Source organism: Bacillus cereus group sp. BfR-BA-01331, from assembly GCF_022663915.1.
Lineage (GTDB): Bacteria > Bacillota > Bacilli > Bacillales > Bacillaceae_G > Bacillus_A > Bacillus_A mycoides.
In genome coordinates this window covers 288,358-341,447 of the sequence record NZ_JAKUGJ010000001.1, presented here as the reverse complement: position 1 = coordinate 341,447, position 53,090 = coordinate 288,358, and the positions used below count along the sequence as shown (strand labels likewise).

Genomic DNA, 53,090 nt, shown 5'->3' with positions numbered 1-53,090 from the left:
ACACTTGCCTTGGATAACGGAACGCATAAGATTTTTGTAACACTTGCAGCTTTTCTTCTTTTTTATGTACTCTTTCTCTCATTGCTCTTTGCAATCTCAGAGTTCTTTGTAATACCTTTTCTTGTAACTCTATAGTATTAGGTACCGCCAGCTCAGCTGCTGCAGTCGGTGTTGGTGCACGTAAATCCGCGACAAAATCTGCGATTGTAAAATCTGTTTCATGGCCTACAGCCGAAATAATCGGAATCTCACTTGTGAAAATTTCTCTTGCAACTATTTCCTCATTAAAGGCCCATAATTCTTCAATAGAGCCTCCACCACGTCCAACAATTAAAACATCAATATCTCCCATTTCATTCGCTGTACGAATTGCTTGTACAATCGAGGGAGCTGCTGACTCCCCTTGTACAAGTACAGGAAACACAATAACATTTCCAATCGGATAACGACGTTTAATTGTTGTTATAATATCGCGAATTGCTGCTCCTGTTGGCGACGTGATTACACCTATTGTTTTAGCATACGGAGGAATTATTTTTTTATAAACTTGAGAAAACAAGCCCTCTTCCTCTAAACGAACTTTTAATTGCTCATAAGCTAAATGCAAGTTTCCAATTCCGTCAGGCTGCATGTCTTGAATATAAATTTGATAAGAACCACTCGCCTCATAAACAGAAATCTTTCCTTTTACAAGTACTTTCATTCCATTTTCCGGTCTGAATTTAATGTTACGATTATGACCCGCAAACATAACCGCTGCAATTCTTGCATTTTCATCTTTCAATGTAAAATACATATGACCACGACTATGATATTTAAAGTTGGAAATTTCTCCTTTTAACCAAACAGACTGTAAATGCGGATCATACTCTATTTTTGTTTTAATATAGCGTGTTAACGCTGTAACGGTTAAATATTGTTTCTCCATTTCTCTCTCCTCATAGCCGATTCAAATTATTGACAAACAACACCTGCACGCTTTGCAGACTCCACAGTGTTGTGAAGAAGCATTGTAATAGTCATTGGGCCGACTCCTTTTGGCACAGGCGTAATGTAACCTGCAACGTCTAATACATTGTCAAAATCAACATCACCACAAAGTTTGCCTGTTTCTAAACGGTTAACACCAACATCAATTACAACCGCACCCTCTTTAATATAGTCAGCTGTTACCATTTTCGGTCGTCCAACGGCTACGATTAAAATATCAGCTAACTTCGATAATTCTTTTATATTTTGCGTCTTAGAATGACAATATGTGACAGTTGCATTTTCATTTAAAAACAGTTGCCCCACTGGTTTACCAACAATATTACTTCTTCCAATTACAACAACATGCTTTCCAGAAATATCAAGATTCGTTTCTTTTACTAATTCTAAAATGCCATGCGGTGTACATGGAAGGAATGTGTCTTGTCCCGTCATCATACGTCCTACGCTGATTGGGTGAAATCCATCTACATCCTTTTCCGGTGAAATTCTTTCAATGATAGCTTTTTCTTCAATGTGTTTTGGTAAAGGTAATTGTACCAATATGCCATTAATGCGGTCGTCTCCATTTAAGCGATCGATTTCAGCAAGCAAACGCTCCTCAGTAATCGTTTCAGGAAGTTCAATTAGCTCTGAATAGATTCCTACGTGCTCACAACCTTTTTCTTTTCCTTTTACATAAGAACGCGATGCTGGATCTTCTCCAACTAAAATAACTGCTAATCCTGGTACAATCCCTTGCTCTTTTAACTTCACAACTTTTTCTTTTAATTGTGCTCGTTTTTTCTCCGCAACTTCATTTCCTTTGATGATTACTGCTACCATTTTAAGTTTCCCCCTTAAAGAAATTACAGTGTATCTTTTATATTAGATAAAACGCCGTTAATAAAACGACGAGATTCCTCATCCCCAAATGTTTTTGCGATTTCAATTGCTTCGTTAATTGTTACATTGTGCGGAATTTCTTCCATGTATCTCATCTCACACACAGCTACACGTAAAATACTGCGATCAACAATACTAATACGCTCAAGCTTCCACTTTTTTAAATTTTGACGAATTGCTGCGTCAATCTCTTCTTTGTTGTCTACAAATCCTACAACAAGTGATTCTAGAAACTCATTTGTTTCTTCGCCTTCATCTAGCGTATTTTCCACCGCTACTTTCGGTTCTAATTCACCTGTAATATCCATTTGGTATAATGCTTGCATTGCTCTTTCTCTAGCCGTCCTACGTTTCATTGTAACTCTCCTTTATACTTCAAGTCTTTCCTTATGTTTTGTTATATTATTATAATTTATAAGCCGTCAATTCACTTACTCTTGCAGTTTTCATTGATTTTCCAACCTTATAATACAATGATAATAACACAATTTATCGTTTCACACACGGGGTACAAGGCTGAAAAATAATAAAAAGATTAACTTCAAGTTCCATATCTTATCACAATGTACGTTTTTTGGAAAAATGAAACATACCGTTTTATTTTTCTTTTTTTTTGAAATAGTATAATAATTAGAGGATTTTAATTTGTGAAGAAATGAAACGATAAAAAAGATGCCTATTTTACTAGGCACCTTTTTCCACTCTTACACTGGTTCGATTTCTGTTTTTTGTGTTTCGAATGTTACGCCAACGATGTGAACGTTCACTTCTTTTGGCTCAAGTCCTGTCATTGTAAAGAGTGCTTGGCGAATATTGTCTTGAATTTTTTGTGCAACAACCGGAATTGCTACACCAAAATACATCACAACATAAAGGTCAACAATAATATCTTCGTTTGCTAATTCAACCTTTACACCTTTACCATGATTTTTCTTACCTAACTTCTCAACAACATCTGTAGCAAAATTACCACGCATTGCCGCTACACCTTCTACTTCAGCAGCTGCAATACCCGCAATTACTTCGATTACTTCTGGTGCAATTTCTACTTTTCCAAGAGTTGTATCTTGACCCATATCTAACATATGTTCAGCCATGAAAAAAACCTCCTTTAATGTATCACTGCGTCACAAGTTCATGCTCTTCCAAAAATTTCGTGTTAAACTCACCTTTTACAAAATCAGGATGCTCTAGCAATTGCAAATGGAACGGGATTGTTGTATGTACGCCTTCAATGACAAACTCACTGAGCGCTCGCTTCATTTTTGCAATTGCCTCTTCACGTGTTTTTCCGTGAACAATTAATTTAGCAACCATCGAATCATAGAAAGGTGGTATTGAATATCCCGGATATACAGCTGAATCGACGCGAATACCAAATCCGCCCGGTGGTAAGTACATTTCTACTTTACCTGGAGATGGCATAAATTTTTTGGCAGGGTTTTCCGCATTAATTCGACATTCCATTGCCCAACCATTAAATTGTACTTCTTCTTGCTGTAACGATAACTTTTCTCCAGAAGCAACAAGAATTTGTTCTTTAATTAGATCCATCCCTGTTACCATTTCAGTAACTGGATGTTCAACTTGGATTCTCGTATTCATCTCCATGAAATAAAAGCTTTTCGTTTTATATTCATAAATAAACTCAACCGTACCAGCACCTGTATAATCAACCGCTACCGCCGCTTTAACTGCTGCTTCACCCATTTGCTTGCGAATATTCTCATCAAGTGCAGGTGATGGACTTTCTTCTAATAGTTTTTGCAGACGGCGCTGAATTGTACAATCACGCTCTCCTAAATGAATGGCATTTCCATGTGTATCTGCCATTATTTGAATCTCAACATGGCGGAAATCTTCAACGTACTTCTCCAAGTATACACCAGGGTTCCCAAAAGCGGTACTGGCTTCTTGCTGTGTAATTTGAATTCCTTTTACAAGCTCTTCTTCATGGCGCGCAACACGAATACCTTTTCCGCCGCCACCTGCAGTCGCTTTAATGATAACTGGATATCCAAGTTGATTAGCAAGCTCGATCGCTTCTTCGGTATTTTTAATAATCCCTTGTGAACCTGGTACAATCGGAACCCCTGCTTCTTTCATTGTATCACGTGCAACGTCTTTTGTGCCCATCTTTGAAATGGCTTCTGGGCTTGGACCGATAAAAATCAAGTTACACTCACGGCATAATTCTGCAAAATCTGCATTCTCTGCTAAAAATCCATATCCCGGATGAATTGCATCACAACCTGTTAATTTCGCAACACTAATAATGTTCGTCAAATTTAAATAGCTTTCTTTTGAAATCGTTGGTCCAACACAATACGCTTCATCTGCAATTTGCACATGAAGTGACTCTTTGTCTGCTTCTGAATAAATTGCAACTGTTTCAATATCCATTTCTTTACAAGCACGAATAATTCGTACAGCAATTTCCCCACGATTGGCTATTAATACTTTTTTTATCATCACAAAGACTCCCTTATTACGCTTTTACAAGAAATAGCGGTTGTCCATACTCAACAAGCTGTCCGTTATTAACAAGAATTTCAACAATTTCGCCCTCTACATCTGCGTCAATTTCGTTAAATAATTTCATAGCTTCAACAATACATACGATAGAATCTTTCGATACTCTGTCCCCAACACTTACATATTGAGGTGTATCAGGCGAAGAAGAGGAATAAAATGTCCCTACCATCGGTGATGTGATTTTATGTAGGTTTTCATCTTGAACAACTTTCTTCTCTTCTTGTTTTTGCACTTCTACTTGCGCTGCCGCTACTGTTGTTTCTACTTCAACAGATGCTGCTGGTTGTACTACCTGTTTCGTTACCGGTGCTTGCACAGCAACAACTTCATTACCACGTTTTTTCATTTTGATTGCTGTACCGTCTTTTTTGTATTCAAATTCATCAATATTAGAGCTATCAATTAATTTAATTAATTCACGAACTTCTTGAATTTTAAACATGTAAAATCCACTCCCATACTCTTGTTTGTCCCGTTTTTACAGATTGGCATCAAACTGATTTACTGTAAAAATACGATGTATTCTATTAGAAAATTTATTCCTATGACATTTACTAATAGAAATATTTACTATTCCCATCTTACGCTAAATTTTTTAAACATTCCAATTTATATTTCTTTATTATAAATCGAAACTCCTGTAAAAATATTATTCCACCAAAAAAATTATTACCTAGTAATAATACCAAGTTTCACACAAAATTGGCAAGACCACTTCCTAAAAAACATTCTTTACTTTTTCAAAACTGCAAAGTGTAAAAACGTAATTCCCTCAGAATTCTTCATTTTATCTACGGTAAAAAAACATATTTTTACCAAATATTATTTTTTTGTTTACGCGCCGTTCATTCTTCCTTCATAAAAGAATAGTATGTTCAAAGTGTAGCAAATTTATTGTAGTGAGGTGCGGACATATGATATGGCTCATCCTGTTCTTGCCTGCCGTAGTGATTTGGACATTGGTCCTCTTCATTCACGTCAAATCTGGAAAAACTAATCACCATCATCACGAACCATTAATCTTTTACTCACAGCGTATTTCCCCGTTTCCAATTGAAAATACTAAATACAACTGCAAAGATGAAATAGAAAAAAGCTATCGAAAACGATAGCTTTTTTCTATTATTCTTTTATCTAATTTGAAGCAGCAACACCTATTATAATTTATTTTACTGATGGATCAAATTTCACACCTACATCTTTTGGACCACCTTCACTTCTTACAAGCTGAATAATTTTATTCGCTTCTTTTTGTGAATGCTTTGCCGATTTAACTGTTACTTTAATGTCCGTTCCATCAGCTCTTACAAGAGCATCTTTATATCCACCTTGAGATTTAATCACTGTCTCAAGTAATTGTTGCTTCGTTTCCATCGTAGTGATGGCATCAAGATTATCTTTCGCTTTACTCTTTTCTTCTGCTGAAGATTTTGATGACTTCATTACATTTTGTAACTTTTCTTTCTCTACACTACGCTGATCTTCCATTTGCATACGTAGCGCTGTAAAATTCTCATCGCTTGATTGAACTGTTACACTAGCCTCTTTTTTACTTGTTTCTTTTTTGTCATTCTCTTTTTTGTCTGTTTCTTTATTTGTAGTTTCCTTGCTTGTATTTTCTTTTGTTGTCTCTTTATTTGTAGTTTCTTTCGTTGTTTCTTTTGTAACTGCTTTATCAACACCTTGCTTTTCTTGTCCCATCTTTTCACCCGTTGCCGGTGCTGCTGTATTCATTTTATCAGGAGTTGTTACGTAATAAACAGATAGTACAACCACTAAACTTAACATCGTTAATAGCCAAACCGTTTGTTTTTTTAACACTTTATTTCCTCCCTATCAATTTTTCGGTGATACTGAAACGCGATGAGCTGGTACATCTAATAATCGCGTCACAGCTTCTTTTACCATTGCTTTTATTTGTATATTATCCACTCCCTTTGCTACGACCAGAACACCTCGTACTTTCGGTTTCTCTGTTCGCAAAACAATTGGAGTTTCTTTATCACCTTCACGTATAATGACTGTCTTTTCATCAAGAGACTCGTCTTCTACTTCCCTTTTCCCGCCTGCTTTATCAGTTTCACCTGTCGTTTGTGAACGTTTTACTGTATTTTTCTCAAGTATTTTTTCTTCAGATGAATCTAAGTTCACTTTAATAGTTACATCTTTTACTCCGGCTATCTCTTCTAAAGAAGCTTTCAATTCTTGTTCATACGCTTTTTCGTATTTTTCTACATTTGACATATTATCATTGTTTTTTTGACCGAAAGTTGGTACATCTTTATCTTGGCTTTGACTTGTCTTTTCTTTAAACACAGGCACTTCTTCTTTTTTAGGTGCTAAGAAATTACTAGAAAACATAAGCGCAATCCCAAGTATGAGTAGGACAAGCAAAAACTTAGGTGTTACCTTTTTCCCCTTCTCATTACTTTCTTTTCCATCCCCATTTAATAAGTTTCGAAAAAATGAGAACCTCGAATTTTTATCTTTATTGTCCATTTACGCTACCTGTCCTCCCTTCCATCTGAACTTGGATTTGTTTATCCTCTAGTTGCCACCTGCTTGAAAAGAAATCTTTCATTTCTACATTCGTTTCTTCTATTTTTTTTGGAGGTTCTTTCATATTAATTTCAATGGGCTTTACTGTTTCGATTGCATCATTATTACTACGTTCTTTTTCTTTCAACGTCACAACAACAGATTGAATATCTTTCGCTGACTTTACTTCTCCTGCATGCTCCACTGCGACTATTTGTATTCCAGAGACTGTCATACCATACTTTTTCTCAAACTCTTTTCCTACGTCTTTTTTCATTTTGGTAGCCATCTCTTCTAAACTATATGCACGTGTTAGAGCTTGTATTTCTTTTTTCTTCGAATCTATCGAATTTTTTACAGATCCATCTGCTACGTACTTTTCTTCATTGAAATTTGCGATAACTTCATTTACATCTGTTTGTAACAACTTAAATAGAGGCGTTAAAATTAATACGACTAACAATAGACTTACAACGAATTTAACGTACTTTTGCAAATTTGAATTTGGAAGAATAAGATGAAGCATTGTCGCTAAGAGTAAAAAAACGATAATATTTCTAATCCACTCTGTAACAAATTGCATACTCTTCACCTCCTACCGCATCATGAGAGTAATGTTCCCGGCAGCAATAATAATTGTGATACTTAAAAAGAACATAAATGATACGATAGCTAAGCAAGCAAATACGTAAATGATACTTCGTCCAATGATATCTAAACATTGAATAATTGCTCCTCCGCCTACTGGTTGCAATACTGCTGCTGCGAATTTATAAATAAACGCGATACAAAAAATTTGAATCGCTGGGAAAGCGACAATTAAGCATAAAATAACGAGCCCGATAATTCCTACTGTGTTTTTTAATAATCCAGATGCACTAATAACAGTATCCGCCGCCTCAGTAAACATCCTTCCTACTACAGGAATGAAGTTTCCTGTTACAAATTTAGCCGTTTTCACAGCTATACCATCAGCAACGGCTGACGCTGTTCCCTGAACAGATAATACGCCTAAAAAAACCGTCAAAAAGATACCAATAATCCCAACACTAACGTTTTGCAAAAGCTTGGACAATTTCGTAACTTTATATTGATCACTCATCGTACTTACAATACTTAATATAGTTGCAAGTAATAAAAGTGGTAGAACGATATAGTTCATAAGAAGCCCACTCGTATTCATTAAGAAAATGATGATTGGATGAAAAAACGATACAGAAACAACACCGCCGCCTGTTGCTATGAGTGCAAGTAAAATTGGTAATAACGCTAGTATGAAATCTACCATTGTTTGTATCGTCTCTCTTGCATATGTCATGACGACATAAAAACTATTTAAAGCGAAAATAATAAGTACCATGTATACGACTGCATCAGCGATTTTACTCACGCTACTCTTTGAAAAAGCAGATTGTAACGATTGCAACAATGCACTGAAAATCGTGAGCATAATGAGCGTTCCAAGTAACTTTCCATTTGCAACAAGCTCATGAAATAAATATTTTAGTAGACCTATCATCCACTCTTTTATGGAGAACTCTTTTTCTCCCTTTACAAACTCCATAAAGCTTCCTTTTTGACTCTCTGGTAAATAGCCTCCATACTTTGTAACAAGCCCGTCCCAAAATTGCTTCACATCTTCAATTCCGAGCTTATCCAATTGTTGATCAACGACGTTTGTTTCTATAGGAGAAGCTTGTACAACAATCGGTAAAGAAAAGAAAAGGAAGCAAGCAAATAATAGCTTAGCTCCAAACTTCCTCAACATTCACTCCCCCTTATCCCGTAGGTAAAAAACCGAGAATTGTTTCAATTACAACCGTCAAAATAGGAATTGCCATGACGAGAATTAAGATTTTCCCAGCTAATTCAATTTTCGAAGCGATTGCACCTTGACCAGCATCCTTTGTAATTTGCGCACCAAACTCAGCGATATAAGCAATCCCTATAATTTTCAATAGCGTTTCTACATATACGTTGCTAACCTTCGCTTCACTCGCCACTCTCTCAATCATTTGTAAAATAGAATGAATTTGATCGATTAAGAGAAGAAACATCATGCTACCAATGAACACAATAAATAACGATGTAATACTAGACTTATGCTGATTTAAAACAGCAGCTAAAAATGTAGCAACGAGGCCTAATCCGACAATTTGTATAATTTCGATTCGAACCGCCTCCTTTACTGGAAGAGAAAGACACTTTTAATCTTGTCGAATAGAGTATTAATTAAAAATGCAACATGAAACAAAATAACGACAAAACCGACAAGGATAACCCAATTTGCAATATCCTCTCGCTTTAATTCTTTTAGTACAGTATGAATGAAAGCTAAAACAATGCCGATTCCGGCGATTTGAAATATTAATCCAACATCAATGGACATCGCCTTTCTCCCCCCTATAGCAGTAAAATTACGATAAGTAGCCCTGCTAGTACCCCTAAACTCTTTATCATTTTTTCATATTGTAGTTGTAATGCTTTCGCTTCTCCTTCTTCTCTCTCCAAATGTGTAATACATAAGCGAATATGTTTTTGCTGTGATTCACGATCATGTTGTCCAAGTGTTTCACCAAATTGTTGTAAGATTTCATACTCGGTTTGTTTAAACGCCGTTAACGTCCAGTTCTCCTTCAAACTATCAATCCAAGCTTCTCTAACTGTTTGCTCCCCGTCCTCTAGCCGTTTCGAAAAGCTTTGAAATATCCAATTTAACGGCTTCGGCATTTGTTTGACTAAACGCTCTGCAGCCTCAGATAACGGCGTGTGTCCATACATAATTTCAGCTTCTAATGATTGCAATGCTGCCTTCAATAACCTAAGTTGCCGCGGTCTCTCACTGTACCTTTTAGCGTATGAAAATCCGAAAAAAGTGCTAACAGCAACTATTAATACCGCACCAAATATTTTCACCATACGCCTTGAGCCTTTCTATGAGGTAATACTGGTTTTCCATCTCTATCTTTCACTTGCATAACCGTTCCTGGCCCTCTCGCTTTTGATAATTCCACAAACCTATCAAATACACCAAGTTCCAGCACCGCCTGTAACGATGGACGTTTCACAACATCATCATAAGAAAATCCATGTGCACTTATAAAAAGCTGAACACCTGCATGTACCGCCTCCATAATCGCTTCACTATCTTCTTTACGTCCAATTTCATCTACGATTAGTATGTCTGGGCTCATAGAACGAATCATCATCATCATTCCTTCAGCTTTTGGACAAGCGTCTAATACATCTACTCGCACGCCAAAGTCATATTGCGGGATTCCTTTCACACAGCCCGCAATTTCTGATCGTTCATCAACAATTCCCACTTTACATGAAGGAATTTTCGAAGCACTTACACCCTGACTCATACAGCGTGCTACATCTCTTAAAAGTGTTGTTTTCCCCGTTTGCGGTGGGCCTATTACCATCGTGTTTAACCATCGTGATTCATAAAGATATGGCAGAAGCGGCTCAGCAATCCCTATTTTTTGACGGGCAATACGAATATTAAAAGAAGAGACATCCCGAATCATTTTCACTGCACTTTTTTCTGTAATGACTTTTCCAGCTAGGCCAATTCTATGTCCTCCTCGTAGTGTCACATATCCACGTTTCAATTCCTCTTCCATCGTATAAATTGAGAATTGACTTAATTTATTCAATAAATGGATTGCATCTTCCGCTGTAGCGATATAGTCATAGAAAAACACTTCTCCATGTGCGATACACTCTAGTGGCCTTCCAATTCGAACACGAATTTCCTCTAGAGTATCGTATTGTTTACAGCCTTCAACTAACTGTCTCATCGTTTTCGGTAAAACTTCTAATACTTCTTTCATAAGCTTCTCCCCACTATACTCGACTTACTATTTCAACAACGCGATAAAAATGCAGCCAATTCCAAGTGCTAGAAAAAAGAATTTCAAGAAAGAAATCTCACTTGCTACACTCGCTATGCCAATTGTCATTGTTAAAATTAATACGGTCGGTCCAACAAACGCCAACATACCATTTATAAACAATGCTTTCTTCGCATCATTCACGTAAAGCATAAGCAAAGCGGCGAATATTTCCGCGCTTCCTGAAAACAACCGAAGTAACCCCATAACAAGCACGGATGTTTCCATTGCCGCTAGCCACTGTTTCATTCTCCCACCTTCTCCCATAACAGTTACTACTTCCTTATTCTGAAAAAGAATATATTTGTACAACCATATGCAGAGGTTGTCTATTTCAGAAGTAAAAACATAATTTTTCTCTATCGACTTTATTAAAATCTGAATATTCTCATCAATTTATGATATATTTAATAGAAAAGGAGCATAGATGATGAAGCAAGTTACTTTATTACCACTCGATTTACGATATGCAAATGTGCTTTTTGAGCTATCAAGCAATCCACATGTAAAAAATGCATTAGGGCTAAAAGTAGAATCAGTAGAAGATACAAAAACATTCATTCTTTTTGCAATTGAAGAGGAACGAAAAAAGCACTCCTTATCAAGAGTGATTGTAAGTGAGGAAAATGAAATAATTGGCCTCACGACACTTAAACATATTAATTACGAACAAAAGCACTCACATATTGGAAGTTGGCTCGGCTATCAATATTGGGGAAGAGGATATAACGAATCTGCTAAAAAAGAGATCTTTAAAATCGCTTTTTTAGACTTGCAACTTACATACGTATTTGCCGGTGCTAAAACGAATAACATTCGCTCTTTAAAAGCACAAGAGAAACTACCTTACATTTCATTACATGTGGAAAAACAATTTCCAGACATACACGCTGCTTTGGAGAAAGAAGTAAAATCACCTTGCGTACTGCATGTTGTATCATGCGAAAAATTTTCAAATTGGTTGGAAGTACGAAATGAGGGGGGAAAATATGAAGGGATTGAAAATTAGTTTAACAATTGTAGTAGAATTAGCTATTATTTATCTTTTTTCAAAAATGGTCGGCTGGTCATTTTTGGAGAGCTTTTTCCTTGGCAGTCTAGCAATATTTGCAATTACTTGGTTAATTATTATGAGTACCTTTAGAAATAACAATATGGATCATGCAACGAATAAAACTTTTACCGGTATTGAAACTGGTGAAATACGCCCGTTTCAAATTGTTTTGACTCCATATATTATGGGTACCCTTTCACTCGTCACAGTTAGTTTTGTTATAACCGCAATTTACTATCTTCCCTACTTCCTATAAAAAAAGCACTCGTGATAATCACGAGTGCTTTTCTACTATGCACGAGAAACGTATTTACCTTCACCAGTGTTGATGATAAGCATTTCGCCTTCGTTAATGAAGATTGGTACTTGTACAACAAGACCAGTTTCTAATTTAGCTGGTTTTGTTACGTTAGAAGCTGTGTCACCTTTAATACCAGGCTCTGTTTCTGACACTGTTAATTCAACTGTGTTCGGAAGTTCAACACCAAGTACTTCATCTTGGTATGTCATAATAGATACTCCCATGTTTTCTTTTAAGAATTTCAATTCGCGCTCGATTTGGTTTTCACCAAGTTCGATTTGCTCATAAGTTTCGTTATCCATAAATACGTGAGACTCACCGCTCGCGTATAAGTATTGCATACGACGGTTTTCGATGTGTGCTTTTTCTACTTTTTCACCTGCACGGAATGTTTTCTCTTGAACAGATCCTGTGCGAAGGTTACGTAGTTTAGAGCGAACGAATGCAGCACCTTTACCTGGCTTTACGTGTTGGAAATCCATTACTTGCCAAAGGGCATTGTCCACTGAAATTGTTAAACCTGTACGAAAATCGTTTACTGAAATCATGTAAAAAAATCCTCCTGTGTATTACAAAATAATAAGTTCTTTTGGTGATTTCGTTATTACTTCATTACCTTCACTTGTTACAATGATATCATCTTCAATACGTACCCCGCCAACACCTGGAATATAAATACCTGGTTCTACTGTTACAGCCATACCTGGCTCAAGTACTGTATCAGAACGGAACGCTAAACCTGGTGCTTCATGGATTTCAAGACCGATTCCATGACCAGTAGAGTGTCCGAAGTATTCACCATATCCTTTTTCCGTTATGTAATCACGCGTTAATGCATCAGCCTCACGACCCGTTAAACCAGCTTTAATACCGTTCACACCACGTAGTTGAGCTTCTAAAACGATATTATAAATTTCTTTTAATTTATCAGATGGTTCACCGACTGCAATCGTACGAGTAATATCAGAGCAATATCCTTTGTAATAAGCGCCGAAGTCTAATGTAACGAAATCTCCTTTTTCTATCACTTTTTCAGATGCCACGCCGTGCGGTAATGCCGAACGAAGACCTGAAGCAACGATAATATCAAACGAAGAAGATGTTGCTCCTTGTTTTCTCATGAAAAATTCAAGTTCATTTGACACTTCAATTTCAGATACTCCCGGGCGAATGAATGATAGAATATGCTCAAAGGCAGCATCTGCAATCTGTGCAGCTTCCTTTAATATCTTAATCTCTGAATCAGTCTTTATCAAGCGTAACTTTTCTACAAGCCCAGAAGTTGGGATGAATTCAGCTTCGATCGCTTCATTATGCGTTACGTAAGAGCTATATGTAAGAGTATCTTGCTCAAAGCCTAGCTTTTGAATTCCAAGTTCTTTAACTTGTTTCGCAACTTCATCAAGAATTAATCCTGGATGCTGCACTATTTCGTATCCAACCGCTTGCTTACTAGCTTGCTCTACATAACGGAAATCTGTAATAAATAGAGCACGCTCTTTTGAAATTAGTACAACACCAGCTGTTCCCGTGAAATTCGCCATATATCTACGGCTATGTTCATTCGTTAATACGATACCGTCAATACCAGCCTCATCAAACGCACTTCTTAATCTCTCGATCTTTTCCATTACTTTATGCCTCCCTCAATTTCTCCATTAATGCAAATAACGCTAACTTATAGCCATAAAAACCAAATCCAACAATTTGTCCCGCACAAACAGCCGCCGTCACAGATTCGTGACGGAACGATTCACGCTGGTGAATGTTAGAAATATGTACTTCAATAACAGGAATCGAAATGCTCGCAATTGCATCTCGAATCGCATAGCTATAATGCGTAAATGCTCCAGGATTTAAAATGATCCCTTCATATATATCTTCAGCCTCATGAAGACGATCGATAATAGCACCTTCATGATTCGATTGGAAACATTCTAACTCCACTCCCATTTTCTCTGCTTCTTGTTTCATATCTGTTTCAAGCGTCGCTAACGTTCCTTTTCCGTATACATTTACTTCCCTAACGCCAAGGCGATTTAGGTTCGGACCGTTTACGAGGAGTAACTTTTTCATTTTCTTAAAACTCCTTAATATTAAAGAATGTCTATACGACATTTTAACATAGGAATCACTTATTTGAATAGTTTGTCTTCTCGCTCCCTTCTCCTCTATTTGTATTATTCGATTCGAATGCTACAGAATACGAAATAAAAACACCATATAATATAAAGATACATACTGTCGTTACAATTGTTTCTTTCGGTAAATGGAGTGCACTTTTAATAACAGGTGCCATTAGCCCCATCCCCAAAAATAATAATGCCCACCAAAACAAACCGTATAGTACGCCAGGGAATACTCCTTCAAACTTTTTAAAAAGGGCTTTATAGAGAAATGCCACTAAAATTGAAAGAAGTCCCATACAAACGATACCTACTACATTTCCCCAAACCCCTTCTTTCCAATCTCCAAATGCAAACGGTAAAAGTAAATAGTTAGGTCCAGCTTCTGTAAATGAGAATATATGAAGGAAATACCATATACCTCCCCAAAATAAGCCACCAAATAAACCAATTTGTACAAAGTTTCTTATTGTTGATTGTTCTTGATTCACATTGACACCTCCGCTCACTAGTATGCCCGAAACTATTTTGAGGCATGTTTAAATCCTGCAAAATTTGTCTATAAAAAGAATAAGAAATGTCCGACTCTCGTAACATTTTCCCTTGTCATCTGCCTGTATTTGTCGATAAAATAAAGGAAACTCGGTGATTGTCTTATTTCAAGATGACAAAACCAAGTATGACAATTGCCTCTTTTTCTACATAAGAGAGAAACAAATACAGGTTGGTGTTAACATGGCAGAAGAGTCAAAACAAATATATGGCGGGCAGGCAGTCATAGAAGGAGTTATGTTTGGCGGTAGAGAATATACTGTTACAGCGGTTCGTCGTAAAGATAAATCGATTGAATTTTATCGTTTACCACGCGTTCGTAATAAAGCATTGTCTCTACTAAAGAAAATTCCATTTTTACGAGGTATTGCCGCTATTGTGGATGCAAGTGCGAATGGAGCGAAACATTTAAACTTTGCTTCAGAACGATTTGATGTCCACCCAGAAGAAGATGAACAACTTGCAAATAAAAAAGAAGAACAATCAAAATTAACGATGGTATTAGGAGTTGCAGCAGTTGGCGTTTTATCGTTCATATTCGGTAAAGTAATTTTCACAGCAGTTCCTGCACTTTTAGCTGAATTAACGAGACCGATTTTCCCATCTCATACAGGGCAAATCATCGTCGAAAGTGTCATTAAGCTCATGCTATTATTGAGCTATATATACTTCATTTCTTTAACCCCACTTATTAAGCGGGTATTTCAGTACCACGGTGCGGAACATAAAGTAATCAATGCTTATGAGAATAATCTTCCACTGACTGTAGAAAATGTTCAAAAGCAAACTCGCCTCCATTATCGCTGTGGCAGTAGCTTTATTATATTTACAGTCATTATTGGAATGTTTGTCTATTTCCTCGTCCCTACAGATCCGCTTTGGGCAAGGGTAGTAAACCGAATTTTATTAATTCCAGTTGTTCTCGGTATTTCTTTTGAAGTATTACAATTTACCAATCGATTACGAGATGTCCCTGTTTTACGAGTACTTGGATATCCAGGATTATGGCTGCAACTATTAACAACGAAAGAACCAACAGATGATCAAGCGGAAGTTGCAATCGCATCGTTTGAAGAATTATTACGTTTAGAAAACAAACAATAATTATTTAAAAATGGTGTTCAACTCCTTTCCTCATCGTTAATATACTAATTTTAATATATGTTTTTAGGAGGTGTCCCTTATGAACGGTCGTTCGTTTACATTCGCTATATTTGTGCTTATTATCGGATTGGCAATATTCGGCCTTGTTTCATCTGTTATTACAAATCCAATGGAAGTATTGAAAAACATTGGTATCATGTTAGCTGTCGTCGGTATCTTTTACTTACTCTACAAAATGTTTACAAACTCTAGTGGTTCTGCAAATTCGCAAAGCTCATATAAGCGTGCAGCGAAACAATCGAACCGCAAACACGGGAAACAAAATGTAGCACCCCTAAGTAATTCTTTCTTGAAACGAAATGCTTCTGATGACAAGGGGAAAAAGGGTAATTCTCCATCGTTGAAAAGAAAAAGAAAACAATCTCATTTAACTGTCATTGAAGGTAAAAAAAACAAAAAGAAAGACCGTGCTTCCTTTTAGGAAATACGGTCTTTTTTTATCCCGGTTGGTGCGGGGCTAATAATCAGTGGAAGATGCGAAAAACCCTACTGATTAAAGTTTCACTTTATATGTTGAAGCACTTCTTTCAAACTTTTCTCTTCCATACTTTCGATACGAAGGTGATGGTTTTCAAATTGCAAATTTCTTGTCACATCATTAGGTACGACGACACACTTTAATCCTGCTGCCACCGCTGCTTTCAATCCATTTAATGAATCTTCAAACACAACAGCTTCTGATGGTTCAATTCCTAATTCTTCTATCGTAACTTTATAAAGAGCTGGATCTGGTTTTACCTTCTCTACATCTTCTCGCGTTTTAATCACTTCAAAATAATCTCTAATTTGTAGCTCTTCTAAAAAACGAACGACCCACTCCCTAGATGAACTAGAGGCTAATGCGATTTTCAATCCAAGTTCTTTCGCTTCTTCTAAATATTCTTTTACCCCGCCACGCGCTTTTGGTATTTTCATTTTCTCTTTATGTAAAGTTGTTACTTTTCCCTTTAATGCATGCTCGTTAAATTTTTCTTTTAATTGCTCTTTTAAATATGCATAAAGCACTTCATCTGTCGTTCCAATACATTTTGCAAATTCCTCTAAAGGTAACTCGCCACCGTATTCACGAACAGCATCTCTGAAAGAGTGAAACCATATTGTTTCTGTGTCCACAATTAATCCATCAAAATCAAAAATAATTGCTTTCATTATTCTCCCGTCCTTTTCGATTGAAATAAAAAAGGAAACGCCACACGTTCCCCTTAATTACTTTTCTCTTCATTTGCTTTTTGAACACCACGAAGTGTTTTTACTCGAACTTCATCTTGTTCAAAGTATTGTACTAAATCACCGATACGGTCAATTGATTCCCAACTTAAATGATGTTCAATTCCTTCTACATCATTATAAATTTTGCTTTCATCCACACCGATAATGCGCATAAACTGTTCTAACAATTCATGACGATATACGAGACGTTCACCGATTTTTTTACCTTTTGATGTTAATACAAGCCCTCTATATTTTTCATAAATTAGATATTCGTCTTTGTCTAATTTTTGTACCATTTTTGTTACAGAGGATGGATGTACACTAAGCGCTTCAGCAATATCAGATACACGGGCATAACCCTTTTCATCAATCAACAAATAAATTTGTTCAATATAATCTTCCATACTAGGGGTAGGCATCGGTTTCCTCCATCCAATTTCATTTTGCTTATTCCGTACGAAGCAATCAATAAAATGATACACCAGAAAGAATAACGTGACAAGGTGGAAACGAGCCTAAATATATAAAACAAAAAAAGAATCTAGATTCCCCTTATGTAAAATATTGAATTTCTGCATCTGGAAAATACTCATATATATAACCTCGTATTGTTTCTTCTAATACTTCCACATCATCCTTTTGATATACATATTTCCCAATACCGTATCGTCCCCATTTATATTTCCGCTTCTCTTCATCCATTTCAAGTTTCGTATTCGGATAACGTTCTTGAATGACTTTTTTGGCTGGTTTCGTAAAACGATGTTGAATTAATTCGAACGTTAAATTTGGTATCGTCATGTCTTTTAACGCATTGTACAATCGTTCAAACAATTCACGGTACCCTTCTTCCCACCCTTCATGCATATAAATTGGCGCAACAATAAAGCCAAGAGGATAATTAGCCCCCGCTACTTTACGAGCAGCCTCAATTCGCTCTTCAAATGGCGATGTCCCTGGTTCAAAGTTTTTAATAACATAACGTGAATTAATACTAAATCGAAAACGCGTTTTCCCATTATGCTTTGCATCTAATAAATGATCAACATGCGAATATTTCGTAACGAAACGTAAACGTCCATGTTCACTTTCTCCGATAAACTCTATCGCCCGCTTTAATGCATGTGTCAAATGATCAATTCCAACGATGTCTGATGTACACGCCGCTTCAAATCTTGTTATTTCAGGGGCCCTTTCATCCATATATTGCTTTGCCTTCTCAAAGATTTCATCTAGATTCACATACACCCTTACGTAAGGTTTACTCCCAAGTGTCGTTTGCAAATAACAATAATGACAATGTCCCATACACCCTGTTGCAAGCGGAATTGCATATTCAGCTGAAGGTTTTGATGTATCGAACTTTAACGTCTTCCTCACCCCAACGACAAGTGTTGCTTTTGCATTACGATACTTTTGCAATTCATTTTCCCCTGGAAAATTTCTAATTTGATTGTGTGATGTCGTTTCACGAATTTCTAATCCCATCTTCGTAAACTTCTCATAAAGCTCTTTTCCAAGCGGATATTCGAGTGCCCTCGGTTCAAAGTAAACGAGTTTTGGTATAAATGGTTTCATGTGCTTCCCTCCTCTCGTTAGTATGGGAAGCACAAAAAAATTAACACAGATTAAAGTTTTCCACTTCAGTAACTTGCGTTGCAAGTTACTGAATGTTATAATTTGGATAACAGCTACCTTGCAACGCAAGTTACCTGGATAAAAGGTGGTGAAATCATGCACAGCCAAATGTTAAAAGGTGTACTAGAAGGTTGCATTCTATATATCATTTCACAAGAAGAAGTGTACGGATATGAACTAAGTACAAAATTAAATAAACACGGCTTTACATTCGTAAGTGAAGGAAGCATCTATCCTTTATTGTTACGCATGCAAAAAGAGAAACTTATTGAAGGTACATTAAAGGCTTCCTCTCTGGGACCGAAGCGAAAATATTATCACGTAACTGATAAGGGATTAGAACAACTTGAAGAATTTAAAAAAAGTTGGGGAATGGTTTCAACGACGGTAAACAACTTATTACAAGGGGAGTGATAGGGATGAAGGCGAAAGATTTAATCGAATTAAATAATCAAAAGCGTAAATTATTAAATGCAGAAAATGAAACCACCTATAGTGACATGTTAATATACATCCGCCTAGCTAAAGTGCCAGAGTACCAAGCAGAAGAACTGCTAATTGAAATTCTAGATCACCTTATTGAAGCCCAGCAAGAAGAAAAAAGTACTTATGATATTTTTGGCGACGACTTACAGGCGTACTGTGACGAGCTAATTGCTGCTCTACCGAAGCAAAGTTTATGGGAACAATTATCGATTCCTTTATTTATAACTAGTTACCTGTTAGCAATATACTTTGCTATTTCTTCCGTAATTGCATTGGTATTTCCCTTATTTTCAAATGAAGCACGTTTTAAATTTGTACACATTGATTTCATTTATCTGCTCGCATTTATCTTGTCGGTACATCTTATGATACGTTTTATTTTCGATTTTATTAACACTGATTTATTTAAAAACACAACAACTATTTGGAGGCATATAGGAAGTTTTTTAATACGCCATAGCCTATGGATACTATTAATCGGTATTTCCTTTTTATTTATAAAAAAGCCCTATACTACTTTGCAAATTTCACCTTGGATTGGCGCTTTACTTGCCATCTCTTGCTATGCACTATATAAACTTTTCTTCAAAAAAGAATACTTAGAATTTAAAAAGGAGTAACGAGGTTATGACCGAAAAAGAAATGGTTAAGTTAAACAATGATAAAAGAAAATTATTAACACCTGAAAACGAAGCTGCTTATGGTGATATGCTTATTTATTTACGCTTTACTAGCGTTCCGCAAAAGCAAATGGAAGAACTGCTATTAGAAATATTAGATCATCTTTTAGAAGCACAAGAAGATGATAAAAATGCTCATGATATTTTCGGAGAAGATTTAAAAGCTTACTGTGATGAATTAATTAATTCTTCAGAACATCAAAATCTTTTCCAACAAGCCGCCGTTATTGGGTTTGCAGTTAGTTTATTGTTAGCTATTCAAATTGGATACGATACATTTACTACTCTTATGCAAAAACTATTTACAGATACAAATCACTTAGGAATTCCATTTAGTATTCCCGGAACAATATTATCTGCTATCGTTTTAACAATCGGTGCTTTCATAACTTTTTCGTTATTTAGACGTTTTTCTTTTACAATACTGGTTTCCTGGAAACAAAAAGCACTCCTCTTATTATCAGCGTTTATACCTTTTATCTTATCAGTTTTTTCAAACGTATTTTTTAAAACACAACCATACTTATTTTATAATTTGTCTATTTGGCAAGGTGCTCTTGTTACACTTTCTTTTTATATTCTGTACAAATTTTTATATAAAACATCTAAATTTTAACAGCCTTTCAAACGGCTGTTTTTCTTCTGTCTAATTTTACAAATTGAAAAATTTCATAAAGAAAATAAGAAAAATGCAAAATAATTAAAGTTAATTGTTGACGTGATGCTTTTATTATCGGTATCATAAATCTTCGTGAGCAATTATTTTTCGTTATACGATTTTTTTATTATTATTGAATTTTTGAGAGGAGAAATTTGATGTCAGTTAAGAAGAAAACGCAAGTACGCACCGGCAAAATGGTACGTGAACTAATGTTAGCAGACGAAGATGTAAATGCTTCGCTAATTATGGTATATAGTGAAAACGGTGTAAACGCAGAAATTAAAATCGAGGGCTTAACGCCAAAATGTAACGAAGAATTATTTTTGAGCGGAAACGTGGATTGGAACAAGAGTGTTATTTATAAAATTGTTGATTTCACTGGGAACGCTGAGGTTGGTAAAGTTACATTAACAGCGATGAACAAAAATAATGTTTCTCTAGAAGTTGAACGCGTTATGTGGAGCAAAGAAAATAAAGAAGCTGCTGAGCAAGAAGAAACAGTTGTAGAAGCTACTCCGAAAAAAGAAGTAGTTGTAGAAGCTCCAAAAGCAGTTACACCTGCTCCAAAGCCTATTACGCGAGTAGAAACACCTGCTGCACCTAAACCTACTCCGGTACCAACGCCGAAGTCAGTAAGTGTTGAAGCAGCTATAGAACTATCTACTCCAGCACCTGTGAAAAAAGCAGTACCTACTCCAGTTACAAAGCAAGAGACAGCACCGGTTACTCCTACAAAACCGAAGCAACCTGCTTTGACTGAAACAAATACAAAACTACAAGAAAATTATGTTAAACTTGTGAAAAAGACAATTGAAGTTTGTCAAGATTACGAGCTTGGCATCGACATAGATGATTCTATTGAAGGATTAAAAAAAGAACTACAAAGCCAAGGTATTAGCGTTACATTCGACAAAGAAATTATGGACGTTGTAAATCGCCTTCGTTCTTTACAAGATAAAGGAATCAAAGTAGAAAAAGTACTTAATTTACTATAAAAATAAGGAGATGGCGGTCGCCATCTCCTTATTTTTTATAATTCCATTCATTACTTTCATACTTCTCTTTTGCTAAAGTTTGAACTTCATGAAGCTGTTCTTCTGTTAGTTCATACGGCACAAGCTCTATATCTAAACCTTTTTCAAATCCAGTTTCAAACGCTTTAATTAACTGTTCAATCGTAAATGTACGGTCTGTTAATTCATTAATCGCTACCGCTTTAGAAGAAAACATGTTTTTCATACGCTCTTTTACTCGCTCATTTGGGAATAAAAATAGGTCGTATAACTCATCTAAATCTATTTCTAACGGAATAGAACCGTGTTGTAATATAACACCTTTTTGACGTGTTTGAGCACTACCCGCGATTTTTCTTCCTTCAACTACAATTTCATACCAAGATGGTGCATCAAAACATACTCCTGAACGCGGATTTTTTAAATTCTCACGATCCGCTTCTGTTTTCGGAACTGCATAATACGCTTCTAATCCTAATGCCTTAAAACCGTCCAATAAGCCTTGCGAAATAATTCGGTATGCTTCTGTAACTGTTTTTGGCATATTCGGATGATCTTCAGACACAATAACACTGTACGTTAATTCTTTGTCATGTAGTACACCCCTGCCGCCTGTTTGACGACGAACGAATCCATATTTCTTTTCGTTAACTACATCCATATTTATATCTTTTTCAACACGCTGGAAATACCCGACTGTTAATGTTGGTACTTCCCATTCATAAAAACGAATTGTTGGTGACATTTTCTTTGCACTTTGCCAATTTAATAAACATTCATCTAACGCCATATTAAATGCTGGTGAACATTGACCAGAGTTAATATAACACCATTTTTCTTTTCCCATCCTACACCTCATATAACCAATTATTTTTCACATTCTCTAGTCTACCAAATTCGACAAAATTTGTGAAAGAATACGAAATTTCTTCTTATATACAAATGAATCTGTTGCATAAATACATATGGGCATTATAATATTGAAAGTAGGATAAGAAAAAAGGGAGCGATAGAATCGTGTCAACAAACTTGATTATTATACTAGCCGCAATTGCAGCATTCATCGGCTACACTGTATGGATGTATTTCTATCAGAAAAAATTAATTAAAACACTTTCAGAAGATGAATTTCGCGCTGGCTACCGTAAAGCACAGCTTATCGATATTCGCGAAGCGGATGAATTTAACGCGGGACATATTTTAGGTGCGCGTAACATTCCATTATCACAAATTCGCCTTCGCCACAAAGAACTCCGCCAAGATCAACCGGTTTATTTATATTGCCAAAGCGGATTCCGTACAGGTCGTGCAGCTCAATACTTAAAAAAACAAGGCTACACAGATTTCTACCAATTAAAAGGTGGATTTAAATCTTGGTCAGGAAAAATTAAAAAGAAATAATATACAAAAAACTAGCTGCACGATACAGCTAGTTTTTTCATTCCATATTGTTCGCAATGTACAGCAGATTTTGTTTAATCACATCTTCAGCTTTCTCATCTACATTACGATATAATAGCTGATATTCCATCCCCTTCTCTTTCCATATAAGCGTAGCAAATTCGTCCCCTCGCTCGTAATCATCCTTATTTTTAAAATAAGCAGGTGCTCCATTATTCAATTTCATTTGTTCTTGAAATCGATTCTCTTCTACGAGGTATGGAAAACTGTAAGAAAAGTTGGCCACTGTTAATTCTATATAATCGTGCCTTCCTTTCTCTTGTTGCTTATATTTAATCGTTAAGACAGCATTCTTCTTTCCCATCGTTCTTACCTCTCCCTTCACATCACTCGTAATGTCATAAGGTAAAAACGTTGGAACTTTAAACTTTGCCGGAAAATATTTTGGAAGTTCCTTTAGGGGAATCGGATCAGTAACACGGTCCTTAGCCCCTCCTGTTGTTCCTACAAATGTTTTCTCTTCTTGCATCGTTTGCTGAAATGAACATGAGCTAAGAATTACACTAGAAAACACGAAACAAATGATTCCTTTTTTCAATTTGTTTCCGCCCTTTCATACCGCTCTCTTAACGAGCGAAGCGTTTATACTCTCTTCTATTCTCTTCGTTATCAAACGCCTCCTCCAAAAACTTTCCACGTTATTCTCACACATTTTGACAAAAATTCTTTGCAGACATACAAAAAAGACCTCGCTATTCTTACGCCCAAATAAAAAGGTTACGCGAATAACAGAAGTCATGCTTATAACATAGATTGTGAAAAGCTTTTCAGGTCAAGATTTTTTTCATTCTTATTATTTTCCCCTTATAATTAAGTAAAGAGGTGATACATATGGCCAATATAAAACAAATTGCAAAAACTGCTGGTGTATCTATATCAACTGTTTCTCGTGTTCTTAATAATCATCCTTACGTAAAAGAAGAAAAGCGTAAGCGTGTTTTAGATGCAGTTGAAGAATTGAACTATGCAAAAAATATAAATGCTATCCATTTAATAAAGGGAAAAACGTATACAATCGGGGTTATGCTACCTTTTATTAATCTTCCGTACTTTAGCACGATCATTGAAGGAATCGGAAACGAAGCGTTAGCAGCTGGATATCATATTAATTTATGCCAAACGAATTACGATAGTATTGAAGAAATTCGCGTTCTTGAAATGATGAAAATGAAACAATTTGACGGGATGATTATTTGCTCTCGCACGAGTTCATGGGAACAAATTGAACCGTTCGCAAAATTTGCGCCTATTATTTCATGTGAAAAAATGAACCATCCCCTCATTTCATCTGTCTATGTAGATCATTACGAAGGATTCCGCCTTGGTACTTCCTATTTACTCAGTAAAGGTCATGAAAAAATCGGCATTTGTTTAGCAAGAAAAACAAGTGTTAATTCAATCGAGCGTGAAAAAGCTTTCGCCGATACTCTTCGTCACGAAGGAAAAACAGTACACCCTGATTGGATTTTTCATCAATGTTATACGATGCAGGACGGGGCAAAAATACTTCATCGTATTTTAAACATGAAAAATTGTCCAACCGCTATTTTCACAGCGAACGATCAAGTAGCTGCTGGTTTATTAACAGAGGCGCGAAAACATGGCATTCGCGTTCCTGAAGACCTTGCTATCCTTGGATTTGATAATCATGAAATTTCAAAGGCGTTAGAAATTTCAACTATTGAGCATCCTGGTCTCGCAATGGGCTCACATGCTTTTTCTTTATTCCATAAACAGATTCAGAACGAGCAAATTGTCGGGAACGCAAAAGAGCTTTCATTCCATTTAATTGAGCGAGATACTGTCTAAAAAGAGCGTTACCTATTGCGCTCTTTTTCAGCTCTTCCCCTATTGACTTTATATTTTCCATCTCATATAATGAACCTAACGAACGGTAGGTAGGGGATGAAAATGACAGCAAACCGCATTAAAGCTGTAGCACTTTCTCATTTCGCACGCTACGGCTACGAAGGAACTTCATTAGCAAATATTGCTCAAGAAGTTGGGATTAAAAAACCATCGATTTACGCACACTTTAAAGGAAAAGAAGAGCTATATTTTACATGCTTAGAATCCGCTCTTCAAAAAGATTTACAAAGCTTCACTGACGATATCGAAAATTTTTCAAAATCGTCTACTGAAGAATTGCTAGTAAATCTGTTAAAAGGTTATGCAAAACGATTTGGTGAAAGTGAAGAATCAATGTTTTGGTTACGAACTTCTTATTTTCCGCCGGATGCATTTCGCGAACAAATTATTGATAAAGCGAATGTACACATTGAAAATGTCGGAAAACTTTTATTCCCTGTGTTTAAAAGAGCAAGCGAACAAGATGAACTGCATAACATTGAAGTAAAAGACGCTTTGGAGGCTTTTTTATGCTTACTTGACGGCCTTATGGTTGAACTACTATACGCAGGTTTAAATCGTTTTGAGACACGTTTAGAAGCTTCTTGGAAAGTATTTTGGCGCGGACTTTCAAACTGACGGATTGCTCCTTTGCAATGCGTCGTTTTTAAGCCCTTTACCTAACGACTGGTAGGAAGGAGAAATGACATATGGCATGGATTTATGTAATCATAGCTGGTATTATTGAAATTTTTTGGGTTATTGGACTTAAAAAAGCGGAGGCACCACTTGAATGGGCTGGTGTTGCTCTATTAATTACAATTAGTTTCGTCTTATTATTTAGAGCATATAAAGATTTACCTGTCGGCACTGTATACGCAGTCTTTACAGGAATTGGAGCTGGTGGAATCGTTCTTACAGAGATTTTCATCTTCGGAGAACCTTTCTCTATCGTAAAAGTTTTATTAATCGGTTTAATCTTCTTCGGAGTAATTGGTTTAAAACGAGTAACAGAAGAAAAAGAAGCGAAGGAGGCCGCATAAAATGGCTTGGGTATTTTTAATTCTAGCTGGTATTTGTGAAATTGTTGGTGTACTCTTTATGAAAGTAGCCACTGAAAAGAAAGGCTGGGCACCAAAAGTTATTTTAATCGCTAACTTTGGCGTAAGCTTCTTCTTCTTATCTCTTGCAATGAACACATTACCGATGGGAACTGCTTACGCAATTTGGACTGGAATCGGAACTGCCGGAAGTGCACTTCTCGGTATTCTTATTTTCCGCGAGTCAGCGGATTGGCGTCGCCTTGCCTTCTTAAGCTGCATTCTGTGCGGCGCTGTTGGCTTAAAATTATTAGGCTAACGTGAGGTGAATGTCATGTGGAAAGAAAAAGGAAAACAAATCTTAGCATGGATTACACTCGGGATCGTCATTCTATTACAAATAAGTTTTCATATAATAGAATGGCTGTTTCATAAAGTATTATCCATTCTTACATTCCTTCCTAACATGGCACTTGAAATTGCATCTATCGCTTGGTCAATTATTGCCTCCATTACAATCGTGATTATATGGAGTATCGCCAAGCTATGGAACAAGTTATTTAAAAAGGACAGTTCTTCTGAAAAGAAGTAACTGTCCTTTTTTTATCCCGCTATTCGCGGGCAGTAAGACCCCCACCTCAAAATTCGGCGAATGCGAGGGAGTTAGGTGGGAGTCGGGCTGCTCGTAAACGCCCGATTGGTGTGGGCTAATAATCAGTGGGGATGGACAAAACCCCCACTGATTAAAGTTTCACTTTATATTCATTCAGATTTTCTATAGAAATTTGATGCGATCAGACAAAGCAGACCAGCTATGACAATACTTATACCAATCCCTTTATGCAAATTAGGAAATGGCGATGGTATATCTGAGTAAAAATTTGCTAATATGAGACCACTTGAAAATAAAAGTACCCCTATTCTATATAACCATTTTCTTTTGTTCATCATTCTCCCTCCTAAATTTTTCATACCCTTCTTTCCTTTGGACATACTACCTAAAAAAGGAGTGGATAGTATGCAGAATTCTATACATAAACAAATCCTGTTTTTATTTTTCCTCTTTCTCATTTTCGTTATCGTTTTCAGCTTTATATTACATACTCCGAAAGATGTGCCTAATAGCCTTTCTGTTTATAAACTTTTGCTCTCGTATTGCCGTTATTGAAGAAGGTGCCTTTTATGAGGCACCTTTTAAAATTCTCTCTTCTCATACAGTTTCACTGAAACGAAGATAGATACTATGAACATGCAAATTGAACTAACGAATAACACGCTGTTGTATAGTTGAATTTGTTCCAGGTTGATTTGAAACAAAGTTTCTAAAATAACAATCGGCGCCATGATTATTACTATCGTAATAAAAATAGTTTTTTTATACCCTAGCCAAAACGATATCGGTAAAACAAAGCTTAAATACACTAAAATAAAGCTAATACTAGCAACCATTGTCGTTTCAATAAATTCAAATAGGTTAACCCAATTCTTCATTCCCATCGTGAAACAACCGACCGTTACGCTTATAAAAAGAATAATAATTGCTACTATATATTTCGCATACACAATTCGTTTTCTCAATATTGGCAAACTATTTACTATAATTTCACTCTCATCTTTACTATCTGCTTCAAATGTTTTTACTGTTGCCCCAATTGTAATAATTACTGACATAATTATGAACAGATTTTCCGTATCTGTTAAAGCCATATAAAAGAAAACAGGATACAGTATGCACCACATTAAAAATTTCCATTGAATGATGAAATCTTTTAAAATTAGTTGTTTCAACACTATTCTCCTCTCTCTTACAAATCACGCTCACTATACAAATTAATTGAGAATAACATAGACATGATATATAAAAGAAGCAGCCCTGCTATAAAACAAATATTTACTACTAAACTCGTGCTCCAAGCATTCTCTACATCTAACCATACGTTACTTACAATCAGTCCACTTAAATACCCAAATGCTATTCCGATAAAAGGAGCAATTTGTTTTGCACTGTTATACCCTACTGAGAATTCAATCGGAAGTACAATTATGCTACAAACAAGCCCACCTGTTATACCTCCGAGAATTTCTCCCCACAGCATAAATCCAGTTATATGTTCATTTTGTAACTGAATCAAACCAACCACAAGTGAGAGAATCCCCCCTAACGCAACTAAAATACTTACAAATATGTATTTTGCTATGACAATTTCTTTACGTTGTAACGGTAAACTATTTACTATTATTTCACTTTTATTTTTCCCCTCATAACTCATTGACAGTACCATGCCAAGAAAAGGTATAGATAAGCTAATCGTCATAAGGAAGCTATCACTACGAAAATCAACAATAGCAAGGAAAAACAAACATATAAGATACGCAAACCCTAACTTTCTTTGCAACACTATATCTTTTAAGACTAATTGCTTGATCATGTTTTACCCTCCTAATATGAAAATGTCCCTTCTATAACTCTGCCTCCTGAAACATTTTCATTGAGAGAAACATTGATATGACTATACTTACTAACACTCCGATACCAAGAACACTCATTGCTAGTGTAGCCTCTTGAGAGTGGAGTACTTTTAACATAATTATTTCATCACCAAAAATATTGCACATAAGGCCAATCATACCCATTAAAGGAAAAATCATAATCACATTCAAGACAGTAATAGCTTTATATCCTCCAATGTAATTAGTAGGTATCGTTACTACACAATAAATTAAAGTTGCTACTATTGCTGAAAACACTGCATATCCAGGCATAACTATATCCCTGTCTAACAAAATATTTTTTAATATTACGACTATAAAAGTTGCACTCAAACCAACCATAATAAATAATGTGCTTGAAATATATTTAGCTATAACTATCTCTTCTCTTGTTATAGGCAAACTCACTAATACTTTTTCTGCTTTACTTTTCTCGTCATAATAAAAAGAAATATATATAATCGTACTACATGTTATAAATAATCCTATTGCAATCCCCATTGGTTCGACGGAATTCTTAAAAATAGATAAAATGGGTATTAAAAAATAGAAAGGAAACATCTTCTTCTGTAAGAAAAACTCCTTCAAAATCAACTGTTGCATCTGAATTCTCCTCTCTATAAATCACGCGTTTCATAAATTTTAATTGTAAGAAACATAGAAGCAATGTAAATACTCACTAATGTAATGAATCCAACTATAAATACACCAATATGCATAGGATTCATAATCCACTCAATGAATGAAGGTGCTGTTTCATTCAGCCCATCGCTAATAAACATCCAAAAAATTACACCCACTCCCATTGATGCTGCTGATACTATACTTCTTACTACCTTCGATTTTGTACCGTAATAACTAGGGAAAAGTATCACAACAAAAAACAAGGCGTAAACAGCTCCATTTATTACTTCATACCATGGAATTTCAATGTATAGATTAGGATGATAGGCACCGATATCACCAATGACCACAATGCCTCTTATAAGAAAAACAACTAACATCGTAGAGAGTATGCCACCAACAATGAATATTGCACAGGAAATATATCTAGCAATGATGATATCCTTTCGGCTTACCGGTAAACTATTTATAACAATGTCACTTTTATTCCTTTCATCCATAAAGATTAACGTCATAACCGAGGAAAGGGTTATAAATAAACAACTCATCGGAAATAACAATTCACCACTTGGCTCTAACATAAATAACAAAAGAGGCATAACAAAATTCACTAACCACGTTACCCGAAAAAAGAACAAATCTTTATAGATTAGCTGACGCATAGGCACCTCTCCCTTTCGCAGTGTAAACGATGATATCGTCTAATGTAGGCTTTTCTATTACAACCTCATTTCCAAACCAATCGATAATTGCTTGTTTTTCCTTTGCTAAACCTTCGAAACCAAATTTATTTTTTCGTAATCCAACAAATAGTTCTTTTCCTTCTCGATCTAATAAATCATTGCTTCCCTTTACGATTACGTAGTTCTCCATTAATTCATCTTTTTCACCAGTAAATATAATTTCTCCATCGTTGATAAACGTAATATAATCTGCAATACGTTCTAAATCCGTTGTAATGTGGGTTGAGAATAATACAGATACTTCATCTTCCATTACAATTTCTTGCAACATATCAAGTAATTCACTTCGGACAACTGGATCTAATCCTGCTGTTGGTTCATCCATAATAATGAATTCCGCATGGTGTGAAAGTGCGATTGCAATCGCAAATTTCATTTTCATCCCTTTGGATAACTCTTTAATCTTTTTATACGTTGGAACTTGTAATCTCTGCATATACGATTGATACTGCTTTTCGTCCCACTTTTTATATAACGGTGCAATAATCCGTTTCATTTGCTCACACGTTAAATCTTCGTAATAATGATTTTCATCATATACAAAACCGATATTTTGTTTTATTTCCTTTTCGGCTTTCTTATTGTCCTTACCAAAAATTTTTATATCACCGCTCTCTTTTCTGATTAAATTCATAATCATTTTGATCGTCGTACTTTTTCCAGCTCCATTCGGTCCGATAAATCCCATAATATATCCACGTGGCAATGTAAAACTTACATTTTTCACTGAGAAATCTTGATAAGTTTTACAAACGTTTTTTAGCTCTAACATCTCTTATTCCCCCTTGTATAAACACGCAATCATCTGTTGCAACTCTTCCAGTGAAAGCTGCAACACTTTACTTTCATTCACAATCTCTTCCACTTTACTTTCCAATAGACGTAGCCGCTGTTCTTTTAATAGTTCATTATTTTTACGTGAAACATATGTCCCCTTCCCAGCAACAGTTTCTATATATCCTTCTTTTTCAAGCTCCTCGTATGCACGCTTCGTTGTAATTACACTAATTTGTAATTCCTTCGCTAAGCTACGAATAGACGGTAATTGGTCTCCACCCTTTAAACCACCATTTAAAATAAGCTGGCTTAATTGTTTTCTTATTTGCACATAAATAGGGTCTTGGGAAGAATTCGAAATAATAATATTCATGTTTTCCTCCAGTGTGTGTATATACTGTATATATCTTGTATACACAGTATATACACAACATCCTATTTTTGGCAAGAAAAAAAGACCAACATTTTCCTGTTGGTCTTTCGTATATGTATCACTTTTCAAAGCGATCTAACATTTCGTCTCTCATTCCGAAACTAACAACCGCAATTCCTACATACATAAAAAGAAGGAATGCTGGATGAACTGTATTGTACCAGCTGCTATCAACAATTAAATAAATCGTTAACGCCACAACAAGAACAAACGCTAAAATAAACATATAAAAGTGTCTTGTATTACCCATGATAAACTCCTCTCTTCTCTCTTCACCATTCAACAGTATATTGTATCGAATAATTTGATATGACTCAAGGTTAACTTTCTGTTATGTAATCAAGTTCTACCTTTACAATGTCCTCACACGCTATTGAAATGATTGTTCCTTGTTTATCAATCGCTGTCACTTCTCTATTATCCATTACACGGTGCGCTACTCTTTCTAACACTTTCCCTTGGTCTCGGTAACAAAATTCTTTTACATCTTTAATTGTTTCTCCATTTTCTAAATGGTATACCATTCTATAACATCGATATCCCACGCTTCCACCCCCGTCTTGCTCGTTTTTTCACATATACATAAAAATGAGTAATTTCTACCTCATCACATCTTCTTAATTTCAATAAAATTCTAACAAAAATAAATACTTTTATCAAACCGACTTTTTCAACAAAAACACCTATAAAACCGCACCTTTACAGCAATATGAAACAAAAAATATAAATTTTCAACATTTTTTCATTCTAGCCACACCAATTTTGCAAAAAAAAAGAACCCGCATGTAGCGAGTTCTTTTTTTCCAATCACACTTGTACAGGTGCTAGCTTTTCATAACGTAAAACTGGTTTACGAGCAGCCAATGTTTCATCTAAACGTTTTATTACTGTTGTATGTGGTGCTTCTTGTACAACTTCTGGATTTTCTTCTACCTCTTTAGCAATTTGAATCATCTTATCAATGAAACCATCTAATGTTTCTTTTGATTCTGTTTCTGTTGGCTCAATCATAATACATTCTTCCACATTTAATGGGAAGTAAATTGTTGGTGGATGGTAACCGAAATCAAGCAGACGTTTTGCAATATCTAATGTACGTACACCAAGTTTCTTTTGACGACGACCAGATAATACAAATTCATGCTTGCAATGTCTATCGAACGGAAGATCATAGAATGGTGCTAATCTTCTCATCATATAGTTCGCATTTAATACAGCATACTCAGTTACTGCACGCAAGCCATCTGGGCCCATAGAACGAATATATGTGTATGCACGAACATTAATTCCGAAGTTACCATAGAATGGTTTTACGCGCCCAATTGCTTCTGGACGATCATAGTTGAAATGATAGCCACTTTCTGTTTTCTCTAAAATCGGTTTTGGTAAGTACGGAATTAAATCAGCTTTCACACCTACTGGACCAGAACCTGGACCACCGCCGCCATGCGGACCTGTAAATGTTTTATGAAGGTTTAAATGAACAACGTCAAATCCCATATCTCCTGGGCGCGCTTGGCTTAATACTGCATTTAAGTTTGCACCATCATAGTATAATTTACCGCCTGCGTTATGGACGATTTCTGCCATTTCTAAAATATTTTCTTCGAATAGGCCTAATGTATTTGGATTTGTTAACATAAGTGCTGCTGTTTCTTCGTTTACAACACGTTTTAAATCATCTAAGTCAACAAGACCATGTTCATTTGATTTCACCGTAATTGTTTCAAAACCAGCTACTGTTGCAGACGCCGGGTTTGTTCCGTGAGCAGAGTCAGGAACAATTACTTTCGTACGGTTAAAGTCACCGTTCGCTTCATGATATGCACGAATCAACATTAATCCTGTCCATTCTCCGTGTGCACCAGCTGCTGGTTGTAACGTAACAGTATCCATACCTGTGATTTCAATTAAATGTTCTTGTAAGTCATACATTAATTCCATTGCACCTTGCACTGTCTTTTCATCTTGAAGTGGATGAATATTTGCAAATCCTGCGAAACGAGCTACGTTTTCATTAATTTTAGGATTATACTTCATCGTACAAGACCCAAGTGGATAGAATCCTGAATCCACACCGTGGTTACGGTTTGAAAGCGCTGTGTAATGGCGCATAATATCAAGTTCAGATACTTCTGGAAGCTCTGCATCTTCTACTCGAATATAATCACTCTCAAACACATCTTCTAATTTTACTTCTTCTACATCTAATTTGGGTAAGCTATATCCTACGCGTCCTTCTTTAGTCACTTCAAAAATAAGTGCTTGGTCTTGGTTCTTCATTGGATAGCCCCCATTTCGTTTACAAGTGTGTCAATTTCCTCTTTTGTACGAAGCTCTGTTACTGCTACAAGCATATGATTTTCATGCTCTTTATAATCACGGCCTAGGTCGTAACCACCGATAATATTCTTTTGTATTAATACATCATTTATTTCTTTAACTGGACGTTTGCAATCTACAACAAATTCATTAAAGAATGGTCCAGCGAACGTTACAGTGAAGCCTTTCGCTTCGAATTGACGTTTTGCATATTGTGCTTTAGAAATGTTTTGACGTGCCATTTCTTTTACACCTTGTTTGCCAAGTGCCGTCATTGCAACAGAAGCTGCTAATGCATTTAACGCTTGGTTTGAACAAATGTTAGACGTCGCTTTATCACGGCGAATATGCTGTTCACGTGCTTGTAACGTTAATACAAATCCACGTTTACCATCTGAATCTACAGTTTGTCCGACAAGACGTCCTGGAATTTTACGCATAAATGCTTTCGTTGTTGCAAAGTAACCACAGTGCGGTCCACCAAACTGCGTTGGGATACCGAATGGTTGTGCATCACCGATTACAACATCAGCACCGAATTTTCCTGGCGGTGTTAATGCGCCTAATGATAATGGATTTGAAGAAACGATAAATAATGATTTTTGTTGATGAACGATTTTTTCGATATCAGCTAACTTTTCCACTTGTCCGAAGAAGTTTGGATATTGAACGATTACACAAGCAACTGTATCATCTACTTCACTTTGTAATACTTCTAAATCTGTTACACCGTTTTTATGATCAATTTCAACAACTTCAAGATTTTGACCTTTTGCATATGTTTCAAGTACCGCTCTTGATTCTGGATGAACTGCCTTAGATACAAGAATTTTCTTTTTGCGAGTATGACCAGCTGCTAGCATTGCCGCTTCAGCTAAAGCTGTACCTCCGTCATACATAGAAGAGTTTGCTACATCCATTCCTGTTAATTCACAAATCATTGTTTGGAATTCAAAAATTGCTTGTAATTCCCCTTGTGAAATTTCTGGTTGGTATGGTGTGTAAGCTGTATAAAACTCTGAACGAGAAATAACATGATCAACAATTACTGGAGCGTAATGATCGTATACACCTGCTCCTAAGAAAGAAGCATATTCTTTTAAATTAGCATTTTTACTAGCCATTTGAGATAACTCTTTTAAAAGCTCTGGCTCTGATTTTGCTTCTTTAATTTTTAAATCCCCTTTAAAACGAACACTCTCTGGAATATCAGAGAATAATTCGTCGATCGTTTGAACGCCGATCGTTTGTAACATTTCTTTTTTGTCTTCTTCTGTCATTGGAAGATAACGATGCAACATGAAATCTACCCCTCTCCCCGTTACTTTGAACGTTTATAAAATGGTGTTGGAACAACTACTGCTTTGACGCGTTTATTACGAATTTCAATTTCTACTTCTGTATCAACTGCTGCGTATTTTACATCAATTAGTGCTAAACCAATGCTTTTCTTTAACGTTGGAGATTGTGTACCACTCGTTACTTCCCCGATTTTTTCTTCTCCTATAAATACAGGGTAATGCGTACGAGGAATACCGCGTTCGATTACTTCGATGCCGACTAATTTACGAGATGCACCGTTTTCTTTTTGCTCTTTTAACGTTTCTTTTCCAAAGAAATCTGCTTCTTTATTTGGTTTTACCGCAAAGCCAATTCCCGCTTCAATCGGTGTAATATCTTTTGATAACTCCTGTCCGTATAACGGAAGTGTTGCTTCGAAGCGAAGTGTATCACGAGCACCTAAGCCACATGGTTTTAAGCCCTCTTCTGCTCCCACTTCAAGAAGTTTCTCCCAAAGTTTTGCTGCATCTTCACTCTTACAGTAAATTTCGAATCCATCTTCACCTGTGTAACCTGTACGAGATACAAGTGCAGGAATTCCATCTACAAGAATATTATTTTTAAATTTAAAGAACTTAATTTCTTTCAAATCTTCTGACACAACTTTTTGTAAAATGCCTTCTGCTTTTGGTCCTTGAATTGCAAGCTGCGCAACTTCACTAGAAACATTGACTACTTTCGCATCGCCAATTACATGGCTAGCTAACCATTCGTAATCTTTCTCGATATTTGATGCATTGATTACTAATAAATAGTCTTCTTCACCACGTTTGTAGATTAATAAATCATCTACTGTGCCACCATTTTCATAGCACATAGCTGTATATTGTGCGCCCCCTACCTTTAAGGTAGATACGTCATTTGTAACAACACGTTGTAAAAATGCTAAACTATCTACACCTTTTACCTCTACTTCTCCCATATGAGATACATCGAACAAACCTGCTCCTGTACGTACAGCTTCATGTTCCTCTTTAATGCTTGAAAATTGAACCGGTAATTCCCAACCACCGAAGTCGACTGTTTTCCCACCATACTTCGCGTATACATCAAATAACGGTGTACGTTGTAATGTAATCATGCTCTTTCCCCCTTATGCTCTGACAAATCAATAAAAGTTGCTTCCCATATCTAAACATTTTCATTCTGAAAAGATAAGGTTATACGGAATCTCACTATATTTTTTTATGAAAGCGTAAATAAAAAGTTACTTTCTTGGATAAAATACGAAAGATTCCACACATTTCACACCATTATCCTAACATCATTCGCTATATTTCATCAATATTCTAGCATAAAAAATAATTTAGAATTTTTTATTCTTAATCATATTAAATACAACTTTTAAGATTTAGACCTTTATCGTTGTCTATTCTTTAACTTTTAGTAATTGTGATAGCGCCTTATTACAAGGCTTATAATAAAGATTTTTTTAATAATCACTTTAGTTTATAAAAGGTGGGAGAGTCTTAATGAATGTCGATATTTCCGTAGATCGAACGTGGCAAAATAATTTTTTAAAAAGAATTGATGAAGATGGTCCTTGGACAAATTGGGATTTATATCATTTAGCTTATAAAACAGAGAAATCGTTACTCGTCCCTACTTTTGATGGATTGCAAGCACCGAAACATTTATCACATTTCACTCCGCTTCCACATCAATTAGAGGTCGCTCAAAATGTCATTGAACAAATGAATGGTAAAGCGATTCTAGCAGACGAAGTCGGACTTGGAAAAACGATTGAAGCTGGACTTATTTTAAAAGAATATATGGTTCGAGGACTTGTAAAAAAGGTACTCATTCTCGTTCCAGCTTCTCTCGTATCTCAATGGGCGTATGAACTAAACACAAAATTTTTTATTCCTGCGGTCGCTCAAAAGAAAAGTTATTCTTGGGAACAAGCTGATGTCATCGTTTCATCAATCGATACTGCGAAACGTTCACCGCATCGCGATATCGTTTTAAACCTAGAGTATGACCTTATTATTATCGATGAAGCACATAAACTAAAAAATAATAAAACAAAAAACTATGAATTTGCACAGCGATTAAAAAAGAAGTTTTGTTTATTACTAACTGCAACTCCTGTTCAAAATAAAATCGATGAAATCTTCAACCTCGTTTCTTTATTAAAACCAGGTCATTTAGGCAATCAATCTAATTTTGAAGAATATTACGCTTCCAAAAATCGTTCCACTGAATCCGATGAAGATTTAAAAGCTCTTATCAATAAAGTAATGGTTCGAAATAGACGCAATAACACTGGCATTGATTGGCCGAAGAGGCATGTACGAACAATCTTCGTTGAATTCAATGAAGAAGAACAAGCTTTGTATAATGAAATTGAAAATTGGCGTGGACAAGATGCCGTCACATCTGCTTTCTCATCCTTAACTTTAAAACGGGAAGCATGTAGTAGTCGTGAAGCTGTTTACTATTCATTAAAAAAACATGTAGAAAAAAGACAGAAAGAAAATGAGCACTACATAAAGGACCCACATATTGATGTGCTGATGGACAAAATTAATCATATTCCGTTCAACTCCAAAGCAAATAAAGCACTAGAGCTTATAAAAGAAGTTGACGATAAAGTCATTATTTTCACTGAATATAGAGCTTCACAAATGTATTTACAATGGTTCTTACAACAACATGGCATTTCCTCTGTTCCATTTCGCGGTGGATTTAAGCGCGGGAAGAAAGATTGGATGAAGGAGCTTTTCCAAAATCATGCCCAAGTATTAATTGCGACCGAAGCTGGTGGTGAAGGAATTAACTTACAATTTTGTAGCCATATGATTAATTACGACTTACCGTGGAATCCAATGCGACTCGAGCAAAGGATTGGACGTATTCACCGTCTTGGACAAAAAAATGATGTTCATATTTATAACTTAGCAACAAAGCATACTGTTGAAGAGCACATTTTAAAACTACTATATGAAAAAATTAATTTATTTGAACGTGTAATCGGTGAACTCGATGAAATTTTAACGAGAATCAACATGAAAAATATTGATGCGCATATTCAAGAAATTTTCGCTCAGTCAAAAAGCGAAGGTGAAATTCGAATCAAGATGGAAAATTTAACATCTATTATCGATTTTGCGAAGCGCAATGAAGCAGAGGTGCAAGACTATGCAGCAAAATGAAATTCATAATTACTTATATAACTTTTTTGAGGCGAATAACTGCGAAATTTTAGAACGTTCCCCTCACCTATTAGACGTGCAGTTAACAATTGAAATGGATAAATTATTAATGAACCGCCCTTTCTATTGGCACTATCTTGAAAAAACAGGAGGCGTTCCGAACCCGATGCGCCTTACTCTTATTACAAATCCGGAAAACGAAGAAAACGACGGTGAACTTATTCATTACGGTTCACCACGTTTGCATCAAATATTTGAAACAACAAAAGAACTAGGTTCATACATACGTTTATATGAGGAAGTGAAACATAGCGGGGCAACTCATACCCCCCTTCATCCTTGGCTTGGTGTAAATATAAAAGTATCTTATCAATGCGACCGAAAAAAAGACATACTTCATTCCATCGGTATTCATCTTATTTCCGGGACAATGATTGCAAACTTTCATGACACTTTAGCAGAGATCAAACTCACACCGAAAATACCTGACTTTTGTTTTACCCTCTCACCTATCATTAAGCCACAAAGTGGCTTACAACGTATAGAGGATGCTTTAAAAAGTATAATCGCTGAAGATGACCACACGTGGGCAAAAGAAGCGAGAGTGCGTTGGAATCACGATTTAGACCTTTTAAATCGATTTTACGAAGATAGCGATGAACTTCCAGAAAGCTATGAAATTGAAAAACAAGCATTACAAGAACAATACGAACCACGCATTACAATACAAATTATAAACGGTGGTCTCTTTTATGTTACCGCAAATCATTTTCTATCTTAAAGAAAGCTCCTTCAGATTGAAGGAGCTTCTTTTAAAATATGTTCCCAGCCTATTCTCTATCTTCATTGCGCTCTTGCTGTTTTTTCTCTGTCATACGTTTCTGATATGCACGATCCTTTGCACTTACATGGTTTGCATCAGTTGGAAGATTCTCTTTTGAACGACCAATTCCATTACTCATCTTTTTCGCCTCCTTTTTGCATGTTTCAAAATGCATCTTTATTTTCAGCTAGAGGCACAATCCTTATACAAAAAAATAAGAGCAGCCAGTAGCTGCTCTTACTCATTCACGTATTTTTGAAACATATCATGGATGCCTTGATTTACGAGGTTCGAGATCTGTTCGTCAGATTTATTCGGATAACGATCACGCAATCTGATAGATGCCTTCACCATTAAATTTTCTAATACAGAACGGCCACCTTCTCCATAAATAATTTCAGCATACTTAACAAGTCTTCCATCCTCTAATGTTGCTGGATTATGATTGAAGAAAAATTTACTCATTGTCTCCACCTCTCTCTTTGATAACGTTTACATTTATATAGATTATTTATGTTATTTATTTCACAATATTGTATGCATGTATATTTAATTGGTTTCATTATAAAGCAACATATCAATAGTAAATATGTGATTTTCCGTCCATTTTGTGAACAAACCAAAAATGAAAGCGTTTCCTTTATTATATACTAAAAAAACTTACTACGCTAGGGGCAATTTTTTAATCTACTAATCATCTACTTTTCTTTTTTTCATTAACCTTATACAATTTTCAGAAATTATATTATAAAATATATGTATGACTTAAGGAGGCCATGTATGAATCAAAATAAAAAAGCTATATTAGATCTTGTCTTTTATCTCGTATTCCCATTCCTCATTTGGAAATTTGCAAAACCTTATATCGATCCTTATTACGCAATGTTAATTTCCTCTGTTCCGGGGATTATTTATACACTGTATACCTTTAAAAAAGAAAAACAGCTTAACGTTACAGGGTTCTTTATTTTAATTACACTTATTTCTAATACAGCGGTAGACTTAATATCTGGGTCGGCTGAACGAATGCTATGGAATGATGCATATTATCATATCGTACTTGGCTGCATCGTTATATGTACAATCTTTATAAAAAAACCACTCATGTTATATTTCGCAGCTGATATCGCAGCACTGCAAGGTCATGATCGTGATAAAAGCCGTGAGCTTTATCATGATAGTCGTATATATCCAGCACTGCAATATTTAACACTATTTTTCGGCCTTCAATTTATATTAAAAAGCTTCTTGAAAATCTATTTCATCTCTGTTTTCGGTGTAGATGGATATGGTGAAATGAGAGCTATTATGACCGCTGTTGGCTGGGGGATTTCTATTTGTATCGGAATTGGATTTGTATGGGTAAACAATAAAATACATGCGGTTACTGAGGAAAAAGAGTCTGTGCAATAAACAAAAATCCCCTAGCATCTTGTTATACTAGGGGATTTTTGTTTTGCTAAACATATTACGAAAAAGTTAGCTTGATTTTTTTCTTTTATTTTTTACATTTCGATAAAACAAAGCAGCGCTCAGTGGCATAACACCAAACCATTTATTTAAGAATGGCTCTTTCTCCGCACGACGTTGTTGTTTCTGTTGTTTTCGATCCTCTTTTGGAGCATCCATATATGACACAAATTGCTGTGTCACAAAGCGTACATAATCATTAGTAGACATATTATCATCACCTCTACTTGATTAGTATGTCCACTTTTTTATTCATTAATCTTTTGCTTTAATTCATTCATAATTTGTTTTACCGATTTATTCGTCGTATCGATATGAATATGAGCCTCTTCATAATGAGCTCGGCGCGATTCAAATTTCATCACAAATGCATCTATATCTTTCTTCTGAAATAGTGGACGTGTCGTATCTTCACGAAGCCTTTCTGCAATTACATGTGGATCACAATATAAATACACGACAGTTCCATTTTCCTTCATCCACTTTCGATTTTCCGCTCGTTCAATAATCCCTCCACCAGTTGTAATAATTACATTCTGAACCGGTAGTGAACGTAACATTTCACTTTCATATTCGCGAAAAGCCATTTCGCCTTCTTCTGCAAAAATATACCGAATCGCTTTCTCTTTCTGCTCTTCGATTTTTTGATCTGTATCTACAACTTCCATATGGAGTTCTTTACTTAACGCTTTTCCAATTGTTGTTTTCCCGACTCCCATATAGCCGGTTATGTATATAGATTTCATTTTCGTTCCTCTCAATCATCCGTTATTATTTGTTATTATAACGAAAGATGTTACTTTATTTAATAAAAAAACGTTTTGTTCTTCTTGTAAAATGAAGAACAAAACGTAACATACTCGCTTTTACTTATAAGTACCTCTTCTCACCCACTGCGTTGCAATCCATTTCTCACCTTTCGTTACAGGTGCTCCTCCATGTAACGTAAGCTCATTTAGTGATTGATCTTGATAAAAGTACTCAAAGTATACTGCCATTCCCTTTCTAGGGTGTACAGAAAGATTTAATTTCGGAAAGAATGTTTCTCCGCCTTCTTCTACATCATTTAAGTACATCACAAGAGTGCTTATACGATTATTAGCAGCTGATCTACTATGTTCCGCAAAATAATCATAGTGCGCTTTATATTCTTGATCTACTTCATAATTTAAAATGTGCAATCCTTCTCCATGCGCTACAGGAACATTCGTGATAGATGAAATTCGTTTTTCAATCTTCGAAGTTAGTTCATTCTCTTCCAAAAATGCACCACTACTCGTTCGAATATCATTTACATCACGTGATGAACCAACTTTAGAACGTTCCATCTTACTTTTAGACAATTCAATTAATTCGTCGCACTCTTCATCACTTAATACATTTGCTAATACGACAATAAGAGGTTCTTCGAATTTTGAAATAATTTGTATTTCCCTATCCTCTGTCATAATCGTATTTCCTTTATGATCAAAAATAGTTTGTTCCTTATTTTCACCTATTTGATTGTTGTTTGTCATTTCCTTATCTCCCTAGAAAAAAATGATTGGATAGCATGAATATATCATATTCTTTCTACCTTTCTCTTTTTTGAGAAAATTTAAACTTTTGACCATCGTTTTATCCCTTCCCTCACAGAAATTAACTCACTCCACAATAGGAATTAGTGGTTCTCTCCCACGTATTTTACACACTATCCTTCTACCCAATCAAATATTTTATTATCCTTTTTCCTATAGTGAAAGCTCACTGTATAGAAAACTCTCTGTTTTGTAACACATTGCAACGAAATGATAATAACATCATTTTCAAAGACGTACTTTCCACTCACTTCTCCTCTTTCATACTGAAATAAAAAAACATCCTCTTTTTCTTTTTGCTGTAACTCTCTTTTTATATCTGAAATAGCGCGATCAACAAGTTCCTCCATGAAAAAACTTTGTTCTATTTCAGAATAAAATTTTTTATCCGAAAGTAACATATTCGTTTCGTACATCAAAAAAGAAATGAATAAAATAAGAAAAATAATTGTTCCTGGCATTGCAAATCCATCTTGTTTTCTCATGTTTCTATCTCAATTTCACTATAGCGCACAGCCACGCCTTCATATATTTCACCACTTATATCTTTCACATATATATATAACAAATGAGGTGTTAATTTATACGAAATCGCTTCAATCCTTTGTAATATAAATTCCCTTCCGCGCATATTTACTTTTCTTATTAAATTACTATTCAACTTTTCATACGTCACCTGATCACCATTACGAAGTTGGAAGCGTAAAATATTCCCACCGTTTTCTAGTGCTATCTTCCTCCCACTTGATACTTCACGAAACTCTAATTGCATTTGTCCTAAAAACACATCCCACTCCCAGTCATTTAATCCTTTTGAATGTGTATTTTCTATCCCCATAATATGAAGACGCGGTAAAAGTAAAAAGAACATTGATAAAAGTAACAAACATGCAATCATTTCTATTAATGTAAATCCCGCTTCTTTTTTATTTTCCCTTTGCATAAAGGCATTGCTCCATCGCTTTTCCTCTCATATCTTTCCACATCGTACAAACTTCATCTCCTCTCCAATATGTGTAATATACACTTCCTTTTATGACTTGCTCTTTTACTCGCTTTTCCTCATTCTCATACTTAAATAAGGCCGCTTCTTTTTTTAATAATATTAATGCTTTATAGCTCATTTTTATATTTTTTCTTTCTTGCATAATTAATAATGTTTGCGGGAGCAATAACGATGCCGCCATCATTATTAAACTTAACGCTACAACCATTTCAACCATTACTGATCCTTTTTGACACTTCACGATACGTAAATCTCCCTCTTCCAAGCTGAAATACAATCTCATATTTATACCCTCGATAGGAAAGTAAAATCGTACCACCCCTATTAATATTCCCGCTCGGATTATATGTCATTGGATTTGGAAAGGTATGCAGATCAATTTGGACATCTTTATCATATTCTCCCTTAGCAATTAAAAGGGCTGTCTCCGATTCCGAAATATAATACATATGTTTCTCTTTAAACCAGCGTAACGTATAATGTTTTTGACGCTTAATCGCTAACTGCTGCATATACAAAATATCATTTGAAAACTGTTTCAAAAACTGCTCAACTTTTTGTTTTTCATGTAATGAAGTAACGTTAAAATGCGTAACAACACTCAGTACAGAAATAGCAAATAAGACAAGTAGCATTTCTAAAAGAGTAAAACCTTTTTGCTTCACGATTTCCCAGCTGATACCGTACCATCATCGGAAATATGGATTGGTTCACCTTTCGGGCAAGTTTTTGAAGTAATATACTTTCCTGTTTCAAGTTCCTCTATTGATGGAATCTTATTATGTTGCAAGTGATATGCTTGTATTTGTGCTTCTATAGATTTCACATAGGCTGCACATCCTTTTCCTTGGACGGATGAGCGCTGTGTAACTACATTTGGAATAATTAATAGTAATAATACAGTTATGACAACCATAACTAATAACATTTCTAAAAGAGTAAAACCCTCCTCATTCTGCATGTAAATGCCCCCTATATAGAATTCATCATTTGAAACATCGGCATAATCATCGCTAAGTACATCAAAATGACTATAACCCCAAGACATGTAAATAAAATGGGTTGAATCACAAATAACATACGTTTAATTTTTTGTTCTACTTTTTCAATAATGAGCTCACTGTAATCACCAAGCTCATTTGCTAAATTACCGTTTGCTTGTCCATGCGTAATAATATAAGAAAGTTCTTTCTCGTAATAACCGCTTTTATCAATAATAGATTGTAACGGTTCTCCTGCAATTAATTGCCGCTCAATTCGGTCTGCTTCATACTGAAAGAACGGATGATACTTTTGCTTCATCATTATTGTTAATGCTTCGTGTACCGACAATCCACCGTGTAATAAACCACTTAATTGAGTGGAAAAATAATGCGAATGATTTAAAATAAGAAATGTTTTCATAAGGGGAATACGGATCATAATCTTTACCTTTTGAGTAGGCGGAAGTTTTCGGAAATAAAATATATATAAACTAAATCCCGTTATAACGATAAAAACAATCATATAAATGAAGTAGGGCAATAATTTAATTGCAACTAAAATTTGCTCCGTAAGTGGTGGTGCTGTAGAACGTAAAGAACTATACATCATTTCAAACTGAGGCAATAAAATGAGGTTAAAAATAGAAAGCATAATCATTAAAAAAAATGATAAAAACATAGGATATCGCATTACTTTCATCATATCTTTCCTATATTTATCTTTCTTGTAAAGAAGTACGCTCCCTTGTTGCAAAGCAAAAGAAATGTCACCATGTCGCTCTGCATAAAACAAATAACTTAACATCTCAGAGTGAAACATTAATTGGTGAAAAGAAGCGTGCAAACTTTGTCCATTTTTCAATCCCTCGATCATACGCTGTAACTGTAATTTCTTCCCTAATGGTAGTTGCAACTGCAAAAATTCTAACGCCTGCAAAAGTGAGTAACCTTTCTCTAATAAATCACTTAATCTTTTACATAATAATGCTTGATCACTTAAACTCCATTTTCTCTTAAACATATACATCTTCTTCTAAAAAGCCTAAAGCATACCCTTTTCGAACCGACGATTCCAACGTTTTATAGTGATACGTAACATGTTCTCCACTTGCTTCTTTAATCGCTTGTTTTAATTCATATCCATATAACAGTTCATAAATGCTTGCCTGTCTCACTTTCCTCATTGATTTACATAAAGTTGCACACTTCCCTCTGCAAAATGGACATTTTAATTCGACGAGCCGCTGAGCAGCTACTGCTAATAATGATTGTTCAATTTCTTGCCTTGTAATACCATAATCCATAAATCGTAGTATCGCTCCTTTCGCATCATTTGTATGCAAGGTTGTCATTACTAAATGTCCCGTCAAACTGGCCCTTACAGCTACTTTTGCTGTTTCTTCATCACGAATTTCGCCAACTAAAATAATATCTGGATCATGACGCAAAATAGCCTTTAATCCCGTTTTATATGTGATACCAGCTTTTTCATTTATTTGAATTTGTAATAAACCGTCTTTTCTTTGCTCAACTGGATCTTCCAGTGTAATGATGCGACGTGTTTGCCATTTTCTAGCTACTTCTAATAACGCATACATTGTTGTTGTTTTTCCAGAACCAGTCGGCCCAGTAAATACGAGTAACCCATGCGAATGCTTTAAAAAAGAGAGTAATTTTTCCGCTGAACTTGGAAATAACGAAAGGTGAGACAACGGCTGAGCAGATGCTTGTAAATGGAGGCGAATAACGAGACTTTCTTGATATACTGTTGGAAGTGTTGAAAGGCGTAAATACACTTCTTGTCCATCAATTTGTAAGTACAACGAACCATTTTGAGGCTTTCTCCTCTCTCCTATATCCATTGATGCTAAAAACTTAAAGTGCGAAACAAGCTTTTCTCCAAATTCCTTTCCAATACACCGTTTCGTAATTAAATCTTTCCCTATACGTAATTGAATCGCCACATCCTTTTGCCTGGGCACAATATGTAAGTCTGATGCTTGCACCCCACAAGCTTCTTTCATAATCATATTTGCAAAAAGCTCGACACTATTCATCAAGTTTCCCTCCTCACTATGTATATATCATGAAAAAATGCTCAAGAAAAATTAGAGATTTTGTATTTTCACTAAGATAAAAAGGAAAAATATGTTTGTGAAATTATGAACAATTTCTGAACTATTGTCTGAAATTACCTATATAGAAGTTTATCTGTATTATAATGTTAATATCTTGGATAAAGTGATAAAGGTGGAGATCCTCATGGAACAAGCTTTAAAAATTACAGGTGTGTTATCTGACCCTACTCGTTATTACATTTATAAATATATTTCGCAAAAGCATAATTACGTAACTGTACAAGAAATTGCAGATGAGTTTAACATTCATCCAAACGTAGCGCGTTTACATTTATCTAAATTAGAAGATGTTAATATGCTCAAATCAGAAACAAAAAAAACTGGGAAAGGCGGCAGACCAAGCAGACTATACGTCTTGTCTCAAGATGTCATCCAGTTACAATTCCCATTTCGCGATTATCAATTATTAGCACAGATAGCATTTAATTCACTACTAAGCTTAGGTAGCGCCGGTGAAAAAGCGCTATATGAAACAGGAAAACACTTCGGCAAAGAATTAATGCAACAGCATATGCATCGCTTAAATGTAAGTGCAGAAGCATTGACGGTAGAACAAAAAATGCAAATCGCAAAAGAAGCATTCTCAACAGCTGGTTTATCTCCTGCTTTTGAAATAAGTACGGATGGCACAAAAATTTTCTATGATGTACACAATTGTCCGTTTAAAGAAGTTGCTGTGCATCATCCAACTGAAATTTGTAACATGCACGGAGATATGATGAAAGGGATTTTTGAAATCTTATTCCCGAACGTAGAATTAACTCGAAACGATAGTCTACTAGATGGCTGCAAATCTTGTAACTATAAAGTTCAAATTTAGTTTTTCAACTAAGAAGAAGTCAATATTATAATTGGCTTCTTTTTTATATGAATGAATATTTACAATAGTTAGAAAAATAAACTATAATGAAAAGAGGTTTTACTTTTTTTAGAAAAGGAGGGAGATGGCATGGAGCGCATGTTTCGCGTTCTCGGCTTTTGGACTGGAATTTTCTCGGTTATGTTTTACGTAGGGGATATGCATTCGACCGCACTACTATTTTTAGGACAAACAGGATTCTTCGTACTTTTAAGTTATTTAAAATTAACAGAGCGTATGTATATATACGTATTCGGGGCATATTTAACCGTTTTCTTCATCGGATTTACATGGTACACAACATTTTTACTTGTCCCTGGAGCTGGGCATTAAGAGATGGCAAATTGCCATCTTTTTTTTAATCCCGCAATTCCCCAGTTGACTTATAGGTTTTATTACCTTATATTCTATATAACACATTGGAATTAGGGGGAATTAACATGAATACAATGCTTGTCGGAATTAACATCACAGTCATGCTCATTTTAGTTGGCGTATTGTATTATATGCAACGTAAGCATGTATCTTTTAATAAACGTGTATTTACTGCTTTAGGAGTCGGAATTATATTTGGTCTTATATTACAATTTATTTATGAGCCTACTTCTAAAGTAATTATCGAATCAAATACCTGGTTCGGTTTAATTGGTAACGGTTATGTGAAGTTGCTTCAAATGATCGTTATGCCACTTATTTTAGTATCTATTATTTCAGCATTTACAAAATTACAATTAACGAAAAACCTTGGTAAAATTAGTGGTCTTATTATCGGAATTTTAATTCTTACTACAGGAATTGCCGCAGCTGTCGGTATCGCAGCAAGCGCAGGATTTGATGTATCAGCGACAGGATTACAACAAGGTGATGCAGAATCTGCTCGTCTGAAATTAGTAGAAGAAAGATTTACTTCTATTGAAAAGACAACAATTCCAGATAAATTATTAGAATTGTTGCCTACTAATCCGTTTCTTGATTTAACAGGTGCTCGTCCAACATCAACAATTTCTGTTGTAATATTTGCAGCCTTTATCGGGATTGCTTTTATAGGTGTAAAACGAAAATATCCAGAACAAGCAGAGCTATTTAAGAAAATGCTTGATGCTGTATATGCAATCGTAATGCGTATGGTAACATTAATTTTACGTCTTACTCCATACGGCGTATTAGCTCTTATGGCAAAGACAGTTGCTGGTAGCGATATAAATGCTATTTTAAAACTTGGTAACTTCGTGTTAGCGTCTTACGTAGCTCTTATCGTAATGTTTATCATTCACTTATTATTAATCGCACTATCTGGTTTAAATCCAATTCAATATTTGAAAAAAGTGTTCCCTGTATTAACATTTGCATTCACATCTCGCTCTAGTGCTGGTGCAATGCCATTAAATATTGAAGCTCAAAAAGAAAAGCTTGGTATTTCTGAAGGAATCGCTAACTTCGCTGCATCCTTTGGGGTATCTATCGGTCAAAACGGTTGCGCAGGTATTTATCCAGCAATGCTTGCTATGATGGTCGCTCCAACCGTAGGAATCGATCCATTACAACCACAATTTATTTTAACTTTAATCGCTGTCGTTGCTATTAGCTCATTCGGTGTTGCCGGCGTTGGTGGCGGTGCAACATTCGCAGCGTTAATCGTACTATCTACAATGAACTTACCAATCGGCATTGTCGCTCTTGTTATCTCAGTTGAACCATTAATCGATATGGGTCGTACAGCTCTTAACGTAAGTGGTTCTATGACAGCTGGTCTTATTTCTAGTAAATGGCTTGGTGAATTAGATCAGGATACGTACAATCAAGATGATGTAAAAACTGGTGAGATTGCTTCATAATAAAAAAGGACGCTAACAATTTATACTGTTAGCGTCTTTTTTATTATGTTCCATCTCTATACATCTTATCTTGAAAGTTATCACTCCAAGTATTCTTCTAGTTGCTCTTTTAACTCCTCCTCAATCTCATAACAAGATTCATCAACAAGTTCCCCTACTTTCTTACTTCCCCAAATACTTAATTGAATTTGCATTCCTAAAAAGATTCTTTCGCATTTCCAAATTGGTATATTGTGAAATCCAATCATCTCTTTTTCTTCATCTAATATAGCTATAGCAACTGATGAACCATACCCCAACTCAAAAGGATGCTCTTTATCTTTAACAAGTCCCATAGATAGTTCCATGTTTTTTTCTATGTATAAATGCGAATACTCTTTATAAAGTTCAAGTGATATCCGTTCTATTTCCTTCTCCATGCATTGAATTTTCTCTTTTAACTCCAATGTAAAATCTCGTTCTTTATACTTCATTTCTATCTCCTTACACATAGAAAAAGAGAATACAATAACATATTCTCTTTTCTCAAATATATTTCATTATCTCACAGCCCGTCCCTTTCACAAATAACCATTTTGCTCGCACCATGTATGAAATTGTCCTACATCTACTCCTACTAACACGATATCCTTTAGCTCTACAGCAATACTTTGTTCCCCAATTACAATAGCAAAATGGGATTCTAATTGTTTTTCATTTTTCTTTACAGTTCCAATTCGGTTCCGATGCGGCCCATCTTTTATATATGCTTTTTGTCCTACAATATCAAAGTTCAAGATTCTCACCTCTTTTACTGCGCTCAAATTGGAAATACAATCTCCACCTCGGAAAATTTCCTTTCATTGCACTATTTCTCTATATATATGACGAAACAATAAAAGAGTCCTTCCTTCTTTACAATTATTTTTTCTTTGTTTCATTTTTATGATTGAAACGTAAAGTTTATAATAAAATACACTTGGAAGCGCTTTCTACGTAATTTTTTATGTTATAATATAAAAGTAGAACTTCGTAAAGAGGGTTAAAAAATGAATACAAACATGATTAACAAAGTAATTGAAGCATTAAAAGTATATGGCTTTCAGGATGTATCATTCTGTGAAGAAACGAAGCAATTTTTATTTCATAACGAAACCGATATTATGAGCGGCTATGCAGAAATAACATATAGTAGTCAATTCGAAAAATTTAACGTACAAATTCATCCAATTGAAACGCATCACCAAGCAGAGTTACAAGAGGTTGAAAGACATATACAAGCTTGCATACGAAAAGTAGAGTATTTAAATGCACTTCTTACTGGACAAACAAAGCTAGATGATAAAATTATTATTATGTAAAAAAAAAGAACGTGAAGCTATCACGTTCTTTTTCATTATACGTTCATTTTCCCCTTCAGCTGTAATCCTGTAACAGATTCTAATACATCCATCGCTTCTTCAAACGTCATATCAAAAATTGTCTTCTCTTCTATATAGGGAAACTGTCTAAAGCGCTTTTCTAACATTTTCACTGCATCCGATGTGAAGTTTGCGCTATCAATGCCAAATTCTGTTTCAAGAAGCACAATCCAATCTAACACATGAAAACCTAATCCATTTACGAATGAAATAAGTTTTTCTTCTGGCTGTGGAGATAAGAATACGTTTCGCTCCAGCTCACTGAAAAGTTCTTCTCCTAAAATTCCTGCTAACTCATCATCATGTTCGCGTTCAATAATCTCTTCATAACCGTAATCATCAACAAGCTCTTCTACTTCTTCACTATCCGCAAAAAGCAATTGACTAAGAATTGCATCTTTCTTAAATTCACTGTTTTGTACAACCTCTAAAAAACTTGTTTCCCATCCATTTTCTAATTTCATATGTATAACTCCTTTATATGCTTTACTTATAATAACTGTGCCCAAAATAGCCTAATGGTAACCTTCACTCTTTTTTTGCAAAAAATATTTCTCGCTGCATTCCCACGTCTAACATTCCACTTTATTCAATATATATGAGACAAGTCCCTCAATTTCTCCTTCGAAAATATCAACTTCTCGTAAATGGTAGAATGTAGTTTGCAACTCATTGCCCTTGTGATATATATAAATTTTCTTTTCTAAAGCAATTGCCATCCCTAATTCTGTATGACTTCCATTCCCACCCTCTAGTATGAGTAAGAAAACATCAGCTTCTCGTATCGCTTCTTGTTCTTCTTCACCAATCTTTTGCAATTGTTCTCTATTGGTTGCTCTTTCATTTTTCGTCCAATCATATGTATGATGCCATCCCAATTCTTTCAACTGGCTTGATACGAAACGAACAAGATGTTTATTTTGAAATCCTGAAGCAATATAAAATTTCATTTATATTCACCCCTTAAATATGTATGGGGAAACTCCTTTTTTAGCGTTAATGGGATTTTTTCAAAAAAAATCCCCATCCTTAGAACTTATTTGCGTTTCAATGATGGGGTGCCTCATGATCTTCTTTTATTTTTTGTTTTTTATAACTTTCATCAGCTAACATTTCTAGTTCAGCTGTTATTTCTGATTTTTCAAGCTCTCGTTCTTGTGAAAATTTCCGTGAAATATAAACAATAACACTACCAACGTACAACACAAAGCATATAATAAGTGCAGTATTTTCATAGAGACTTAGCTCCAACACAGTCACTCCTAATCCATTCGTATTTTCACGCTTAATCAATTGGAATTTCCCTATTAACCATTTGTTACCCCGCATTAACGGGCAGTAAAACCCCCACCTCAAAATTCAGCGAAAACAAAGAAGTTAGGTGTGGGATTAACTGCCCGTAAAAGCCCGATTGGTGAGGGCTAATAATCAGTGGGGATGAACCCCCCACTGATTAAAGTTTCACTTTATTGTAACATAAAAATATCAATTCTTGGAATCTTTCATCCTACTAAAAAAGACATGATTGTTTAATCATGCCTCTGAAATATGTTGAATGATAGTTTTAATCGCTTCTTTTCCATTATATTTTTTTAATGCTGTTTTATACGTCTCATTATTATGAGATAGCTCTTCTATATGCTTTATAAGTGAGTTCACCGTTACATCCTCTTCATATAATACCGATGCATACCCTTGTCTTTTAAAGGATTCAGCATTTAAAATTTGATCTCCACGGCTTGCAAATTTCGATAACGGAATTAACACCATCGGCTTTTGCATTGTTAAAAATTCAAAAATCGCGTTGGATCCCGCACGTGAAATAACAAAATCTGTTGCTGCTAATATATCCGGCAACTCTTCATGTACATATTCAAATTGTCTATATCCTTCTTTATTTTGTAAGGATTCATCAAGATTTCCTTTTCCGCAAAGATGCACAATTTGATAATTTTTCAGAAGATCTGGAAGTGCCGATCGAACCGTTTCATTAATTTTCTTTGCGCCTAAACTTCCTCCCATAACAGTAATAACTGATTTCTTCCGGGAAAACCCTAGAAACTTTAAACCTTTTTCAAGATTTCCTCTTAGTACGTCTTCACGTACAGGCGATCCTGTATATATTACTTTTTCTTTCGGTAAATGTTTCGCTGCTTCTTCAAATGTAACAAATATTTTCGAGGCAAAACGGAGCGCAATTTTATTTGCTAGTCCAGGTGTCATATCAGATTCATGTAATAAAACTGGCACCCTATTTAGCCACCCTCCTATTACGACTGGTACGGATACGAAACCACCTTTTGAAAAAATAACATCCGGTTTTAGTTTACGAATTGTTACGTACGCATCCATAACACCCTTCATCACGAGAAAAGGATCTTTTATATTTTTCAAATCAAAATAACGACGTAGCTTCCCGCTTGCAATACTATGGTATGGGATTCCTTCTTTTTCTATAATCGTTTTCTCAATACCTTGATGAGAACCAATATAAGAGATATCCCAGTTCTGCTTTTGTAAATGTGGAATAATTGCTAAATTAGGCGTTACATGCCCGGCCGAACCGCCACCTGTAAAGACTATTTTTTTCATACGTCTCCCCCTTCTACACTATAGTACACTAAAATACCTTGCCTCAGGGTGAGAAAATACCATAGCCGTTACAGACGCTTCTGGCTCCATCATAAATCCTTCTGTTAATGAAATACCTATTTCTTCTGGATGAATTAAGCGAAATAATTTTTCTTGATCAGCAAGTTCTGGGCATGCTGGATAACCAAATGATACGCGTATTCCTCTATATTTTGTACGGAATCTCTCTTCCATCGTCAGTTCAGGTGAATCTGGAATTCCCCAACGATCACGAATGAGCATATGTGTTTTTTCAGCAAGTCCTTCTGCTAATTCAAGTGCTAACGACTGAATCGCATGACTGCGTAAATAATCTCCCTTCGCCTTCCATTCCTCTGCAATATCTCGAACCCCTTCTCCAACGGTAACAGATAAGAAAGCGACATAATCCATCTCATCT

At 35.5% G+C, this 53,090-nt stretch carries 78 protein-coding genes (2 of these 78 only partly in view); 23 read left to right on the top strand and 55 right to left on the bottom strand.

From position 1 onward, the window contains the following. From xseA to accB, 6 genes are all read right to left on the bottom strand, one after another. Positions 1-928, bottom strand: the 5' portion of a protein-coding gene (gene xseA, locus MR155_RS01795) for an exodeoxyribonuclease VII large subunit (RefSeq protein WP_002192510.1). The gene continues 431 nt to the left of window position 1, outside the view; the window shows 928 of its 1,359 coding nt (coding positions 1-928); it begins with the start codon at positions 926-928; the stop codon falls past the left edge of the window. Positions 929-954: 26 nt separating this feature from the next. Further along, entirely contained in the window at positions 955-1,815 is an 861-nt protein-coding gene (folD, locus tag MR155_RS01790; RefSeq protein ID WP_113935552.1) for a bifunctional methylenetetrahydrofolate dehydrogenase/methenyltetrahydrofolate cyclohydrolase FolD, read from the bottom strand. 23 nt (positions 1,816-1,838) lie between these two features. After that, a complete protein-coding gene (gene nusB, locus MR155_RS01785) occupies positions 1,839-2,231 on the bottom strand; it encodes a N utilization substance protein NusB (RefSeq protein WP_113935553.1) in 393 nt (130 codons plus the stop codon). 348 nt (positions 2,232-2,579) lie between these two features. Then, the gene (locus tag MR155_RS01780; RefSeq protein ID WP_000807630.1) at positions 2,580-2,972 is read right to left on the bottom strand and encodes an Asp23/Gls24 family envelope stress response protein; all 393 of its coding nucleotides are present in this window, start codon (positions 2,970-2,972) and stop codon (positions 2,580-2,582) included. Positions 2,973-2,994: 22 nt separating this feature from the next. Then, positions 2,995-4,347 (bottom strand): acetyl-CoA carboxylase biotin carboxylase subunit, encoded by a 1,353-nt coding sequence (gene accC / locus MR155_RS01775; RefSeq protein ID WP_002015065.1) that lies wholly within the window; start codon positions 4,345-4,347, stop codon positions 2,995-2,997. Between the two features lie 16 nt (positions 4,348-4,363). Further along, positions 4,364-4,852: an acetyl-CoA carboxylase biotin carboxyl carrier protein gene (gene accB, locus MR155_RS01770; protein WP_002067078.1), complete on the bottom strand. Its 489-nt coding sequence runs from the start codon at positions 4,850-4,852 to the stop codon at positions 4,364-4,366. A 472-nt stretch (positions 4,853-5,324) separates the two neighbouring features. Between accB and MR155_RS01765 the strand changes: the two genes are divergently transcribed. Then, positions 5,325-5,522, top strand: a complete 198-nt coding sequence (locus MR155_RS01765; RefSeq protein WP_012261697.1) for a hypothetical protein — start codon at positions 5,325-5,327, stop codon at positions 5,520-5,522. A 52-nt stretch (positions 5,523-5,574) separates the two neighbouring features. On the opposite strand, the gene MR155_RS01760 is transcribed toward MR155_RS01765, so the two are convergent. The 9 genes from MR155_RS01760 to MR155_RS01720 are packed head-to-tail and all read right to left on the bottom strand — an operon-like array spanning position 5,575 to position 11,096. Continuing rightward, positions 5,575-6,231, bottom strand: a complete 657-nt coding sequence (locus MR155_RS01760; protein ID WP_002067104.1) for a SpoIIIAH-like family protein — start codon at positions 6,229-6,231, stop codon at positions 5,575-5,577. Positions 6,232-6,246: 15 nt separating this feature from the next. After that, entirely contained in the window at positions 6,247-6,909 is a 663-nt protein-coding gene (gene spoIIIAG, locus MR155_RS01755; RefSeq protein ID WP_113935554.1) for a stage III sporulation protein AG, read from the bottom strand. Next, the gene (spoIIIAF, locus tag MR155_RS01750) at positions 6,899-7,531 is read right to left on the bottom strand and encodes a stage III sporulation protein AF (RefSeq protein ID WP_113935555.1); all 633 of its coding nucleotides are present in this window, start codon (positions 7,529-7,531) and stop codon (positions 6,899-6,901) included. Before spoIIIAF ends, spoIIIAG begins: the two co-directional genes overlap by 11 nt. 12 nt (positions 7,532-7,543) lie before the next feature. Then, positions 7,544-8,716: a stage III sporulation protein AE gene (gene spoIIIAE / locus MR155_RS01745; RefSeq protein WP_002033983.1), complete on the bottom strand. Its 1,173-nt coding sequence runs from the start codon at positions 8,714-8,716 to the stop codon at positions 7,544-7,546. A gap of 10 nt (positions 8,717-8,726) precedes the next feature. Continuing rightward, complete coding sequence (gene spoIIIAD / locus MR155_RS01740; RefSeq protein ID WP_078172833.1) at positions 8,727-9,110, bottom strand: stage III sporulation protein AD; 384 nt, start codon at positions 9,108-9,110, stop codon at positions 8,727-8,729. Positions 9,111-9,133: 23 nt separating this feature from the next. Then, positions 9,134-9,337 carry a stage III sporulation protein AC gene (gene spoIIIAC, locus MR155_RS01735; protein WP_000020914.1) on the bottom strand — a complete coding sequence of 68 codons (204 nt, stop codon included), beginning with the start codon at positions 9,335-9,337 and terminating at the stop codon, positions 9,134-9,136. Positions 9,338-9,351: 14 nt separating this feature from the next. Continuing rightward, positions 9,352-9,867 carry a stage III sporulation protein SpoIIIAB gene (spoIIIAB, locus tag MR155_RS01730; RefSeq protein ID WP_002088574.1) on the bottom strand — a complete coding sequence of 172 codons (516 nt, stop codon included), beginning with the start codon at positions 9,865-9,867 and terminating at the stop codon, positions 9,352-9,354. Then, positions 9,861-10,787, bottom strand: coding sequence for a stage III sporulation protein AA (gene spoIIIAA / locus MR155_RS01725; protein ID WP_113935557.1), 927 nt, complete (start codon positions 10,785-10,787; stop codon positions 9,861-9,863). The genes spoIIIAB and spoIIIAA overlap by 7 nt, the downstream gene beginning before the upstream one ends. A gap of 27 nt (positions 10,788-10,814) precedes the next feature. After that, positions 10,815-11,096, bottom strand: a complete 282-nt coding sequence (locus MR155_RS01720; protein ID WP_113935785.1) for a YqhV family protein — start codon at positions 11,094-11,096, stop codon at positions 10,815-10,817. Positions 11,097-11,274: 178 nt separating this feature from the next. On the opposite strand from MR155_RS01720, the gene MR155_RS01715 reads away from it, so the two are divergent. After that, the gene (locus tag MR155_RS01715) at positions 11,275-11,856 is read left to right on the top strand and encodes a GNAT family N-acetyltransferase (RefSeq protein WP_113935558.1); all 582 of its coding nucleotides are present in this window, start codon (positions 11,275-11,277) and stop codon (positions 11,854-11,856) included. After that, complete coding sequence (locus tag MR155_RS01710) at positions 11,837-12,157, top strand: hypothetical protein (protein WP_002138295.1); 321 nt, start codon at positions 11,837-11,839, stop codon at positions 12,155-12,157. The genes MR155_RS01715 and MR155_RS01710 overlap by 20 nt, the downstream gene beginning before the upstream one ends. 35 nt (positions 12,158-12,192) lie before the next feature. On the opposite strand, the gene efp is transcribed toward MR155_RS01710, so the two are convergent. From efp to MR155_RS01690, 4 genes are read right to left on the bottom strand one after another with little or no spacing between them, the layout of a single operon-like run. Beyond that, a complete protein-coding gene (gene efp, locus MR155_RS01705; protein ID WP_002033989.1) occupies positions 12,193-12,750 on the bottom strand; it encodes an elongation factor P in 558 nt (185 codons plus the stop codon). Positions 12,751-12,771: 21 nt separating this feature from the next. After that, positions 12,772-13,833, bottom strand: a complete 1,062-nt coding sequence (gene pepQ / locus MR155_RS01700) for a Xaa-Pro dipeptidase (RefSeq protein ID WP_002033991.1) — start codon at positions 13,831-13,833, stop codon at positions 12,772-12,774. Positions 13,834-13,837: 4 nt separating this feature from the next. After that, the gene (gene aroQ / locus MR155_RS01695) at positions 13,838-14,278 is read right to left on the bottom strand and encodes a type II 3-dehydroquinate dehydratase (RefSeq protein WP_070144825.1); all 441 of its coding nucleotides are present in this window, start codon (positions 14,276-14,278) and stop codon (positions 13,838-13,840) included. Between the two features lie 55 nt (positions 14,279-14,333). Further along, a complete protein-coding gene (locus MR155_RS01690; protein WP_113935559.1) occupies positions 14,334-14,819 on the bottom strand; it encodes a YqhR family membrane protein in 486 nt (161 codons plus the stop codon). Positions 14,820-15,063: 244 nt separating this feature from the next. Here MR155_RS01690 and MR155_RS01685 point away from each other — a divergent pair, with 244 nt between their 5' ends. Together MR155_RS01685 and MR155_RS01680 are read left to right on the top strand one after the other, a co-directional pair. Then, positions 15,064-15,984: a DUF1385 domain-containing protein gene (locus MR155_RS01685; RefSeq protein WP_002015047.1), complete on the top strand. Its 921-nt coding sequence runs from the start codon at positions 15,064-15,066 to the stop codon at positions 15,982-15,984. A 79-nt stretch (positions 15,985-16,063) separates the two neighbouring features. Continuing rightward, positions 16,064-16,465, top strand: a complete 402-nt coding sequence (locus MR155_RS01680; RefSeq protein ID WP_002015046.1) for an SA1362 family protein — start codon at positions 16,064-16,066, stop codon at positions 16,463-16,465. A gap of 80 nt (positions 16,466-16,545) precedes the next feature. On the opposite strand, the gene MR155_RS01675 is transcribed toward MR155_RS01680, so the two are convergent. The 3 genes from MR155_RS01675 to splB form a co-directional block, all read right to left on the bottom strand. After that, positions 16,546-17,193 (bottom strand): HAD family hydrolase, encoded by a 648-nt coding sequence (locus MR155_RS01675; RefSeq protein WP_113935561.1) that lies wholly within the window; start codon positions 17,191-17,193, stop codon positions 16,546-16,548. Between the two features lie 53 nt (positions 17,194-17,246). Continuing rightward, the gene (gene mntR, locus MR155_RS01670; protein ID WP_002143106.1) at positions 17,247-17,675 is read right to left on the bottom strand and encodes a transcriptional regulator MntR; all 429 of its coding nucleotides are present in this window, start codon (positions 17,673-17,675) and stop codon (positions 17,247-17,249) included. 133 nt (positions 17,676-17,808) lie between these two features. Continuing rightward, on the bottom strand, positions 17,809-18,834 hold the full coding sequence (gene splB / locus MR155_RS01665) for a spore photoproduct lyase (protein ID WP_242307698.1): 1,026 nt from the start codon (positions 18,832-18,834) through the stop codon (positions 17,809-17,811). Between the two features lie 156 nt (positions 18,835-18,990). On the opposite strand from splB, the gene MR155_RS01660 reads away from it, so the two are divergent. From MR155_RS01660 to MR155_RS01645, 4 genes are all read left to right on the top strand, one after another. Continuing rightward, positions 18,991-19,308: a PadR family transcriptional regulator gene (locus MR155_RS01660; protein WP_000556081.1), complete on the top strand. Its 318-nt coding sequence runs from the start codon at positions 18,991-18,993 to the stop codon at positions 19,306-19,308. A gap of 5 nt (positions 19,309-19,313) precedes the next feature. Beyond that, positions 19,314-20,000, top strand: a complete 687-nt coding sequence (locus MR155_RS01655) for a DUF1129 domain-containing protein (RefSeq protein ID WP_113935562.1) — start codon at positions 19,314-19,316, stop codon at positions 19,998-20,000. Between the two features lie 7 nt (positions 20,001-20,007). Further along, entirely contained in the window at positions 20,008-20,676 is a 669-nt protein-coding gene (locus tag MR155_RS01650; RefSeq protein ID WP_219303524.1) for a DUF1048 domain-containing protein, read from the top strand. Positions 20,677-20,876: 200 nt separating this feature from the next. Further along, positions 20,877-21,716, top strand: coding sequence for a hypothetical protein (locus MR155_RS01645; RefSeq protein ID WP_002138306.1), 840 nt, complete (start codon positions 20,877-20,879; stop codon positions 21,714-21,716). Positions 21,717-21,744: 28 nt separating this feature from the next. Here the strand turns inward: MR155_RS01645 and MR155_RS01640 are convergent, their stop codons facing one another. After that, complete coding sequence (locus MR155_RS01640) at positions 21,745-22,581, bottom strand: lipoate--protein ligase family protein (protein WP_002015039.1); 837 nt, start codon at positions 22,579-22,581, stop codon at positions 21,745-21,747. A gap of 170 nt (positions 22,582-22,751) precedes the next feature. Here MR155_RS01640 and MR155_RS01635 point away from each other — a divergent pair, with 170 nt between their 5' ends. Then, entirely contained in the window at positions 22,752-23,135 is a 384-nt protein-coding gene (locus tag MR155_RS01635) for a rhodanese-like domain-containing protein (protein ID WP_002015038.1), read from the top strand. A 37-nt stretch (positions 23,136-23,172) separates the two neighbouring features. Here the strand turns inward: MR155_RS01635 and MR155_RS01630 are convergent, their stop codons facing one another. After that, positions 23,173-23,709, bottom strand: coding sequence for a DNA polymerase III subunit delta (locus tag MR155_RS01630; protein ID WP_242308250.1), 537 nt, complete (start codon positions 23,707-23,709; stop codon positions 23,173-23,175). A gap of 317 nt (positions 23,710-24,026) precedes the next feature. On the opposite strand from MR155_RS01630, the gene MR155_RS01625 reads away from it, so the two are divergent. From MR155_RS01625 to MR155_RS01605, 5 genes are all read left to right on the top strand, one after another. Then, positions 24,027-25,004 carry a LacI family DNA-binding transcriptional regulator gene (locus tag MR155_RS01625; protein ID WP_219303525.1) on the top strand — a complete coding sequence of 326 codons (978 nt, stop codon included), beginning with the start codon at positions 24,027-24,029 and terminating at the stop codon, positions 25,002-25,004. A 96-nt stretch (positions 25,005-25,100) separates the two neighbouring features. Further along, positions 25,101-25,682, top strand: coding sequence for a TetR/AcrR family transcriptional regulator (locus MR155_RS01620; protein ID WP_002034003.1), 582 nt, complete (start codon positions 25,101-25,103; stop codon positions 25,680-25,682). A gap of 71 nt (positions 25,683-25,753) precedes the next feature. Further along, the gene (locus tag MR155_RS01615; protein ID WP_000312339.1) at positions 25,754-26,086 is read left to right on the top strand and encodes a DMT family transporter; all 333 of its coding nucleotides are present in this window, start codon (positions 25,754-25,756) and stop codon (positions 26,084-26,086) included. A 1-nt stretch (position 26,087) separates the two neighbouring features. After that, positions 26,088-26,402 carry a DMT family transporter gene (locus MR155_RS01610; RefSeq protein ID WP_002015033.1) on the top strand — a complete coding sequence of 105 codons (315 nt, stop codon included), beginning with the start codon at positions 26,088-26,090 and terminating at the stop codon, positions 26,400-26,402. Positions 26,403-26,417: 15 nt separating this feature from the next. Next, positions 26,418-26,675 carry a DUF3975 family protein gene (locus MR155_RS01605; RefSeq protein ID WP_002143117.1) on the top strand — a complete coding sequence of 86 codons (258 nt, stop codon included), beginning with the start codon at positions 26,418-26,420 and terminating at the stop codon, positions 26,673-26,675. A gap of 170 nt (positions 26,676-26,845) precedes the next feature. Here the strand turns inward: MR155_RS01605 and MR155_RS01600 are convergent, their stop codons facing one another. The 12 genes from MR155_RS01600 to gcvT all read right to left on the bottom strand — a co-directional run bounded on the left by MR155_RS01600 (position 26,846) and on the right by gcvT (position 35,894). Further along, positions 26,846-27,031 carry a hypothetical protein gene (locus MR155_RS01600; RefSeq protein ID WP_215600701.1) on the bottom strand — a complete coding sequence of 62 codons (186 nt, stop codon included), beginning with the start codon at positions 27,029-27,031 and terminating at the stop codon, positions 26,846-26,848. A 246-nt stretch (positions 27,032-27,277) separates the two neighbouring features. After that, complete coding sequence (locus MR155_RS01595; RefSeq protein ID WP_242307677.1) at positions 27,278-27,874, bottom strand: ABC-2 transporter permease; 597 nt, start codon at positions 27,872-27,874, stop codon at positions 27,278-27,280. Positions 27,875-27,888: 14 nt separating this feature from the next. Further along, positions 27,889-28,512 (bottom strand): ABC-2 transporter permease, encoded by a 624-nt coding sequence (locus MR155_RS01590; RefSeq protein ID WP_242307675.1) that lies wholly within the window; start codon positions 28,510-28,512, stop codon positions 27,889-27,891. A 31-nt stretch (positions 28,513-28,543) separates the two neighbouring features. Further along, complete coding sequence (locus MR155_RS01585) at positions 28,544-29,176, bottom strand: ABC-2 transporter permease (RefSeq protein WP_242307670.1); 633 nt, start codon at positions 29,174-29,176, stop codon at positions 28,544-28,546. A 14-nt stretch (positions 29,177-29,190) separates the two neighbouring features. Beyond that, a complete protein-coding gene (locus MR155_RS01580; protein ID WP_242307665.1) occupies positions 29,191-29,859 on the bottom strand; it encodes an ABC-2 transporter permease in 669 nt (222 codons plus the stop codon). Further along, positions 29,840-30,712, bottom strand: a complete 873-nt coding sequence (locus MR155_RS01575; protein ID WP_242307663.1) for an ABC transporter ATP-binding protein — start codon at positions 30,710-30,712, stop codon at positions 29,840-29,842. Before MR155_RS01575 ends, MR155_RS01580 begins: the two co-directional genes overlap by 20 nt. A gap of 3 nt (positions 30,713-30,715) precedes the next feature. Beyond that, positions 30,716-31,090 carry a GntR family transcriptional regulator gene (locus MR155_RS01570; protein WP_002190660.1) on the bottom strand — a complete coding sequence of 125 codons (375 nt, stop codon included), beginning with the start codon at positions 31,088-31,090 and terminating at the stop codon, positions 30,716-30,718. 118 nt (positions 31,091-31,208) lie between these two features. Continuing rightward, entirely contained in the window at positions 31,209-31,400 is a 192-nt protein-coding gene (locus MR155_RS01565) for a hypothetical protein (RefSeq protein ID WP_002088608.1), read from the bottom strand. A 70-nt stretch (positions 31,401-31,470) separates the two neighbouring features. Continuing rightward, a complete protein-coding gene (locus MR155_RS01560; protein ID WP_000262495.1) occupies positions 31,471-31,674 on the bottom strand; it encodes a DUF3929 family protein in 204 nt (67 codons plus the stop codon). 283 nt (positions 31,675-31,957) lie between these two features. Next, positions 31,958-33,433: an aminomethyl-transferring glycine dehydrogenase subunit 2 gene (gene gcvPB / locus MR155_RS01555; RefSeq protein WP_219303530.1), complete on the bottom strand. Its 1,476-nt coding sequence runs from the start codon at positions 33,431-33,433 to the stop codon at positions 31,958-31,960. Next, positions 33,430-34,773: an aminomethyl-transferring glycine dehydrogenase subunit 1 gene (gene gcvPA, locus MR155_RS01550; RefSeq protein ID WP_113935573.1), complete on the bottom strand. Its 1,344-nt coding sequence runs from the start codon at positions 34,771-34,773 to the stop codon at positions 33,430-33,432. Before gcvPA ends, gcvPB begins: the two co-directional genes overlap by 4 nt. 20 nt (positions 34,774-34,793) lie before the next feature. Next, entirely contained in the window at positions 34,794-35,894 is a 1,101-nt protein-coding gene (gcvT, locus tag MR155_RS01545) for a glycine cleavage system aminomethyltransferase GcvT (protein ID WP_002034013.1), read from the bottom strand. Positions 35,895-36,285: 391 nt separating this feature from the next. Here gcvT and MR155_RS01540 point away from each other — a divergent pair, with 391 nt between their 5' ends. Next, positions 36,286-37,968 (top strand): DEAD/DEAH box helicase, encoded by a 1,683-nt coding sequence (locus MR155_RS01540; protein WP_002015016.1) that lies wholly within the window; start codon positions 36,286-36,288, stop codon positions 37,966-37,968. Then, positions 37,955-38,749, top strand: a complete 795-nt coding sequence (locus MR155_RS01535) for a YqhG family protein (RefSeq protein WP_002088611.1) — start codon at positions 37,955-37,957, stop codon at positions 38,747-38,749. The genes MR155_RS01540 and MR155_RS01535 overlap by 14 nt, the downstream gene beginning before the upstream one ends. Before the next feature lie 49 nt (positions 38,750-38,798). Here MR155_RS01535 and MR155_RS31750 read toward each other — a convergent pair whose 3' ends face one another. Then, positions 38,799-38,930 carry a hypothetical protein gene (locus tag MR155_RS31750; protein ID WP_002088613.1) on the bottom strand — a complete coding sequence of 44 codons (132 nt, stop codon included), beginning with the start codon at positions 38,928-38,930 and terminating at the stop codon, positions 38,799-38,801. Positions 38,931-39,028: 98 nt separating this feature from the next. Further along, on the bottom strand, positions 39,029-39,256 hold the full coding sequence (locus tag MR155_RS01530) for a hypothetical protein (protein ID WP_000032698.1): 228 nt from the start codon (positions 39,254-39,256) through the stop codon (positions 39,029-39,031). A gap of 72 nt (positions 39,257-39,328) precedes the next feature. Between MR155_RS01530 and MR155_RS01525 the strand changes: the two genes are divergently transcribed. Further along, positions 39,329-39,445, top strand: a complete 117-nt coding sequence (locus MR155_RS01525) for a GTP pyrophosphokinase (protein ID WP_080019198.1) — start codon at positions 39,329-39,331, stop codon at positions 39,443-39,445. Between the two features lie 126 nt (positions 39,446-39,571). Further along, positions 39,572-40,204, top strand: coding sequence for a VC0807 family protein (locus MR155_RS01520; RefSeq protein WP_219303531.1), 633 nt, complete (start codon positions 39,572-39,574; stop codon positions 40,202-40,204). Positions 40,205-40,270: 66 nt separating this feature from the next. Here MR155_RS01520 and MR155_RS01515 read toward each other — a convergent pair whose 3' ends face one another. The 10 genes from MR155_RS01515 to comGA form a co-directional block, all read right to left on the bottom strand. Beyond that, positions 40,271-40,471 (bottom strand): YqzE family protein, encoded by a 201-nt coding sequence (locus MR155_RS01515; protein WP_002015009.1) that lies wholly within the window; start codon positions 40,469-40,471, stop codon positions 40,271-40,273. Between the two features lie 38 nt (positions 40,472-40,509). Beyond that, entirely contained in the window at positions 40,510-41,007 is a 498-nt protein-coding gene (locus tag MR155_RS01510; protein ID WP_242307660.1) for a shikimate kinase, read from the bottom strand. Positions 41,008-41,127: 120 nt separating this feature from the next. After that, the gene (locus MR155_RS01505) at positions 41,128-41,778 is read right to left on the bottom strand and encodes a 2OG-Fe(II) oxygenase (protein WP_002131210.1); all 651 of its coding nucleotides are present in this window, start codon (positions 41,776-41,778) and stop codon (positions 41,128-41,130) included. A gap of 173 nt (positions 41,779-41,951) precedes the next feature. Further along, on the bottom strand, positions 41,952-42,323 hold the full coding sequence (gene comGG / locus MR155_RS01500) for a competence type IV pilus minor pilin ComGG (protein WP_242307657.1): 372 nt from the start codon (positions 42,321-42,323) through the stop codon (positions 41,952-41,954). Continuing rightward, entirely contained in the window at positions 42,320-42,781 is a 462-nt protein-coding gene (gene comGF, locus MR155_RS01495) for a competence type IV pilus minor pilin ComGF (protein WP_242307655.1), read from the bottom strand. The genes comGG and comGF overlap by 4 nt, the downstream gene beginning before the upstream one ends. Then, a complete protein-coding gene (locus MR155_RS01490; protein ID WP_242308248.1) occupies positions 42,765-43,061 on the bottom strand; it encodes a type II secretion system protein in 297 nt (98 codons plus the stop codon). Before MR155_RS01490 ends, comGF begins: the two co-directional genes overlap by 17 nt. Beyond that, positions 43,054-43,509: a competence type IV pilus minor pilin ComGD gene (gene comGD / locus MR155_RS01485; RefSeq protein WP_002165074.1), complete on the bottom strand. Its 456-nt coding sequence runs from the start codon at positions 43,507-43,509 to the stop codon at positions 43,054-43,056. Before comGD ends, MR155_RS01490 begins: the two co-directional genes overlap by 8 nt. Then, the gene (gene comGC, locus MR155_RS01480) at positions 43,506-43,805 is read right to left on the bottom strand and encodes a competence type IV pilus major pilin ComGC (RefSeq protein ID WP_002088623.1); all 300 of its coding nucleotides are present in this window, start codon (positions 43,803-43,805) and stop codon (positions 43,506-43,508) included. Before comGC ends, comGD begins: the two co-directional genes overlap by 4 nt. 11 nt (positions 43,806-43,816) lie before the next feature. After that, complete coding sequence (gene comGB / locus MR155_RS01475; protein WP_277958599.1) at positions 43,817-44,854, bottom strand: competence type IV pilus assembly protein ComGB; 1,038 nt, start codon at positions 44,852-44,854, stop codon at positions 43,817-43,819. Continuing rightward, positions 44,841-45,884, bottom strand: a complete 1,044-nt coding sequence (comGA, locus tag MR155_RS01470; protein ID WP_201038877.1) for a competence type IV pilus ATPase ComGA — start codon at positions 45,882-45,884, stop codon at positions 44,841-44,843. The genes comGB and comGA overlap by 14 nt, the downstream gene beginning before the upstream one ends. A 205-nt stretch (positions 45,885-46,089) precedes the next feature. Here comGA and MR155_RS01465 point away from each other — a divergent pair, with 205 nt between their 5' ends. The 3 genes from MR155_RS01465 to MR155_RS01455 all read left to right on the top strand — a co-directional run bounded on the left by MR155_RS01465 (position 46,090) and on the right by MR155_RS01455 (position 48,659). Continuing rightward, the gene (locus MR155_RS01465; RefSeq protein WP_242307651.1) at positions 46,090-46,785 is read left to right on the top strand and encodes a helix-turn-helix transcriptional regulator; all 696 of its coding nucleotides are present in this window, start codon (positions 46,090-46,092) and stop codon (positions 46,783-46,785) included. A gap of 129 nt (positions 46,786-46,914) precedes the next feature. After that, positions 46,915-47,157: a DUF2626 domain-containing protein gene (locus tag MR155_RS01460; RefSeq protein WP_002015110.1), complete on the top strand. Its 243-nt coding sequence runs from the start codon at positions 46,915-46,917 to the stop codon at positions 47,155-47,157. 107 nt (positions 47,158-47,264) lie between these two features. After that, the gene (locus MR155_RS01455; protein ID WP_219303538.1) at positions 47,265-48,659 is read left to right on the top strand and encodes an L-cystine transporter; all 1,395 of its coding nucleotides are present in this window, start codon (positions 47,265-47,267) and stop codon (positions 48,657-48,659) included. An 80-nt stretch (positions 48,660-48,739) separates the two neighbouring features. Here MR155_RS01455 and MR155_RS01450 read toward each other — a convergent pair whose 3' ends face one another. Continuing rightward, positions 48,740-49,132, bottom strand: coding sequence for a hypothetical protein (locus tag MR155_RS01450; protein ID WP_219303539.1), 393 nt, complete (start codon positions 49,130-49,132; stop codon positions 48,740-48,742). 87 nt (positions 49,133-49,219) lie between these two features. Next, on the bottom strand, positions 49,220-49,435 hold the full coding sequence (locus MR155_RS01445; RefSeq protein ID WP_219303540.1) for a DUF3912 family protein: 216 nt from the start codon (positions 49,433-49,435) through the stop codon (positions 49,220-49,222). A 252-nt stretch (positions 49,436-49,687) separates the two neighbouring features. Here MR155_RS01445 and MR155_RS01440 point away from each other — a divergent pair, with 252 nt between their 5' ends. Beyond that, a complete protein-coding gene (locus tag MR155_RS01440; protein WP_002129099.1) occupies positions 49,688-49,999 on the top strand; it encodes a hypothetical protein in 312 nt (103 codons plus the stop codon). Between the two features lie 35 nt (positions 50,000-50,034). Here MR155_RS01440 and MR155_RS01435 read toward each other — a convergent pair whose 3' ends face one another. From MR155_RS01435 to metH, 5 genes are all read right to left on the bottom strand, one after another. Further along, a complete protein-coding gene (locus MR155_RS01435) occupies positions 50,035-50,523 on the bottom strand; it encodes a hypothetical protein (protein ID WP_002015119.1) in 489 nt (162 codons plus the stop codon). A 108-nt stretch (positions 50,524-50,631) separates the two neighbouring features. Next, positions 50,632-51,009 (bottom strand): nucleoside 2-deoxyribosyltransferase, encoded by a 378-nt coding sequence (locus MR155_RS01430; RefSeq protein WP_002088632.1) that lies wholly within the window; start codon positions 51,007-51,009, stop codon positions 50,632-50,634. A 97-nt stretch (positions 51,010-51,106) separates the two neighbouring features. Next, a complete protein-coding gene (locus MR155_RS01425; RefSeq protein WP_085960924.1) occupies positions 51,107-51,349 on the bottom strand; it encodes a DUF3966 domain-containing protein in 243 nt (80 codons plus the stop codon). A 243-nt stretch (positions 51,350-51,592) separates the two neighbouring features. After that, positions 51,593-52,651 carry an undecaprenyldiphospho-muramoylpentapeptide beta-N-acetylglucosaminyltransferase gene (locus MR155_RS01420; protein WP_002067149.1) on the bottom strand — a complete coding sequence of 353 codons (1,059 nt, stop codon included), beginning with the start codon at positions 52,649-52,651 and terminating at the stop codon, positions 51,593-51,595. 18 nt (positions 52,652-52,669) lie between these two features. Continuing rightward, positions 52,670-53,090, bottom strand: partial view of a methionine synthase gene (gene metH / locus MR155_RS01415; RefSeq protein ID WP_088034270.1) — the final stretch only. The gene runs 2,978 nt beyond the window's last position; only the last 421 of its 3,399 coding nucleotides appear in the window; its start codon lies off the right edge, out of view — the gene reads right to left on this strand; the stop codon is at positions 52,670-52,672.

What these genes read in the sequence shown, in the direction of transcription:
- folD (WP_113935552.1), bottom strand. Translation starts at nt 1,815, where the DNA reads ATGGTAGCAGTAATCATCAAAGGAAATGAAGTTGCGGAGAAAAAACGA.
- nusB (WP_113935553.1), bottom strand. Translation starts at nt 2,231, where the DNA reads ATGAAACGTAGGACGGCTAGAGAAAGAGCAATGCAAGCATTATACCAA.
- MR155_RS01780 (WP_000807630.1), bottom strand. Translation starts at nt 2,972, where the DNA reads ATGGCTGAACATATGTTAGATATGGGTCAAGATACAACTCTTGGAAAA.
- accC (WP_002015065.1), bottom strand. Translation starts at nt 4,347, where the DNA reads ATGATAAAAAAAGTATTAATAGCCAATCGTGGGGAAATTGCTGTACGA.
- accB (WP_002067078.1), bottom strand. Translation starts at nt 4,852, where the DNA reads ATGTTTAAAATTCAAGAAGTTCGTGAATTAATTAAATTAATTGATAGC.
- MR155_RS01765 (WP_012261697.1), top strand. Translation starts at nt 5,325, where the DNA reads ATGATATGGCTCATCCTGTTCTTGCCTGCCGTAGTGATTTGGACATTG.
- spoIIIAG (WP_113935554.1), bottom strand. Translation starts at nt 6,909, where the DNA reads ATGGACAATAAAGATAAAAATTCGAGGTTCTCATTTTTTCGAAACTTA.
- spoIIIAF (WP_113935555.1), bottom strand. Translation starts at nt 7,531, where the DNA reads ATGCAATTTGTTACAGAGTGGATTAGAAATATTATCGTTTTTTTACTC.
- spoIIIAE (WP_002033983.1), bottom strand. Translation starts at nt 8,716, where the DNA reads ATGTTGAGGAAGTTTGGAGCTAAGCTATTATTTGCTTGCTTCCTTTTC.
- spoIIIAC (WP_000020914.1), bottom strand. Translation starts at nt 9,337, where the DNA reads ATGTCCATTGATGTTGGATTAATATTTCAAATCGCCGGAATCGGCATT.
- spoIIIAB (WP_002088574.1), bottom strand. Translation starts at nt 9,867, where the DNA reads ATGGTGAAAATATTTGGTGCGGTATTAATAGTTGCTGTTAGCACTTTT.
- spoIIIAA (WP_113935557.1), bottom strand. Translation starts at nt 10,787, where the DNA reads ATGAAAGAAGTATTAGAAGTTTTACCGAAAACGATGAGACAGTTAGTT.
- MR155_RS01720 (WP_113935785.1), bottom strand. Translation starts at nt 11,096, where the DNA reads ATGAAACAGTGGCTAGCGGCAATGGAAACATCCGTGCTTGTTATGGGG.
- MR155_RS01715 (WP_113935558.1), top strand. Translation starts at nt 11,275, where the DNA reads ATGATGAAGCAAGTTACTTTATTACCACTCGATTTACGATATGCAAAT.
- MR155_RS01710 (WP_002138295.1), top strand. Translation starts at nt 11,837, where the DNA reads ATGAAGGGATTGAAAATTAGTTTAACAATTGTAGTAGAATTAGCTATT.
- efp (WP_002033989.1), bottom strand. Translation starts at nt 12,750, where the DNA reads ATGATTTCAGTAAACGATTTTCGTACAGGTTTAACAATTTCAGTGGAC.
- pepQ (WP_002033991.1), bottom strand. Translation starts at nt 13,833, where the DNA reads ATGGAAAAGATCGAGAGATTAAGAAGTGCGTTTGATGAGGCTGGTATT.
- aroQ (WP_070144825.1), bottom strand. Translation starts at nt 14,278, where the DNA reads ATGAAAAAGTTACTCCTCGTAAACGGTCCGAACCTAAATCGCCTTGGC.
- MR155_RS01685 (WP_002015047.1), top strand. Translation starts at nt 15,064, where the DNA reads ATGGCAGAAGAGTCAAAACAAATATATGGCGGGCAGGCAGTCATAGAA.
- MR155_RS01680 (WP_002015046.1), top strand. Translation starts at nt 16,064, where the DNA reads ATGAACGGTCGTTCGTTTACATTCGCTATATTTGTGCTTATTATCGGA.
- MR155_RS01675 (WP_113935561.1), bottom strand. Translation starts at nt 17,193, where the DNA reads ATGAAAGCAATTATTTTTGATTTTGATGGATTAATTGTGGACACAGAA.
- mntR (WP_002143106.1), bottom strand. Translation starts at nt 17,675, where the DNA reads ATGCCTACCCCTAGTATGGAAGATTATATTGAACAAATTTATTTGTTG.
- splB (WP_242307698.1), bottom strand. Translation starts at nt 18,834, where the DNA reads ATGAAACCATTTATACCAAAACTCGTTTACTTTGAACCGAGGGCACTC.
- MR155_RS01660 (WP_000556081.1), top strand. Translation starts at nt 18,991, where the DNA reads ATGCACAGCCAAATGTTAAAAGGTGTACTAGAAGGTTGCATTCTATAT.
- MR155_RS01655 (WP_113935562.1), top strand. Translation starts at nt 19,314, where the DNA reads ATGAAGGCGAAAGATTTAATCGAATTAAATAATCAAAAGCGTAAATTA.
- MR155_RS01650 (WP_219303524.1), top strand. Translation starts at nt 20,008, where the DNA reads ATGACCGAAAAAGAAATGGTTAAGTTAAACAATGATAAAAGAAAATTA.
- MR155_RS01645 (WP_002138306.1), top strand. Translation starts at nt 20,877, where the DNA reads ATGTCAGTTAAGAAGAAAACGCAAGTACGCACCGGCAAAATGGTACGT.
- MR155_RS01640 (WP_002015039.1), bottom strand. Translation starts at nt 22,581, where the DNA reads ATGGGAAAAGAAAAATGGTGTTATATTAACTCTGGTCAATGTTCACCA.
- MR155_RS01625 (WP_219303525.1), top strand. Translation starts at nt 24,027, where the DNA reads ATGGCCAATATAAAACAAATTGCAAAAACTGCTGGTGTATCTATATCA.
- MR155_RS01620 (WP_002034003.1), top strand. Translation starts at nt 25,101, where the DNA reads ATGAAAATGACAGCAAACCGCATTAAAGCTGTAGCACTTTCTCATTTC.
- MR155_RS01615 (WP_000312339.1), top strand. Translation starts at nt 25,754, where the DNA reads ATGGCATGGATTTATGTAATCATAGCTGGTATTATTGAAATTTTTTGG.
- MR155_RS01610 (WP_002015033.1), top strand. Translation starts at nt 26,088, where the DNA reads ATGGCTTGGGTATTTTTAATTCTAGCTGGTATTTGTGAAATTGTTGGT.
- MR155_RS01605 (WP_002143117.1), top strand. Translation starts at nt 26,418, where the DNA reads ATGTGGAAAGAAAAAGGAAAACAAATCTTAGCATGGATTACACTCGGG.
- MR155_RS01600 (WP_215600701.1), bottom strand. Translation starts at nt 27,031, where the DNA reads ATGAACAAAAGAAAATGGTTATATAGAATAGGGGTACTTTTATTTTCA.
- MR155_RS01590 (WP_242307675.1), bottom strand. Translation starts at nt 28,512, where the DNA reads ATGATCAAGCAATTAGTCTTAAAAGATATAGTGTTGCAAAGAAAGTTA.
- MR155_RS01585 (WP_242307670.1), bottom strand. Translation starts at nt 29,176, where the DNA reads ATGCAACAGTTGATTTTGAAGGAGTTTTTCTTACAGAAGAAGATGTTT.
- MR155_RS01580 (WP_242307665.1), bottom strand. Translation starts at nt 29,859, where the DNA reads ATGCGTCAGCTAATCTATAAAGATTTGTTCTTTTTTCGGGTAACGTGG.
- MR155_RS01575 (WP_242307663.1), bottom strand. Translation starts at nt 30,712, where the DNA reads ATGTTAGAGCTAAAAAACGTTTGTAAAACTTATCAAGATTTCTCAGTG.
- MR155_RS01570 (WP_002190660.1), bottom strand. Translation starts at nt 31,090, where the DNA reads ATGAATATTATTATTTCGAATTCTTCCCAAGACCCTATTTATGTGCAA.
- MR155_RS01565 (WP_002088608.1), bottom strand. Translation starts at nt 31,400, where the DNA reads ATGGGTAATACAAGACACTTTTATATGTTTATTTTAGCGTTTGTTCTT.
- MR155_RS01560 (WP_000262495.1), bottom strand. Translation starts at nt 31,674, where the DNA reads ATGGTATACCATTTAGAAAATGGAGAAACAATTAAAGATGTAAAAGAA.
- gcvPB (WP_219303530.1), bottom strand. Translation starts at nt 33,433, where the DNA reads ATGAAGAACCAAGACCAAGCACTTATTTTTGAAGTGACTAAAGAAGGA.
- gcvPA (WP_113935573.1), bottom strand. Translation starts at nt 34,773, where the DNA reads ATGTTGCATCGTTATCTTCCAATGACAGAAGAAGACAAAAAAGAAATG.
- gcvT (WP_002034013.1), bottom strand. Translation starts at nt 35,894, where the DNA reads ATGATTACATTACAACGTACACCGTTATTTGATGTATACGCGAAGTAT.
- MR155_RS01540 (WP_002015016.1), top strand. Translation starts at nt 36,286, where the DNA reads ATGAATGTCGATATTTCCGTAGATCGAACGTGGCAAAATAATTTTTTA.
- MR155_RS01535 (WP_002088611.1), top strand. Translation starts at nt 37,955, where the DNA reads ATGCAGCAAAATGAAATTCATAATTACTTATATAACTTTTTTGAGGCG.
- MR155_RS31750 (WP_002088613.1), bottom strand. Translation starts at nt 38,930, where the DNA reads ATGAGTAATGGAATTGGTCGTTCAAAAGAGAATCTTCCAACTGATGCA.
- MR155_RS01530 (WP_000032698.1), bottom strand. Translation starts at nt 39,256, where the DNA reads ATGAGTAAATTTTTCTTCAATCATAATCCAGCAACATTAGAGGATGGA.
- MR155_RS01525 (WP_080019198.1), top strand. Translation starts at nt 39,329, where the DNA reads ATGCATGTATATTTAATTGGTTTCATTATAAAGCAACATATCAATAGT.
- MR155_RS01520 (WP_219303531.1), top strand. Translation starts at nt 39,572, where the DNA reads ATGAATCAAAATAAAAAAGCTATATTAGATCTTGTCTTTTATCTCGTA.
- MR155_RS01515 (WP_002015009.1), bottom strand. Translation starts at nt 40,471, where the DNA reads ATGTCTACTAATGATTATGTACGCTTTGTGACACAGCAATTTGTGTCA.
- MR155_RS01510 (WP_242307660.1), bottom strand. Translation starts at nt 41,007, where the DNA reads ATGAAATCTATATACATAACCGGCTATATGGGAGTCGGGAAAACAACA.
- MR155_RS01505 (WP_002131210.1), bottom strand. Translation starts at nt 41,778, where the DNA reads ATGACAAACAACAATCAAATAGGTGAAAATAAGGAACAAACTATTTTT.
- comGG (WP_242307657.1), bottom strand. Translation starts at nt 42,323, where the DNA reads ATGAGAAAACAAGATGGATTTGCAATGCCAGGAACAATTATTTTTCTT.
- comGF (WP_242307655.1), bottom strand. Translation starts at nt 42,781, where the DNA reads ATGCAAAGGGAAAATAAAAAAGAAGCGGGATTTACATTAATAGAAATG.
- MR155_RS01490 (WP_242308248.1), bottom strand. Translation starts at nt 43,061, where the DNA reads ATGGTTGAAATGGTTGTAGCGTTAAGTTTAATAATGATGGCGGCATCG.
- comGC (WP_002088623.1), bottom strand. Translation starts at nt 43,805, where the DNA reads ATGCAGAATGAGGAGGGTTTTACTCTTTTAGAAATGTTATTAGTTATG.
- comGB (WP_277958599.1), bottom strand. Translation starts at nt 44,854, where the DNA reads ATGTATATGTTTAAGAGAAAATGGAGTTTAAGTGATCAAGCATTATTA.
- comGA (WP_201038877.1), bottom strand. Translation starts at nt 45,884, where the DNA reads ATGAATAGTGTCGAGCTTTTTGCAAATATGATTATGAAAGAAGCTTGT.
- MR155_RS01465 (WP_242307651.1), top strand. Translation starts at nt 46,090, where the DNA reads ATGGAACAAGCTTTAAAAATTACAGGTGTGTTATCTGACCCTACTCGT.
- MR155_RS01460 (WP_002015110.1), top strand. Translation starts at nt 46,915, where the DNA reads ATGGAGCGCATGTTTCGCGTTCTCGGCTTTTGGACTGGAATTTTCTCG.
- MR155_RS01455 (WP_219303538.1), top strand. Translation starts at nt 47,265, where the DNA reads ATGAATACAATGCTTGTCGGAATTAACATCACAGTCATGCTCATTTTA.
- MR155_RS01450 (WP_219303539.1), bottom strand. Translation starts at nt 49,132, where the DNA reads ATGAAGTATAAAGAACGAGATTTTACATTGGAGTTAAAAGAGAAAATT.
- MR155_RS01440 (WP_002129099.1), top strand. Translation starts at nt 49,688, where the DNA reads ATGAATACAAACATGATTAACAAAGTAATTGAAGCATTAAAAGTATAT.
- MR155_RS01435 (WP_002015119.1), bottom strand. Translation starts at nt 50,523, where the DNA reads ATGAAATTAGAAAATGGATGGGAAACAAGTTTTTTAGAGGTTGTACAA.
- MR155_RS01430 (WP_002088632.1), bottom strand. Translation starts at nt 51,009, where the DNA reads ATGAAATTTTATATTGCTTCAGGATTTCAAAATAAACATCTTGTTCGT.
- MR155_RS01420 (WP_002067149.1), bottom strand. Translation starts at nt 52,651, where the DNA reads ATGAAAAAAATAGTCTTTACAGGTGGCGGTTCGGCCGGGCATGTAACG.